Source organism: Aeromonas sp. SE22 (assembly GCF_038739755.1).
Classification (GTDB): Bacteria; Pseudomonadota; Gammaproteobacteria; order Enterobacterales; family Aeromonadaceae; genus Aeromonas; species Aeromonas jandaei.
The window spans coordinates 1-56,430 of sequence record NZ_JBCGFD010000009.1; the positions used below are offsets into that span (position 1 = coordinate 1).

The 56,430-nt window shown below is 60.3% G+C and carries 51 protein-coding genes and 1 riboswitch (1 of these 52 only partly in view); of the genes, 23 read left to right on the plus strand and 28 right to left on the minus strand.

Going from position 1 to position 56,430, the window contains the following annotated elements; translation table 11 throughout:
* Positions 1 to 224 precede the first annotated feature (224 nt).
* Positions 225 to 2,411, minus strand: a complete 2,187-nt coding sequence (locus AAHA39_RS14125; RefSeq protein ID WP_320656357.1) for an ExeM/NucH family extracellular endonuclease — start codon at positions 2,409 to 2,411, stop codon at positions 225 to 227.
* 292 nt (positions 2,412 to 2,703) lie between these two features.
* Positions 2,704 to 2,792: riboswitch (cyclic di-GMP riboswitch) on the plus strand.
* Positions 2,793 to 2,908: 116 nt separating this feature from the next.
* Here AAHA39_RS14125 and AAHA39_RS14130 point away from each other — a divergent pair.
* The gene (locus tag AAHA39_RS14130) at positions 2,909 to 5,929 is read left to right on the plus strand and encodes a glycosyl hydrolase family 18 protein (protein WP_320656358.1); all 3,021 of its coding nucleotides are present in this window, start codon (positions 2,909 to 2,911) and stop codon (positions 5,927 to 5,929) included.
* A 140-nt stretch (positions 5,930 to 6,069) separates the two neighbouring features.
* On the plus strand, positions 6,070 to 7,014 hold the full coding sequence (locus tag AAHA39_RS14135; protein ID WP_033112748.1) for a chemotaxis protein CheV: 945 nt from the start codon (positions 6,070 to 6,072) through the stop codon (positions 7,012 to 7,014).
* A gap of 92 nt (positions 7,015 to 7,106) precedes the next feature.
* On the opposite strand, the gene AAHA39_RS14140 is transcribed toward AAHA39_RS14135, so the two are convergent.
* Positions 7,107 to 7,718 carry an arylesterase gene (locus tag AAHA39_RS14140; RefSeq protein ID WP_320656359.1) on the minus strand — a complete coding sequence of 204 codons (612 nt, stop codon included), beginning with the start codon at positions 7,716 to 7,718 and terminating at the stop codon, positions 7,107 to 7,109.
* 56 nt (positions 7,719 to 7,774) lie between these two features.
* Here AAHA39_RS14140 and AAHA39_RS14145 point away from each other — a divergent pair, with 56 nt between their 5' ends.
* Both AAHA39_RS14145 and AAHA39_RS14150 read left to right on the plus strand, forming a co-directional pair.
* The gene (locus tag AAHA39_RS14145; RefSeq protein WP_043850201.1) at positions 7,775 to 8,470 is read left to right on the plus strand and encodes an ABC transporter ATP-binding protein; all 696 of its coding nucleotides are present in this window, start codon (positions 7,775 to 7,777) and stop codon (positions 8,468 to 8,470) included.
* Between the two features lie 36 nt (positions 8,471 to 8,506).
* The gene (locus AAHA39_RS14150) at positions 8,507 to 10,954 is read left to right on the plus strand and encodes an ABC transporter permease (protein WP_320656360.1); all 2,448 of its coding nucleotides are present in this window, start codon (positions 8,507 to 8,509) and stop codon (positions 10,952 to 10,954) included.
* A 91-nt stretch (positions 10,955 to 11,045) separates the two neighbouring features.
* Here the strand turns inward: AAHA39_RS14150 and AAHA39_RS14155 are convergent, their stop codons facing one another.
* Positions 11,046 to 11,951 carry a TIGR01777 family oxidoreductase gene (locus AAHA39_RS14155; protein ID WP_104014027.1) on the minus strand — a complete coding sequence of 302 codons (906 nt, stop codon included), beginning with the start codon at positions 11,949 to 11,951 and terminating at the stop codon, positions 11,046 to 11,048.
* Positions 11,952 to 12,216: 265 nt separating this feature from the next.
* Between AAHA39_RS14155 and AAHA39_RS14160 the strand changes: the two genes are divergently transcribed.
* Entirely contained in the window at positions 12,217 to 13,080 is an 864-nt protein-coding gene (locus AAHA39_RS14160) for a CSS-motif domain-containing protein (protein ID WP_320656361.1), read from the plus strand.
* A complete protein-coding gene (locus AAHA39_RS14165; RefSeq protein WP_320656362.1) occupies positions 13,080 to 13,727 on the plus strand; it encodes an EAL domain-containing protein in 648 nt (215 codons plus the stop codon). Before AAHA39_RS14160 ends, AAHA39_RS14165 begins: the two co-directional genes overlap by 1 nt.
* A gap of 73 nt (positions 13,728 to 13,800) precedes the next feature.
* On the opposite strand, the gene AAHA39_RS14170 is transcribed toward AAHA39_RS14165, so the two are convergent.
* Positions 13,801 to 14,982 carry an aminotransferase-like domain-containing protein gene (locus tag AAHA39_RS14170; protein WP_320656363.1) on the minus strand — a complete coding sequence of 394 codons (1,182 nt, stop codon included), beginning with the start codon at positions 14,980 to 14,982 and terminating at the stop codon, positions 13,801 to 13,803.
* A 350-nt stretch (positions 14,983 to 15,332) separates the two neighbouring features.
* Here AAHA39_RS14170 and trmB point away from each other — a divergent pair, with 350 nt between their 5' ends.
* The 6 genes from trmB (at position 15,333) to AAHA39_RS14200 (ending at position 19,787) form a co-directional block, all read left to right on the plus strand.
* A complete protein-coding gene (trmB, locus tag AAHA39_RS14175; protein WP_167556970.1) occupies positions 15,333 to 16,046 on the plus strand; it encodes a tRNA (guanosine(46)-N7)-methyltransferase TrmB in 714 nt (237 codons plus the stop codon).
* A gap of 48 nt (positions 16,047 to 16,094) precedes the next feature.
* Positions 16,095 to 16,427: a YggL family protein gene (locus AAHA39_RS14180; protein WP_033112740.1), complete on the plus strand. Its 333-nt coding sequence runs from the start codon at positions 16,095 to 16,097 to the stop codon at positions 16,425 to 16,427.
* A 131-nt stretch (positions 16,428 to 16,558) separates the two neighbouring features.
* Positions 16,559 to 17,479, plus strand: a complete 921-nt coding sequence (gene glsB / locus AAHA39_RS14185) for a glutaminase B (protein ID WP_320656364.1) — start codon at positions 16,559 to 16,561, stop codon at positions 17,477 to 17,479.
* A gap of 29 nt (positions 17,480 to 17,508) precedes the next feature.
* Positions 17,509 to 18,801 (plus strand): sulfurtransferase, encoded by a 1,293-nt coding sequence (locus AAHA39_RS14190; protein WP_320656365.1) that lies wholly within the window; start codon positions 17,509 to 17,511, stop codon positions 18,799 to 18,801.
* Positions 18,802 to 19,002: 201 nt separating this feature from the next.
* Entirely contained in the window at positions 19,003 to 19,212 is a 210-nt protein-coding gene (locus tag AAHA39_RS14195) for a YgdI/YgdR family lipoprotein (protein WP_033112737.1), read from the plus strand.
* A gap of 173 nt (positions 19,213 to 19,385) precedes the next feature.
* The gene (locus AAHA39_RS14200) at positions 19,386 to 19,787 is read left to right on the plus strand and encodes a DUF2541 family protein (RefSeq protein WP_033112736.1); all 402 of its coding nucleotides are present in this window, start codon (positions 19,386 to 19,388) and stop codon (positions 19,785 to 19,787) included.
* 91 nt (positions 19,788 to 19,878) lie between these two features.
* On the opposite strand, the gene mog is transcribed toward AAHA39_RS14200, so the two are convergent.
* Positions 19,879 to 20,409 (minus strand): molybdopterin adenylyltransferase, encoded by a 531-nt coding sequence (gene mog / locus AAHA39_RS14205; RefSeq protein ID WP_320656366.1) that lies wholly within the window; start codon positions 20,407 to 20,409, stop codon positions 19,879 to 19,881.
* Positions 20,410 to 20,811: 402 nt separating this feature from the next.
* Here mog and AAHA39_RS14210 point away from each other — a divergent pair, with 402 nt between their 5' ends.
* The 4 genes from AAHA39_RS14210 (at position 20,812) to folA (ending at position 23,152) form a co-directional block, all read left to right on the plus strand.
* Positions 20,812 to 21,147, plus strand: coding sequence for a DUF3135 domain-containing protein (locus AAHA39_RS14210; RefSeq protein WP_320656367.1), 336 nt, complete (start codon positions 20,812 to 20,814; stop codon positions 21,145 to 21,147).
* Between the two features lie 233 nt (positions 21,148 to 21,380).
* Entirely contained in the window at positions 21,381 to 22,178 is a 798-nt protein-coding gene (locus AAHA39_RS14215; protein ID WP_042029862.1) for a threonine/serine exporter family protein, read from the plus strand.
* Positions 22,175 to 22,642 (plus strand): threonine/serine exporter family protein, encoded by a 468-nt coding sequence (locus tag AAHA39_RS14220; protein ID WP_033112733.1) that lies wholly within the window; start codon positions 22,175 to 22,177, stop codon positions 22,640 to 22,642. Before AAHA39_RS14215 ends, AAHA39_RS14220 begins: the two co-directional genes overlap by 4 nt.
* 18 nt (positions 22,643 to 22,660) lie before the next feature.
* Positions 22,661 to 23,152, plus strand: coding sequence for a type 3 dihydrofolate reductase (gene folA, locus AAHA39_RS14225; protein WP_279010308.1), 492 nt, complete (start codon positions 22,661 to 22,663; stop codon positions 23,150 to 23,152).
* 54 nt (positions 23,153 to 23,206) lie between these two features.
* Here the strand turns inward: folA and AAHA39_RS14230 are convergent, their stop codons facing one another.
* The 5 genes from AAHA39_RS14230 to prfB form a co-directional block, all read right to left on the minus strand.
* Entirely contained in the window at positions 23,207 to 23,965 is a 759-nt protein-coding gene (locus AAHA39_RS14230; protein WP_320656368.1) for a phosphoadenylyl-sulfate reductase, read from the minus strand.
* A gap of 10 nt (positions 23,966 to 23,975) precedes the next feature.
* Positions 23,976 to 25,700: an assimilatory sulfite reductase (NADPH) hemoprotein subunit gene (gene cysI, locus AAHA39_RS14235; RefSeq protein ID WP_320656369.1), complete on the minus strand. Its 1,725-nt coding sequence runs from the start codon at positions 25,698 to 25,700 to the stop codon at positions 23,976 to 23,978.
* Positions 25,700 to 27,490, minus strand: a complete 1,791-nt coding sequence (locus AAHA39_RS14240; RefSeq protein WP_320656397.1) for an assimilatory sulfite reductase (NADPH) flavoprotein subunit — start codon at positions 27,488 to 27,490, stop codon at positions 25,700 to 25,702. Before AAHA39_RS14240 ends, cysI begins: the two co-directional genes overlap by 1 nt.
* 197 nt (positions 27,491 to 27,687) lie before the next feature.
* The gene (gene lysS, locus AAHA39_RS14245) at positions 27,688 to 29,223 is read right to left on the minus strand and encodes a lysine--tRNA ligase (protein WP_033112728.1); all 1,536 of its coding nucleotides are present in this window, start codon (positions 29,221 to 29,223) and stop codon (positions 27,688 to 27,690) included.
* A 16-nt stretch (positions 29,224 to 29,239) separates the two neighbouring features.
* Positions 29,240 to 30,338 (minus strand): peptide chain release factor 2 gene (gene prfB / locus AAHA39_RS14250; protein ID WP_104014039.1). Its coding sequence is split into 2 segments (ribosomal slippage): positions 29,240 to 30,262 and positions 30,264 to 30,338, totalling 1,098 coding nucleotides; the frame shifts between segments, so codons are not numbered across the junction.
* A gap of 255 nt (positions 30,339 to 30,593) precedes the next feature.
* Here prfB and AAHA39_RS14255 point away from each other — a divergent pair.
* A complete protein-coding gene (locus AAHA39_RS14255; protein WP_255938267.1) occupies positions 30,594 to 32,465 on the plus strand; it encodes a methyl-accepting chemotaxis protein in 1,872 nt (623 codons plus the stop codon).
* Between the two features lie 198 nt (positions 32,466 to 32,663).
* Here AAHA39_RS14255 and gltS read toward each other — a convergent pair whose 3' ends face one another.
* Positions 32,664 to 33,863, minus strand: coding sequence for a sodium/glutamate symporter (gene gltS / locus AAHA39_RS14260; RefSeq protein ID WP_042029850.1), 1,200 nt, complete (start codon positions 33,861 to 33,863; stop codon positions 32,664 to 32,666).
* Positions 33,864 to 34,304: 441 nt separating this feature from the next.
* Between gltS and ansA the strand changes: the two genes are divergently transcribed.
* On the plus strand, positions 34,305 to 35,312 hold the full coding sequence (ansA, locus tag AAHA39_RS14265) for an asparaginase (protein ID WP_005354141.1): 1,008 nt from the start codon (positions 34,305 to 34,307) through the stop codon (positions 35,310 to 35,312).
* Between the two features lie 252 nt (positions 35,313 to 35,564).
* Here the strand turns inward: ansA and AAHA39_RS14270 are convergent, their stop codons facing one another.
* On the minus strand, positions 35,565 to 35,858 hold the full coding sequence (locus tag AAHA39_RS14270; RefSeq protein WP_005335194.1) for a YeaC family protein: 294 nt from the start codon (positions 35,856 to 35,858) through the stop codon (positions 35,565 to 35,567).
* A 40-nt stretch (positions 35,859 to 35,898) separates the two neighbouring features.
* The gene (locus AAHA39_RS14275) at positions 35,899 to 37,332 is read right to left on the minus strand and encodes a glyceraldehyde-3-phosphate dehydrogenase (protein WP_320656370.1); all 1,434 of its coding nucleotides are present in this window, start codon (positions 37,330 to 37,332) and stop codon (positions 35,899 to 35,901) included.
* Positions 37,333 to 37,543: 211 nt separating this feature from the next.
* On the opposite strand from AAHA39_RS14275, the gene AAHA39_RS14280 reads away from it, so the two are divergent.
* Positions 37,544 to 38,344 (plus strand): DUF2989 domain-containing protein, encoded by an 801-nt coding sequence (locus tag AAHA39_RS14280; RefSeq protein WP_156853066.1) that lies wholly within the window; start codon positions 37,544 to 37,546, stop codon positions 38,342 to 38,344.
* A 7-nt stretch (positions 38,345 to 38,351) separates the two neighbouring features.
* Complete coding sequence (locus AAHA39_RS14285; protein WP_182927999.1) at positions 38,352 to 38,912, plus strand: NUDIX domain-containing protein; 561 nt, start codon at positions 38,352 to 38,354, stop codon at positions 38,910 to 38,912.
* Between the two features lie 393 nt (positions 38,913 to 39,305).
* On the opposite strand, the gene lipA is transcribed toward AAHA39_RS14285, so the two are convergent.
* The 14 genes from lipA to leuS all read right to left on the minus strand — a co-directional run bounded on the left by lipA (position 39,306) and on the right by leuS (position 53,883).
* On the minus strand, positions 39,306 to 40,271 hold the full coding sequence (gene lipA, locus AAHA39_RS14290; protein ID WP_041209955.1) for a lipoyl synthase: 966 nt from the start codon (positions 40,269 to 40,271) through the stop codon (positions 39,306 to 39,308).
* Positions 40,268 to 40,945, minus strand: coding sequence for a lipoyl(octanoyl) transferase LipB (gene lipB / locus AAHA39_RS14295; protein WP_033112719.1), 678 nt, complete (start codon positions 40,943 to 40,945; stop codon positions 40,268 to 40,270). Before lipB ends, lipA begins: the two co-directional genes overlap by 4 nt.
* Positions 40,946 to 41,008: 63 nt before the next feature.
* Positions 41,009 to 41,272 (minus strand): DUF493 family protein YbeD, encoded by a 264-nt coding sequence (ybeD, locus tag AAHA39_RS14300; protein ID WP_005348100.1) that lies wholly within the window; start codon positions 41,270 to 41,272, stop codon positions 41,009 to 41,011.
* 282 nt (positions 41,273 to 41,554) lie between these two features.
* Positions 41,555 to 42,751 carry a D-alanyl-D-alanine carboxypeptidase family protein gene (locus tag AAHA39_RS14305; RefSeq protein ID WP_033112718.1) on the minus strand — a complete coding sequence of 399 codons (1,197 nt, stop codon included), beginning with the start codon at positions 42,749 to 42,751 and terminating at the stop codon, positions 41,555 to 41,557.
* A gap of 187 nt (positions 42,752 to 42,938) precedes the next feature.
* Positions 42,939 to 43,925: a septal ring lytic transglycosylase RlpA family protein gene (locus tag AAHA39_RS14310; RefSeq protein WP_320656371.1), complete on the minus strand. Its 987-nt coding sequence runs from the start codon at positions 43,923 to 43,925 to the stop codon at positions 42,939 to 42,941.
* Entirely contained in the window at positions 43,864 to 44,865 is a 1,002-nt protein-coding gene (mltB, locus tag AAHA39_RS14315) for a lytic murein transglycosylase B (protein ID WP_320656372.1), read from the minus strand. The genes AAHA39_RS14310 and mltB overlap by 62 nt, the downstream gene beginning before the upstream one ends.
* Before the next feature lie 133 nt (positions 44,866 to 44,998).
* Positions 44,999 to 46,102: a rod shape-determining protein RodA gene (gene rodA, locus AAHA39_RS14320; RefSeq protein ID WP_041209958.1), complete on the minus strand. Its 1,104-nt coding sequence runs from the start codon at positions 46,100 to 46,102 to the stop codon at positions 44,999 to 45,001.
* Positions 46,095 to 48,017 carry a penicillin-binding protein 2 gene (mrdA, locus tag AAHA39_RS14325; RefSeq protein WP_041209959.1) on the minus strand — a complete coding sequence of 641 codons (1,923 nt, stop codon included), beginning with the start codon at positions 48,015 to 48,017 and terminating at the stop codon, positions 46,095 to 46,097. Before mrdA ends, rodA begins: the two co-directional genes overlap by 8 nt.
* 99 nt (positions 48,018 to 48,116) lie before the next feature.
* Positions 48,117 to 48,584: a 23S rRNA (pseudouridine(1915)-N(3))-methyltransferase RlmH gene (rlmH, locus tag AAHA39_RS14330; RefSeq protein WP_005335166.1), complete on the minus strand. Its 468-nt coding sequence runs from the start codon at positions 48,582 to 48,584 to the stop codon at positions 48,117 to 48,119.
* Between the two features lie 21 nt (positions 48,585 to 48,605).
* Complete coding sequence (gene rsfS, locus AAHA39_RS14335) at positions 48,606 to 48,947, minus strand: ribosome silencing factor (protein ID WP_320656373.1); 342 nt, start codon at positions 48,945 to 48,947, stop codon at positions 48,606 to 48,608.
* Between the two features lie 97 nt (positions 48,948 to 49,044).
* Positions 49,045 to 49,695 (minus strand): nicotinate-nucleotide adenylyltransferase, encoded by a 651-nt coding sequence (nadD, locus tag AAHA39_RS14340; RefSeq protein WP_320656374.1) that lies wholly within the window; start codon positions 49,693 to 49,695, stop codon positions 49,045 to 49,047.
* Positions 49,689 to 50,726, minus strand: coding sequence for a DNA polymerase III subunit delta (gene holA / locus AAHA39_RS14345; RefSeq protein WP_320656375.1), 1,038 nt, complete (start codon positions 50,724 to 50,726; stop codon positions 49,689 to 49,691). Before holA ends, nadD begins: the two co-directional genes overlap by 7 nt.
* Entirely contained in the window at positions 50,726 to 51,208 is a 483-nt protein-coding gene (locus tag AAHA39_RS14350; protein ID WP_043850182.1) for an LPS-assembly lipoprotein LptE, read from the minus strand. The genes holA and AAHA39_RS14350 overlap by 1 nt, the downstream gene beginning before the upstream one ends.
* 98 nt (positions 51,209 to 51,306) lie before the next feature.
* Complete coding sequence (leuS, locus tag AAHA39_RS14355; protein WP_320656376.1) at positions 51,307 to 53,883, minus strand: leucine--tRNA ligase; 2,577 nt, start codon at positions 53,881 to 53,883, stop codon at positions 51,307 to 51,309.
* Between the two features lie 145 nt (positions 53,884 to 54,028).
* Between leuS and AAHA39_RS14360 the strand changes: the two genes are divergently transcribed.
* The 3 genes from AAHA39_RS14360 to AAHA39_RS14370 all read left to right on the plus strand — a co-directional run bounded on the left by AAHA39_RS14360 (position 54,029) and on the right by AAHA39_RS14370 (position 55,798).
* Entirely contained in the window at positions 54,029 to 54,517 is a 489-nt protein-coding gene (locus tag AAHA39_RS14360; RefSeq protein ID WP_041209964.1) for a zinc ribbon-containing protein, read from the plus strand.
* Between the two features lie 158 nt (positions 54,518 to 54,675).
* Positions 54,676 to 55,317 (plus strand): AAA family ATPase, encoded by a 642-nt coding sequence (locus AAHA39_RS14365; RefSeq protein WP_320656377.1) that lies wholly within the window; start codon positions 54,676 to 54,678, stop codon positions 55,315 to 55,317.
* Positions 55,304 to 55,798 carry an AAA family ATPase gene (locus tag AAHA39_RS14370; RefSeq protein WP_320656378.1) on the plus strand — a complete coding sequence of 165 codons (495 nt, stop codon included), beginning with the start codon at positions 55,304 to 55,306 and terminating at the stop codon, positions 55,796 to 55,798. Before AAHA39_RS14365 ends, AAHA39_RS14370 begins: the two co-directional genes overlap by 14 nt.
* A gap of 83 nt (positions 55,799 to 55,881) precedes the next feature.
* Here the strand turns inward: AAHA39_RS14370 and AAHA39_RS14375 are convergent, their stop codons facing one another.
* Positions 55,882 to 56,430, minus strand: the 3' portion of a protein-coding gene (locus tag AAHA39_RS14375) for a TldD/PmbA family protein (protein ID WP_320656379.1). It continues 792 nt past the right edge of the window; the window shows 549 of its 1,341 coding nt (coding positions 793–1,341); its start codon lies off the right edge, out of view — the gene reads right to left on this strand; it ends in the stop codon at positions 55,882 to 55,884.

Genomic DNA, 56,430 nt, shown 5'->3' on the forward strand with positions numbered 1-56,430 from the left:
GAGCGCTTGCATGGCATGCAAGAGGTCCGCGGTTCGATCCCGCGTAGCTCCACCACCTTTCGTAAAGAAAGTAGAAAAGGCCACCGCATTGCGGTGGCCTTTTTGTTTTCTCAGGCATTTATTTTCCCCCATGCTTTCCTGCCTTTCATTTGCAAATCAAATGGCCAAAACTGAAAAGCCCGCGGGTATCGCGGGCTTTTGGCTACGTTCAAGCGGGTTGCCGGTTAGCGCCGACGGCGCCAGGCCAGCGGTAGCAGGGCCAGCAGGCCGAGCCCCAGTGCACCACCGCCACTTGAGCCGTGATCCGGTTTGACGGCATCACCCTTCATTTTCAGATCGACGATGATGGGGTCGTGGTCGGAGGCGCTGAACGGATTATCCGATTTCAGCAGGGTGCCGGTGTACTGGTTGCCGTACTCGAACAGGCTGCTCTCGAAGGAGTTGATGTGCCAGTCGGCCACGTTCGCCACCTTGCTGGCCAGCGCCGGATTGGCGAGAGCATAGTCGAGGGTACCGAGTTCGCTGTCATAGCTGTAGGAGATGGCTTTCTCCTTGTTGAACTTGACGTTGAGATCGATCAGGCCATAGTTGCGAGTCACCTCGCGACCGAGCTGTTCATAGGATTGCTCACCAATAAAGGTATGGGAGGCCGAAACAATCTTGCGCTCGCTGGCAGCCGGGTTGTAATCGGTCAGCACCCGGATCGGATCCTCCTTGGCGTAGGAGTTGAAGTCGCCCACCAGCAGCACCTGTCCCGGCAGCTTGCTGACCGCTTCACCTAGCACCTTGGCCGCGCTCACACGGAACTCGGTACACTTGCCTTGCAGGTCGGCCGGTTCTGTCTTGCCATCGCCGTTTTCATAGCAGCCCGAGCCTTTGGACTTGAGGTGGTTGACCACCAGCGTCAGAGGATCCTTGCTGCCAGCGACGGTAAAGCTCTGCACCAGAGAATCGCGCTGGCCGGCGGTTTTGGCCACGCCACCCGTGGTATAGCGCTGCTCCGGCATGCGGATGACGTTTGCCTCGCTGGCCGGGGTGAGCAGGGCCGGGCGATAGATCATGGCCACCATGATGGCGTCGCCACCGAAGAATTTCTCGCTGGTGAGCAGGCTTGCTGGCAGGCGGACATAGGCGTAGCGCTTGCTCGCATCCTTCTGTTGCTCGTTGAGGCGGGTCACCAGATTGTTGATGGCGGAGTTGTCGCCAAAGCCGTTGTTCTCCATCTCCATCAGGCCGAGCAGATCGGCATCCATCTCGGTGATGGCGTTGACGATCTTGGTGCGCTGCTTCTCGAAGTCGGCCTGACTCTTGGCGCCGCGGTTGCACCCTTTGGCGTTGTCGGCATCCGCCTGATCTTTGCACAGCACGTTGAGCGCGCCACCAATGCTGGAGTGGCTGGTGAAGTAGTTGAGTACGTTGAAGCTGCCGATCCGCAGATCGCTGCCAGTGGCCCGGGCGGGGGCCGGTTGGCGGTCATCTTCCGGTGTGCGCAGCAGGGCGCCGGCGCTCAGGGTGACATCGCTCGGCACTACCAGACGGAAGGCATCCTTGTTGTAGACGATGACCCCCTCCAGCCCGGTCAGTTGATCACCGATACGCAGATAGCCCTGATCGGCATCCCAGCCCGGGAACCAGGGCAGTACGCCATCCTGCGCCTTGTAATCAGACTCGACCACCAGCCGGTTGCTGCCATTTTTGGCGGCCAGAGCGACCGCTTTCGGGCTGCTGGCAATATGGAGCTGGGTCGGCTTGAGCAACGGCGCCTTGTGGGAGAGCTCGACGTTGTTGCGATAAACCTTGTAGTCGAAGCCGTAGTTGCGGGTCAGATGCAGATCGCTGCTGCTGTCGAGCCGTACCCGCATCCCTTCGTGGCGATTGAGCGCCTGCGCCAGCGTCTCCCCTTCATTGACCTGCAATACGCTGGTCGGCACCGTCAACCCCTGTGCTGTGACCTGCAGGCGGGCTTTGTTGGCCTCGAAAGTGGGTTTGAGCTGGGTGCCGCCGTAGTACTCCTCGACCCTGGCTTCAAGGCAGACTTCAGCCCCCGGCTTGAGAGTCGGGTAGTTGGTCGCAAGTTTGCTGTCATTGAGATAGACGAAGATACCGTCCGAAGTGGCCGGGTTGCCATCTCCCGCCGGATCAGTCAGATAGAAGCCTTTGGTCAGGCTCTGGCCGAGGGTGGTGACGACACCGCGCACCATGAAGGTACCCGGACTGATTTTTCCCGTGATGTTGCCGTTTTTATCGGTCACGGTGTCGGTCGCGAACTGGCTCCCTGAGCCTGTTCCCTGAATGGTCGGAATGGGGGTGAGTTGCGCCGGATCGGAGGGGCAGACGAAGGCGGCGTGGGCGCCGGGGGCAGCGAGGGCCAGCCCCACGGCCAGCGACAGTAGGGTGCGAGTACCTTTCATAAGTGTTCCTTTTTTATTTTTGCCAGTGTTTCCATAGCCCTGGTCGTTGACCAAGGGCGCGCATTGTCACATTTCCGGCATGTCGTACCAGTGAGCCAACGCACATTACCGGGATGCAAATGAGCGCAGGTTGGCGTTTTTTGATCTGGCTAACACTCTGAAATTAATGATAAAAAACTTATCAAAGGGGGCGGGAAAGTGTGATCCCGCTGGCAACCACATATTTTTCTTCGAGAATGAAGATTGAGACTCGGGTGTCTGCTTTCTATACTCGACTTGTTCCTCACGGAACCCAGGTAAAGGGCAAACCGGTCGAAATACCGGGACGCAATACCTCCGGTCTTCCGATCAGATGATGATCCAGATAGCGGGGTTTCCCCGGGTGAAGAGGCAGTGTGCGGCGAGTCCATGGCCGGTAGTCTCCCTCCCTTCACGCAGGTTGCGCTTGTGCTTTGCCTTGGTCACCAATGCCAAGACAAAACAAGGAAGATAACAATATGCAACAGTTCCTGAGGCCCAGCCGGCTTGCCGTGCTGGTGGCCATCGCTGCCATGCCCGCCTGGGCGCAGGCAGCCTATCCCGCCTACAAGGCCGGTACTGCCTATAAAGCCGGTGACATCGTCAGCAATGCCGGCGCCCTCTATGAATGCAAAGAGTTCCCCTACTCGGGTTGGTGCGGGGCATCACCCTATCACTATGAACCCGGTGTCGGGGTGGTCTGGGCGGATGCCTGGAAGCTCTATGGCGGTGAAGTTCCACCACCGGCGCTCGGCGTGGCCGTCAGCTCTCCGGCTGCCGGTGCCAGCTTCAACGAAGGTGCCAGCGTGGCGCTGGCGGTGACCCTGAGTGGTCCGGTGACGGCGCTGGTTCGGGTGGAATACCTTATCGACGGCAAGCTTGCTGCCACGGCCAGCGCCTCGCCCTGGGGCGCCAGCTGGAGTGCTGCGGGCGTTGGGGCGCACGCCCTGAAAGCGCGGGCACTGGATAAGGATGGCAAGGTACTGAGCGAGGCGGATTCGAGCTTCAACGTCGCTGCCGTGGTGGCGCCAGAGGCGCCCAAGGTGAGCATCAGCAGCCCGGCCAGTGGTGCCAAGGTAACGCTGGGTCGCAGCGTGGCGTTGAGCGGCAACGTCACCGATGCCAACAACGATGTAGCTAAAGTCGAGCTGTTTGTCGATGGCAAGAAGGTAGGGGAAGACAATGCCGCCCCCTGGCAGGTCAACTGGACGCCGGATGCCAAGGGCAGTGCCGCCCTCAAGCTGGTCGCCACCGACAAGACCAATCTGGTCGGAGAGTCGGCAGCAGTGAACGTCACTGTCGAGGAGGCTGCGCTGCCACCCTCCGGTGGCAACCTCTCCTGCGATATCCGCCAGATCTACCGCCCGGATGGCTACGAGTGCATGGGGGATGACCATGCCCGTCGGGTCATCGGCTACTTCACCTCCTGGCGCACTGGCAAGAACGGTCTGCCCGCCTATCTGGTGAGCGACATTCCGTGGAGCAAGATCACCCACATCAACTACGCCTTCGCGGCGGTGGACGAGCAGAGCCACACCATCAAGGTGGATGACTCGGCGACCAAGATGACCTGGGATGGCGTGCCGGGTGCCGAGATGGATCCGGAGTTCGCCTACAAGGGGCACTTCAACCTGCTGTCGAAGTTCAAGAAGCAGTATCCGGACGTGAAAACCCTGATCTCGGTCGGGGGCTGGGCCGATACTCGTGGCTTCTACACCGCCACCACCAAGGGCGACTGCTCGGTCAACACCGATGGCATCAATGCGCTTGCCACGTCTGCGGTGAGTTTTATCCGTCAGTACGGTTTTGACGGGGTCGATATCGACTACGAATACCCCACCTCCATGAAGGATGCGGGCAACCCCAACGACTTCCCGCTCTCCAACCAGTGCCGCAGCAAGCTGTTTGCCAACTACAAGGTGATGATGCAGACCCTGCGCAGCAAGCTGGATGCGGCGGGCAGCGAGGATGGCCGCAAGTACATGCTGACCATCGCCTCGCCAGCTTCCGCCTATCTGCTGCGCGGCATGGAGAACTTCCAGGTCACCCAGTACCTCGACTACGTCAACCTGATGACCTACGACTTCCACGGTGCCTGGAACCACTTTGTCGGCCACAACGCCGCCCTGTTTGACAACAAGGCAGACGCCGAGCTGGCGCAGTGGGGCGTCTACACCCAGAAAGAGTTTGGTGGCATCGGTTACCTCAACGCGGCCTGGTCTGCTCACTACTTCCGTGGTGCGCTGGCGGCCGGCAAGATCAACGTGGGTGTGCCCTATTACACCCGCGGTTGGCAGGGGGTCAGCGGTGGCACCCACGGTCTGGGCGGCAAGGCAGCACTGCCGAGCCAGAGCAATTGCCAGCCGGGTACCGGTGGCGGCACCATTCCGTGCGGCAACGGGGCGGTCGGCATCGACAACATCTGGCACGATCTGGACAAGAACGGCAAGGAGATCGGCGGTGGCGCCGTCCCCATGTGGCATGCCAAGAACCTGGAGCACGCAGCCGATTTGGGGATCACCAGCATGCCGAGCTACGGTCAGGCCTGGGGTCTGGATCCCAACAACCCGGCCCACGTGATGCAGGGCAAGTATGTCCGTTACTACGACGACAAGGCTCATGCCCCCTGGCTGTGGAACGAGGAGAAAAAGGTGTTCCTCTCCACCGAGGATGAGGAGTCCATGGGTCACAAGCTCGACTACATCGTCAATCGTGGTCTGGGTGGCGTGATGTTCTGGGAGATGGCGGGTGACTACGCCTATGATCCGGTGAAAAAAGAGTACGGCATGGGGGATACCCTGACCACGCTCGCCTATGACAAGTTTGCCAAGGCGACCAAGTACAACGTCAAGCAGAACGATCTGGCAGCTCCGGCGGCCCAGCTCGACATCGCGGTGAGCCTCTCCGGCTTCAAGGAGGGTGATTCCAACTATCCGATCAACCCGACCCTGAAGCTCACCAACAACTCGACCCAGACCATTCCGGGCGGTGCCCGCATCGAGTTCCTGGTGCCCACCTCTACCTCTGACACCATCACCGACCAGAGCGGGATGGGGCTGAAAGTGGTGGAGAGCGGCGGCAACCAGAACTCCGATGGTATTGCCAACGAGAAGGATTTCCACAAGGTGGCTCTGACGCTGCCGACCTGGAAAGCCTGGACGCCGGGCAGCGATGTGGAAGTGGCGATGACCTACTATCTGCCGGCCGCAGGCGTGCCGAGTGGCATCCGCATCATCAGCGGCAGCCAGACCGCGGGTCTCAAGGCCGAGTTCCCGACCTTGCCGGAAGCGGTTCTGGGAGGCGGTGAGGGTGGGGCTACCTGCAGCAGCCTGAATATCAACCCGGCAGCCTACAAGGCTTACCCGACCTGGCCGCAAGGGGATCATGCCAACGCAGGTGATCGCATCACTCACAACAAGGTGGTGTGGCAGGCCAACTGGTGGACCAGCAGTGAACCCAAGGCCACCGATGGCAGCTGGAAGTCTGTCTGCAGTTATTGATTTTTAAATCAAGGAGATAAGTGAGGCTTAGGCCTCACTTTTTTTATCTGCATGGTCGATCTGGTTGAAAATGCGTCTGCCTTTCCTGGCAGGCAGCCTCTATAATAGAAGTCGATTAATAATCAGATGGATGTCAGCATATGGCGAGTATATTGGATTCAGTTGATCAACGAACCCAGCTGGTAGGGGAAAACCGCCTGGAGTTGTTGATGTTCCGTCTCGGCACCCGCCAGATGTTTGCCATCAACGTCTTCAAGGTGCGAGAAGTGGTCAAGCTGCCGCACCTCAACAAGATGCCGGGCTCTCACCACAATATCAGCGGGGTGGCCAATATCCGCGGCACCTCGATCCCGGTGATCAATCTGCGCAGCGCCATCGGCATGCGTCCCATGCCGGTCGACAGTGAATCCAACCTCATCATCACCGAATACAACCGCACCATTCAGGGCTTTCTGGTGGGGCAGGTAGCCAACATCGTCAACATGACCTGGAAGGATATCCTGCCGCCGCCGCGCTCGGCCGGGCGCGCCAACTACCTCACCGCCATTACCCGCATTCCGGAAGACGGGGTGGATCAGATTGTCGAGATCATCGATGTGGAGAAGGTGCTGGCGGAGATCATCACCTACGACATCAGCATCTCCGAAGAGGTGCTGGATCGGGATATTCTGCCCGAGATGCACGGCCGCAAGGTGCTTATCGTCGATGACTCCAGCACTGCCCGCAATCAGGTACGCGAGACGCTGGGGCAGCTGGGGCTTGAGGTTATCGAGTGTCAGGACGGCTTGCAGGCGCTGACCCTGCTCAAGGGATGGTGCGATGCCGGCAAGAAGGTGACCAACGAGATCCTGTTGATGATCACCGATGCGGAGATGCCGGAGATGGATGGCTATCGCCTGACCCACGAAGTGCGCAGCGATCCGCGCATGGCCGATCTCTTCATCACCCTTAATACTTCCCTGAGCGGCAACTTCAACGAAGCCATGGTCAAGAAGGTGGGGTGTGACCGCTTTATCTCCAAATTCCAGCCCGACTTGCTGGTCGGCGTGGCGCAGGAGCGGCTGCGTCAGGTTCTGGAAAAGTAACCCGCCATACCGTTAGCAATAAAAAACATCCCGCCTCGGCGGGATGTTTGTTTATCTGTCGTCGTATATATGACACAGCGGTTGCCGAGGCGTCAGCGGCTCATCAGTGGCTCCATGAAACGGGCCACCTTGTCGCGGATCTGCGGCTGCGCCGCCGGGGTAGGGTGAATGCCATCGTTCATCATAAGTTCAGGGCGAAGCGCAATATCATCCATGAAGAAGGGGAGCAGGGGCAGCTTGTTGGTCTCGGCGAGTTCCGGGAAGATCTGCTCGAACTGTCGCAGATAGCGGGCTCCGTAGTTGCGGGGCAGCTGGATCTGGGTCAGTGCGACCTGAATCTGCTTCTCTTTGGCAAGGGCAATCATGCTGGCCAGATTCTGGCGGGTAATGGCAGGGGCAAAGCCGCGCAGGCCGTCGTTGCCCCCCAGCTCGATCAGCAGCCAGTCCGGCTGATGCTGCTCCAGCAGGGCGGGCAGGCGCGCCAGTCCGCCCTGGGTGGTCTCACCGCTGACGCTGGCATTGATGAGGGTGTGCTCGCCCCCCTCGTTCTGCCATTTTTGTTCAAGCAGGGCTGGCCAGCTCTGCTTCTCCTGCATCTGATAACCGGCGCTCAGGCTGTCGCCGAGCACCAGCAGAGTCTGGGCCTGAACCGACGAGAGCAGGCTGCCGAGGCCAACCAGCAAGGCAAACAGAATACGCACCATCAATTCAACTCCCGCTATGGATTGCCATCAAGGGATTGGGACAAAGGATATCGAGCATGAGTTCAACCCCCATTATTGTCGTCAAGGGCCTCGGCAAATCGGTCAGCCTCGGCCAGGAAAGCCTCACCATCCTTGAAGGGATCGATCTGCAAGTCAATAGCGGCGAGACGGTGGCACTGGTCGGCGCCTCCGGGTCAGGCAAGTCTACTTTGCTCGGATTGCTGGCCGGGCTCGATCTGCCGAGTCTTGGCTCCATCGAAATTCTCGGCAAGTCACTCGGCGAGCTGGATGAGGAGGGGCGGGCCAGATTGCGCGCCGAGCAGATCGGCTTTGTCTTCCAGTCATTCCTGCTGCTCCCGACCATGACGGCGCTCGAGAACGTGATGCTCCCTGCCGAGCTGCGCGGTGAGCGTGACTGCGAGCCAAGAGCCCGTGAACTGCTGGCGGCGGTAGGGCTTGGCGAACGTCTGCACCATATGCCGCCACGGCTCTCCGGTGGCGAGCAGCAGCGGGTGGCCATCGCCCGCGCCTTCATGACCCGACCCAGCCTGCTGCTGGCGGACGAGCCGACCGGCAACCTCGACAGCAAGACCGGCGACAAGGTGATTGAGTTGCTGTTTGAGCTCAACCGCAAGCACGGCACCACGCTGGTGGTGGTGACCCATGACCAAGAGCTGGCCAGCCGGTGCCAGCGTCAGCTGGTGATGGCGGCAGGCAGGCTGGAGCGCGAGGTGAGTCATGCCGTGGTGTAACGCATGGGGCAGGCGAGTGAGCGGAGGTGGTCAGGGATGATGCAGTGGCGATTGGGATGGCGACTGCTGCGCCGGGAAGGATGGAGCGGCGAGCTGCGCTGGTTTGTGTTGGCGCTGGCCCTGAGTGTGGCCTGTGTGCTCAGCGTGGCGCTGGTGGCAGATCGGCTGGAGGCCGGGCTCAAGGCATCGGGCCGCGACTTTATCGGGGCGGATCGGGTGCTGCGCACTGCCACTGCGGTTCCGGATGGCTGGTTGCTGCAGGCACAAAAAGATGGTCTGGCGTTGCAGACCACGGTCAGTTTCAACAGCATGCTGTTTCACGGCGATGCGCTGCAGCTCGCCTCAATCCGGGCGGTGCCCGACGGCTTTCCCTTCTACGGCAAGCTGGAGCTGACCCCGGCCCGGGCTCCAGCTCCCGGTGAAATCTGGCTCTCCGCCCGGGTAATGCAGTTGCTGGCGGCCAAGGTGGGGGATGAGCTGGAGGTGGGCAATACGGTGCTCAAGGTGGCTGGCCAGCTTGGCGAGGAGCCCGATCAGGGTTTCAGTCCCTTCCTGCTGGCGCCGCGGGCGCTCATCCACAGCGCCGACATCGAGGCGACCGGCGCCCTGCTGCCGGGCAGTCGTCAGCAGTGGCGCTATCTCTTCAAAGGGTCGCGAGAGGCACTGGCCCGCTATGAGCGCTGGCTGGTTCCTCAGCTGCAGGCCGGGCAGAAGTGGATCACCCCCGATGACAGTGAATCCCAGGTGGGCCGCTCGCTGGTCAATGCCGAGCGCTTCTTCCGGCTGGCGTCCCTCTGCGGCGTGCTGCTGGGCGCGCTGGCGATGGGCATCGCGGTACGTCACTTTGCCGAGCGCCAGACCAATATGGTGGCGCTGCTCAAGACCTTGGGGGCATCGCGCACCAGTCTGTGGCAACTGATGAGCGGGCTGTTGCTGTCGCTGACCCTGATCGGCGCCCTGCTGGGGCTGGTGGCGGGCACCATCATGCAGTGGTTCACGTTGCAACTGCTGGGTGAGTTGCTGCCACCGGATCTGCCGCCCCCCTCCTGGCGCCCCTTTGCGCTGGGAGTGGCGGTTGCCCTCTTTATCACCCTGCTGCTCGCCTTTATCCCCTTCTTGCGGCTGCTGAAAGTGCCGCCGCTGCGGGTGTTGCGCCGCGAGCTGGAGGCGGGGATCCCCCCCTGGCTGGCGCTGCCGGTCGGTCTGCTCGGCCTGTTTGCGCTGGTATGGGGCTTTACCGCCGATGTGCGGCTGGCGCTGGGTTTGGTGGGAGGAATGGGTCTGCTGATGGGGCTGCTGGCTCTGCTGGCCTCCCTGATGTTGCGATTGGGGGCACGGGTGAATGGTCCGCACGCCCTGCGGCTGGCGTTGGCCCACCTGTCGCGCGAACGGCGCAGCGGTCTGTTCCAGCTGGCCGGTTTTGCGCTGGCGCTGATGCTGTTTGGTTTGCTCTGGGCGGTTCGCATCGATCTGCTGGAGGAGTTCTCCGCCCGTTTGCCGGCCGATGCCCCCAACCGGTTTCTGGTCAATGTGGCCGAGAACGAGCGGGAAGGGATCCTGAGCGAACTGGCGGGAGCTGGCGCCGTTACCTCCGACTTCTATCCCATGGTGCGCGGGCGCCTGACCCATATCGCCGGTGATGCGGTGGGGGAAGGGGCTCGCAGCGGTCGTGAAGGGGTCGATCGGGAGCTCAACTTTACTACCACGGCGACCCTGCCAGCCGACAACAAGCTGGTGGCAGGGAAATGGCTCTCCGGCCCCGGCGAGGTATCGGTCGACAGCGAACTGGCCAAACGGCTCGATATCAAGCTGGGGGACATGCTTGCATTTACCATCGAGGGGCGCAGCTTCGGGGCCCGGGTCACCAGTCTGCGCAGCATCAAGTGGGACAACATGCGGCCCAACTTCTACATGATCTTCTCATCCGATCTGCTGGCCCCCTTCTCCCGCACCTGGATCGGCAGCTATCGGCTGCCACCAGAGGGGCGTGCCGCCGAGGTGGGGCTGATCCGCCACCATCCGACGGTGAGCCTGATTGATGTGGATGATCTCATCGTGCGGCTGACCCGGGTTTCGGAGCAGGTGAGCCGGGCGCTGGCCCTGATGCTGGGGCTGGTGACTGTGGCGGCGCTGCTGGTGCTGCTGACCCAGACTCAGGCCAGCATGGCCCAGCGGCGGCGCGAACTGCTGTTGATGCGCACTCTGGGGGCTGGCAGCGCGCTGCTTGGCAAGATGCTGCGCTGGGAGCTGGTGGCGAGCGGCTTGCTGGCCGGGCTCTGTGCCGCCATGGTGGTGGAGTTGTGTGCCTTTGCTCTGCAGTTCTGGTGGTTTGATGGCCAGTGGCAGTTCCACTGGCGCATCTGGCTCGGGTTGCCAACCCTGGGGGCGCTGCTGGTCACCCTGGCCGGTCAGGGAATGCGGCGCCAGCTGCTGGCGGGCACCCTAAGTGATCGGCTGCGTGGTCTGGGTCAGGGATTATTGTAATCAGGCCCTCGAGTGTACAGGTGCTGGAGAGAATCAGCCCGACCAGTGGTCGGGCTGATTGTTGTGCGGCCTGTGGTGGTTAGGGGAAGTGTTAGCGAGTCTCTCGCAACAGATCGGTCAGTGCCTGCGGCAGCTGGGGGTAGGTAAAGTGGAAGCCGGCCTGTTGCAGATGCGCGGGCAGTACGTTTTGCCCGGTCAGCAGCAGATCGGCCGCCTCTCCCATCACCAGTTGCAGCAGCGGTGCCGGGACGAAAAAGAGGTGCGGGCGATGGAGGGTGCGAGCCAGGGTCTGGCTGAACTCCCGGTTGCTGACAGGATGAGGCGCCGTGCCGTTGAAGATACCGTTGCACTCCTCGTGTTCCAGCAGAAACAGCATGGCGCGCACCAGATCCTGCACATGGATCCAGCTCATCATCTGATTGCCACTGCCCATGGGGCCGCCAAGACCGAGGCGATAGGGGGGCAGCATTTTTGGCAGGGCGCCGCCATCCATACCGAGCACCAGCCCGATCCGCACGATGCAGACCCGGGTCTGCTTGCTGCCGGCTTCCTGCGCCAAGGTTTCCCACTGCTGACAGAGCTGGTGGGTGAACTCCTGATGGGGTGAGCGGCACTGCTCGTCGAGGGGCTCTGCCCCCTGCCTGCCATACCAGCCGATGGCGGAGGCGTTGATCAGCACCCTGGGGGGCGTTGTGGAGAGCTTGATAAGATCGACCAGCTGCTCGGTCAGCAGCCAGCGGCTGTCGCAGAGCAGCTGTTTGCGCTGCTCGCTCCAGCGGCCTGCGGCTATGGGTTCGCCTGCCAGATTGATCACCGCATCCACATCGTTGAGATCATCTAGGCTGTCGAGGCTATCGATGATCTGGACATCGTGGCCAAGCAGGGAGTAGGCGCGACTGCCTTGTCGGCTCAGGACGACCACGTCGTGATTGACCTTGAGATGGGCCACCAGACGGCGGCCAATAAAACCGGTTCCTCCGGTAATCAGAATCTTCATCGTTGCGCGCTCCTGCGGTCGTTTGTTCTACTCTAATGGCCCTGATCCCGATGGACAAGTTGCGTGCCAACCCCGGGCTAGTGGAGCAAGATGGTGAGCCCTTTCCCGACTGTCGGGCAATACATTTAATCGTTGGCCTCTGTTGATGGATTTTTGTGGTGTGAGAGGCTGTTACTGAATCGTTATCATTGCTACTGCTTGTGGCCAAGGCCCGGGCTGCCATCCGCTACCTCGGTAGCTACCTCCTGTATACGAAGAGTAAGCCATGCCATTTCATCGTCTGAAAACAAGCAAGCTGCGTGCAAGGCTTTTTGCTGCCCTGCTCGCGGGTGGTGCGTTACTGGTACTGGGGGAGCTGACAGTGGCCTGGCAAACCATGTCGGAAGTGAACAAGGATGCCCAGCAGCGGTTGCAATATTCGCTGACCCTGTTTGACCGGACCGTGGATCATGCCCGTCAGGCTGCGACCAATGTAGAGGACATGCTGGGTAAACCCTGCAGGGATACGGCGCAACTGCTGCGAGAACAGGCAGCCATCGTCCCCGATGTCCGTTCCGTCAATCTGGCGCTCGGCAGCCGTATCTACTGCTCCTCCCTTTATGGCGATTACGATGGGGTGTTCGACGTAAACAGCTATGTCGCGGGTCGTTTGCAGTTGCTCAAAGGCAATGTGGTTACCCCGGATCACCCTTTACTGATATTTCGCCATGCCGCAGGTGAGGGGAGTGTGCTGGTTGGTGTCGATGGTTACTACCTGCGCAATATCCTCGATATCTCCAGCAAGAACTCGCCGATGGCGCTTATCGTCGGCACCCGTGCCATGTTTGGTAGCGGACAAGTCGCAGGGGTACCACCTGCAACTGAGCCGGGCTATCTGGCCTTCTCTTCGAGCCGTTATCCCTATCAGGTGGCGACCCGGGTGACACGAGAGGATTATCTTGAGCACGCCTGGCGCCACTCCTGGGGTCACATCCTGCTCTACCCTCTGCTGGGGTTGCTGGTTGGCGTGGGGACATTCCGGCTGATGGGGCGTAGCAGCTCACCATCGGAGGAGCTCAAGCGGGCGTTGATCGACGAGGAGTTTATCCCCTACCTGCAGACGAGCAGTGGCGTGGCTGTGAGGTGCTGATGCGCTGGCAGCACCCCAAACAGGGGATGATTCCGCCGGATCGCTTTATCCCGCTGGCGGAAGATAGCGGGCTGATTGTTCCTATGACCAGCCTGTTGATGGCCGAGGTGTGCGACCACTTCTCCCCTCATGCCGGCAAGCTGCCAGCAAAGTTTCATTTTTGCTTCAATATCAGTGCCAAACACTTTCAGGATCTTGACCTGTTGGCTGACTGCAAGGCGTTTCTCGACGCCTTCAAGGAGAATCCCGTTGATTTGGGGCTGGAGCTGACGGAGCGGGAGTTGCTGGTGGCCGATGAGACAACGGCCCGGATGTTTGCCGAATTGCGCAAGCTGGGCGTGTTGATCTCTATCGATGACTTTGGCACTGGTCACTCCAGTCTGACCTATCTGCAACAGTTTCAGGTCGATGCCATCAAGATTGACCGGAGCTTTGTGGAGATGATTGGCACGGATGCACTCTCCAGCCATATCGTCGAGAACGTGATTGATCTGGCGAAACGGCTTGAATTGATCCTGATCGCTGAGGGGGTCGAGAAGCAGTCTCAGGCGGACTATCTGCGGGATCGCCATGTCGACTATCTGCAAGGGTATCTCTATGGCCGCCCCATGCCGATGGCTCAGTTTTGCAAGAGCCTGTTTGGCTGATGGTGGTTAATTGAAGGCATAAAAAACCAGCGAACTGTTCGCTGGTTTTTTTGTTTCAGTGCGGTGGCTTGGGTCAGAGCATCCGCTGGAGGGCGCGAGCCAGCCGTTTGACCCCCTCCTCGATGGTCGCTTCATCGACGCAGGAGAAGCTCAGACGCAGGGTGTTCTGAATTTCGGGGCGCACATAGAAGGGGGCGCCCGGCACGAAGGCTACCTTCTCTTTGATCGCCTCGTCAAACAGGGCTATGGCGCTGATATGAGCCGGCAGGGTCAACCAGAGGAACATGCCCCCTTCCGGTCTGGTGTAGCTGACACCGGGCGGGCAGTGACGAGTCAGGGCGGCTTCCATGGCGGCGCGCTGACGGCCATAGACCTCCTTGATCTTCTCCAGATGGGCATCGAGGGAGTTATCCATCAGGAAGCGGTGCAGCACCTGCTGGCTGAAGGCGTTGCTGTGCAGGTCGGTCGCCTGCTTGGCGATGGTCACCTTCTTGCGCAGCCACTCCGGCACCAGCATCCAGCCCAGACGGAAGGCGGGCACCACGGTTTTGGAGAAGGAGCCGAGCAGCACTGTATTGTTTGGCGCCAGCTTGGCAATCGGGGGCAGATGTTCGCCCTCGAAGCGCAGCTCGCCGTAGGGATCATCTTCCACCATCAGGAGCTCGTGGCGCACCAGTCGCTCGGCCAGTGCCTCGCGGTTGGCTCGGCTGTAGGAGACGCCACTCGGGTTCTGGAAATTGGGGACGCCGTAGAGCAGCTTGGCATTGGAGCCGCTAGCCAGCAGCGCATCCAGCGCCGCCAGATCCAGCCCGGCTTCGCCGAGGGTGATTGGCTTGAAATTCGGTTGATAGACAGAGAAGGCCTGAATGGCGCCCAGATAGCCCGGCTCTTCAATGATGAGATCCTGACCCTCGTCGATCAGCACCTTGCCCAGCAGATCCAGCGCCTGCTGGGAGCCGCTGGTGATGAGGATATTGTCCGGATTGACCTGCATGCCGTGGCGGGCCAGATAGCGGTCGGCAATGTACTGGCGCAGCGGTGCATACCCTTCGGTGGCTGCATATTGCAGGGCTGCAGCCCCCTGTTCGCGCAGCACATCCTGACAAGCCTGATCGATGGCCTTGACCGGAAACAGGTGAGGATTGGGCAGGCCGCCGGCGAAGGAGATGATCTCCGGATTGGCGGCAACTTTGAGGATTTCACGGATAAAGGAAGGCTCGACCTTCTCGAAGCGCTGGGCAAAAAACGGCTGCATAGGCAATTCTCTCGGCATGTGGGCGGTCGCTCCATTCGACCGCCAGGTTATCCGTTTGTATCAGATTTCAGAAATGAGGCAATGATTGTCACAAAAATCGCTAAAAAAGGGCTGGATTGGCTCTACTGCGGATTATATTGGGCGGTTAGTCGGAGTAGTGATGCCAGTGAGGGGGCAGGGGATCGGCTGGCTGGAATATTTGTTGCTCGAAACACTTGCGCCTTGGGCCCATCTTGGGATAATTCGCTCCCCTGTTTTTGCGGTGCGATGAAATAGCGGGCCGCAAGCGATCCCCCGGCGGGATCGGACACCAGATGTATTACCCGGATTGATGAAATAACGAGACCATTATGCCTGTGACCCAAGATGTATTTAACGAAGACGGCAAGTTCATGCGCAAGATCCGCAGCTTTGTCCGTCGCGAAGGCCGCCTGACCAAAGGGCAGGAGAAGGCCCTGGAAGAGCTCTGGCCGGTCATGGGCATCGATTTCGAGCCAAAGCAACTCGATCTGGTCGCACTGTTTGGCCGCGAGGCACCTGTGGTGCTGGAGATCGGCTTTGGCATGGGCGCCTCTCTGGTCGAGATGGCCAAGAATGCCCCCGAGAAGAACTTCATCGGCATCGAAGTGCACTCCCCGGGCGTGGGTGCCTGTCTGGGTACCGCTCAGGAAGCGGGGGTCACCAATCTGAAGGTGATCTGCCACGATGCGGTCGAGGTGCTGGAGCACATGATCCCGAACGGTTCACTCTCCTGCCTGCAGCTCTTCTTCCCGGATCCCTGGCACAAGAGCCGTCACCACAAGCGCCGCATCGTCCAGCCGGCTTTTGCGCAGGACATTCGCCAGAAGCTGGCCATCGGTGGCGTGTTCCACATGGCGACCGACTGGGAAAACTATGCCGAGCACATGCTGGAAGTGATGAGCGTAGCCGAGGGTTACGAGAACACCTCTGCCACCGGCAACTGGGTGCCGCGCCCTGACTGGCGCCCGCTGACCAAATTCGAGCAACGTGGCCATCGTCTGGGGCACGGGGTTTGGGATCTGATTTTCAAGCGTGTCAGCTGAGCTGGCACGTCAACACACCTAGCGTATCAACTAACTTGAGGAGCTATCATGGCCAATCGTAGCCGCCGCCTGCGCAAGAAACTGCGCGTCGATGAATTCCAGGAAATGGGTTTCGACATCAGTTTCAACTTCCCGGTCGGCACTGCCGAAGAGACCATCGATGCCGTAGTCGATGCGATGATCGATGAAGTGATCGAGCCCCGCAAACTGGCTTTCGCCGGTTCCGGCCACCTGGCCTGGGAAGGGATGATCTGCACCCAGCAGCTGGGCAAGTGCAGCGAAGAAGACCGTGCCGCCGTCAAATCCTGGCTGGAAGGCAAGGGGATGGAAGCTGTCGTGGTCACCGAACTGTTCGACCTCTGGTACGGCGAACCCGCCTGATACCAGACTCGCTGTGGCAGGCGAGCCGGTGTCGACTGCCTGCCGCAGTCAGATAGACAAATCCCGCCACTGGCGGGATTTTTGTCAGTGGGGATGGGATCTCCACACCCGCTTTAGTCATGGAATTGCTTATGGTGTTGTCATCCGAATTACTGGCCAGCATTCTGGAAGAGGTGCGCCCGCTGCTGGGGCACGGCAAGGTGGCCGACTATATTCCTGCGCTGGCGCAGGTGCCGACCGACCGGCTCGGCATTGCGGTCTGTACCGTGGAGGGGGAGCTGTTCACTGCCGGTGATGCCTTCGAACCCTTCTCCATCCAGAGTATCTCCAAGGCCCTGAGCCTGACGCTGGCCCTCACCCTCTATCAGGAGGAGGAGATCTGGGCCCGGGTCGGCAAAGAGCCCTCAGGCCAACCCTTCAACTCGCTGGTTCAGCTCGAGTTCGAGCAGGGGATACCCCGCAACCCCTTTATCAATGCCGGCGCTCTGGTGGTCAACGATCTGCTGGAGACCCGCCTCACTGCACCGCGCCAGCGTACTCTGGAGCTGGCTCGCCGCCTCTCCGGCAATCCGGCCATCATGGCGGATCAGGTCGTCGCCCGCTCCGAATATCAGCACTCGGCCCGCAATGCCGCCATCGCCTATCTGATGAAGGCCTATGGCAACTTCGAAAACGAAGTGGACAAGGTGCTGCAGAGCTATTTCAATGCCTGCGCCATCCGCATGAGTTGCGTTGATCTGGCGAGAACCTTTATCTATCTGGCCAACCGCGGCTTGCCGCTTGGCGAAACAACCCCGCTGTTACCGGCGCGCACCACCAAGCAGGTCAACGCCCTGCTCGCGACCTGCGGCCTCTATGACGAGGCGGGGGACTTTGCCTACCGGGTTGGCATGCCGGGCAAGTCCGGGGTCGGCGGTGGTATCGTGGCCCTGATCCCGGGAGAATTGTGCGTCTGTGTCTGGTCGCCCGAGCTTAACAAAGCGGGCAATTCGCTGGCAGGGACGGCAGCGCTGGAGTTATTGGCCGAGCGTCTGGGCCGCTCCATTTTTTAACCTTGTTCACTATGAATCGAGAAATCACCATGAAACGACATCTTCGCTTCTTGCAGGCCGCGCTGGCGACCTTGCTGCTCTGGTGTGCCCTGCCCGCCTTTGCAGCCGAGTTGCCACCGCTTTCGCTGGCTGACGCCAAGGCCAAACAGGCGGTCATCCTGGATACTCGCGCCAGCTACTTCTATCAGGGGTGGCCCATGGAGGGCGAGAAGCAGGGGGGCCATGTGGCCGGCGCCGAGAACCTCTCCGCCGAGTGGAAATACCGCGATGCGGATTGGCCTGCCGCCCTTGCCACCAAGGGGCTGAAAGCCGATCGCCCGGTCGCACTGTATGGTGCGCCGCGCGAAGTGGCTGAAGTGGCGCGCATGCTGCGTATGCAGGGCATCAAGCAGCTGTTCGAGCTGCAGGGCTGGCAAAGCGCCCCGCGCGAACACCTGGCTCGCTGGCAACAGCTGGTCTATCCGCGCTGGTTGCTCGACCTGCAGGAAGGCCGGCCGGTAGCTGCAGCGCCCAAGGGGGACTGGAAGCTGTTTGAAGTGGATTGGGGTTCACCCAAGGCCTATCTGCTGAGCCACATTCCGGGGGCGGGTTATATCGATACCAACCGTCTGGAAGAGGAGCCGCTGTGGAACAAGGTCTCTGACGAGGCGCTTAAACAGCTGCTGCTGGAGAATGGCATCCGCCACGACACCACCGTGATCCTCTATGGTCGCAACACCATGGCGGCTGCCCGTGCTGCGCATCTGATGATGTATGCCGGCGTGGAAGATGTCCGCCTGCTGGACGGCGGCCTGGATGCCTGGTTTATCCAGCACCTGCGCACCGAAACCGGCCTGCCCAACAAATATGAGCCGGTGAAGGATTTTGGCGTGGCCATTCCCGCTCACCCCGAGTACTACACCACTTTGGATCAGGCCAAGACCTTGCTCAAGCAGCCCGATAGCGCGCTGGTCAGCGTGCGTACCTGGGACGAGTTTGTCGGCAACACCTCCGGCTACAGCTACATCAAGCCGAAGGGCGATATCCCGGGGGCCAAGTGGGGTCATGGTGGTGTCGATGCCAACAGCATGAGCGACTTCCATAACCCGGACGGTACCATGAAGCCGGCCCGCGAGATCCTCGCCATGTGGGATGAGTGGAACATCGAGCCGACCCAGCAGGCCGCCTTCTACTGCGGTACTGGCTGGCGTGCCTCCGAAGCCTTCTTCTACGCCTGGCTGATGGACTGGAAGCGGATCAGCGTCTACGACGGCGGCTGGTACGAGTGGAGTTCCGATCCCAAGAACCCGACCGTGACCGGCGAGCGCAAGCCGACCAAGTAACGGATAGTGATCGCATAAAAGGCCGGACAGTTGTCCGGCCTTTTTTATTCCTGTGCCTGACTCATCGCCGTCATAAAGGCTAACTCACTGATTTTTGACGCAGATCCCGTTCCCGAAATCGATGCAAACTGTGTCATGATGTTGAGCTAGGCTTCACTCATCATCCTCGTGGTGAGGGTGCAGAGGGAGGCAAAAGCGGCGATGAAACAACTGATGATGATCCTGATCTGTGCGCTGGGGCTGGTGGCATGCAGCTCCCAATACATCATGAGCACCAAAGACGGCAAGATGATCACCACCGATAGCAAACCCAAGCTGGACGAGAGCACCGGCATGTATCGCTACTACGATACCGAAGGGCGCGAAGTGATGATCAAAAAGGATGACGTCACCCAGATCATGGAGCGTTGAGCCTGCCATGAGATGACAAGGGCTGCCAGTGGCAGCCCTTGTTGTTTTTAAATCCATGCAAATTACCGACATTCGCAGCAAATCACTATCAATTCGCTGCTTTTGGCCGCGGGGTACAGCTTCCGTTATGGTTGTTTCACTATCATGACGCTCCATTTTTTATTGGAGGTGTTATGTCCCTGCTCGCTCTCTGGCGTTCCCGTTTTTCCGTTCGTGCCCTGCTGGGAACTGTTCTGCTGGTTGTCGCGACAGCCAGCCATGCCGGTGAAGATCAATTCACCCTCGGTCGCACCATTTTGTTGGGGGCCGGTGATCATGGTGCCACCATTCCCATGGTGATTTGCCGCCAGACCAAATATATCAAGGTGAAGGCAGAGCGTGATTTGACCCTGGATCGAGTCGTCGTCACATATGGCGGTGATCGCACCAAGACGATCTATTTCGATCAGGATATGCGTGGTGATACCGAGACCGGCTGGAAATCCCTTGGCTCGCGCCGCTGTGTAAAGAAAATCGAAGTGTACGGTAATTCCGAGCGCAGCAAGGCCGGCGTGAAAGTATTTGGCCGTAAATAAGCGAAGCGATTTGTCGGTGTGAAAAACCGGATAAAAAAATAGTGGTGAGCAATGCTCGCCACTATTTTTTTATGGCCTGTTCAGAAGTGGGTTATTTCTTCGGCCGAAATGGCTTGATGACGCTTTCGTAGCACTCCAGATAGGGTCCTTCCATCAGGTCGATGCAGTAGGGAATGGCGGGGAAAACCGCATCCAGACACTCGCGGATCGACTTGGGTTTGCCCGGCAGGTTGACGATCAGGGTATCGTCGCGCAGGCCAGCTGTCTGGCGCGACAGAATGGCGGTCGGTACAAACTTGAGGGATTCGGCCCGCATCAACTCGCCAAAGCCGGGCATCATGCGATCGCATACCGCTTCGGTCGCTTCCGGGGTGACGTCCCGTTTGGCCGGGCCAGTGCCGCCGGTAGTGACGATGAGGCAGCACTGCTCCTCGTCCGCCAGCCGGATCAGGGTCGCTTCAATCTGATCCTGCTCATCGGGGATCACCTCATAGACGGGCTCCCACTCCGAGGTCAGATAGGCGTTCAGGGTGTCGATGATGGCCTTGCCGGAGAGGTCTTCGTAGATGCCGGCACTGGCGCGATCGCTGACGGTAACGATACCGATTTTTGCCTTGCTCATGGTCTGCTCTTGGATATCCGAAAAAGTGGTAATTAAAATAACATAATCAGTGAGATAAGTTAAATCGCCAGAAAAGCTGAGCCTTCCGCACTACGATTATCCAGTGTCGAATGAAGCAAAATATCCAGCAACAATTAATTAATCGGCAATAAAAAACAAATTACATCAGACAAAATTTTATAAGTGGCAGGTGGGCCGGATTATAAAAATAATCGTTTGATCCTTAACACAATTAAAATAGAGAGAAGCGGCCAATACCAATAATACCCCGAAGGTCGTTATCAGGCAGATTGAACCCCTTATATCGGCATTGTATACAGAGAAAGAGATGAGCGTGGAATGAGTGCGAGATAGGGATGCAGCACAGGCTGTGCTGCCCGTTGGCGTTGCCTGGGAGGGCATATGGAGTTGCCTGATTTTGACACCCTGAAAGAACTGGCTGCGAGTGAACCCTCCCGGCTGGATGCCATTCTGGAGCAGCAGATTGAACAGCTGATGGCTCGAGCCAACCCCGATCAGCGGCGCCGTTTGCGCGGGCTCCAGTTCAAGATTGACGGACAGCGCAGGTTGGCAAAAAACAACCTCGACAGCTGTATCCGCATTGCGAATATGATGCGGGACTCCTTTTATCTGATGGGCAGTGAAATGCGACAATTTCGCGAGGAGGAGATGCCTCCGCCTGAAAACGATGGCAGTGGTAAAATAATACGGCTGATCGGCTATAAACGGCCCAAATAATCTATCGCAATATTTAATATTGAAACTTGATTTGATGGAGAGTGGCAAAATAAGAACCTGCCACTCTCTTTTTATTTGTTATGAATTCTTGTGTCGCTGGTGATGAAATTGTGATGAGGTTTTATTTTATTGGGCCCAAATAGATTATTCAGGGAGTTGTGATAAGGGTGGATGAATAGCGATAAAAGTTAAGCTAATATGGCCAAAATTTATTGCTACGACTCGAAGGGACTATGAGAAGTATCACACCAAGACGGGTGCTGTCGCGGGAGCAACAGACAGAGATCACCCGCATTATCGTCAAGGTGGGGCAGATGCTGGCCCAGTTTGGTGCCGAGAGCCGGATCATCGAGCAGACCACGGTACGCCTTGGCATGGCACTGGGTCTGGAGAGCGTCGAGATGGCCATCTCCTCCAGTGCCATCGTACTCACCAGCCTCTATCAGGGCAGTTGCGTCACTACCACCCGGCGGGTGCGCGAACACGGCATCAACATGCAGGTGGTGTGCGAGATCCAGCGCATCTGCATCATGGCAGAGAAAGAGCTGATCGGTGCCCGTGAAGTGCGCCTGCGGCTCGAAGCAATTGTCCCTTTTCATTACCACCCCTGGCTGGTGGTGCCCATGGTGGGGCTCTCCTGCGGTGCATTCAGCCTGCTGTTTGGCGGTGACTGGCCCATCTTCGTGGTGACCTGTCTCTCTGCTGCGATCGCGATGCGAGTGCGCCAGCTGATGGCCCGCCACCACCACAGTCCGCTCATCAACTTTGCCGTGACCGGCTTTATCGCCACCCTGCTTGCCTCCAGCGCCACCTTCTTTGGCTGGGGCAGTCAGCCCTATCTCGCCATGGCGGCCAGCGTGCTGCTGCTGGTGCCGGGTTTTCCGCTCATCAATGCCGTCTCCGACATGGTGAAGGGCTACTTCAACATGGGGCTGGCTCGCTGGGGCACTGCGACCCTGCTCACCATCAGCGCGGCCATTGGCATTATTCTCGCCATGTCGGTGACCGGGATCTGGGGGTGGAAGGTATGATTGATCTGCTCTGGCTACTGGCCAAGGATGCCTTCTGGTCGGCCATTCCGGCCGTCGGGTTCGCCATGTTGTTCAACGTGCCGCCGAGAATGCTGAAGTACTGCGCCATGGGTGGTGCGCTGGCCCACAGTCTGCGTACCCTGCTTATCCACTACGGCATGCCTATCGAGTGGGCAACCCTGACCGCATCCACCACCGTGGGCTTTGTCTGTGTCTACTGGTCGCGCCGCCTGCTGGCGCCGCGCCCGGTGTTTAGCGTTGCCTCCATCATCCCGATGATCCCGGGCAGCTACGCCTTCAAGACCATGATCGCGGTGGTGGAGCTCAACATCAACGGCGTGACCATGAACTTGCTCCAGAGCGCAGTGGAGAACGGCCTCAAGGCGCTCTTTATCGTGGGAGCCCTCAGTTTCGGTTTGGCGATCCCCTCCCTAGTCGTGTACCGTAACCGCCCCATAATCTGACGGATGGTGAGAAGCCCAATGAAGATTTCCATGATTGCCGCCATGGCCCACGATCGGGTGATCGGCAAGGACAACCAGATGCCCTGGCACATGCCGGCCGATCTGGCCCACTTCAAGCGGGTCACCCTTGGCAAGCCGGTATTGATGGGGCGCAAGACCTTCGAATCCATCGGTCGTCCGCTGCCCGGTCGCCGTAATCTGGTGATCAGCCGCAATCCCGAATATCAGGCCGATGGTATCGAGGTGGTGGGTTCCGTCGAAGCGGCGCTGGCGCTGCTGGCCGACAACGAGGTGGCGGAAGTGATGGTGATCGGGGGCGGGCACCTCTATGCCGAGCTGTTGCCCAAGGCCGATTGCCTCTATCTGACTCGCATTGAGCTAGAGGTGGAAGGGGATACCCGTTTCCCTGCCTTTGCGGATGAGCAGTGGTTGTGTGTCGAGCGTGAAGTCCACCAGGCCGATGAGAAGAACCCGCATCCCTATCGTTTCGAAACCTGGCTGCGCAAATAACGTCTCATGACACAAACAACAAGGGCACCTTCTGGTGCCCTTGTTGTTATGGCGTCAGATGCCCGACCCGCCGTTTTCAGCGCTATCTTCGTGCAGGCCACACTCGCGTTTAAGGCCGAAGAAGCGGGTCTGCTCTTCGCTCATGCCCGGCTCCCACCTGGTGGTGGTGTGTACGTCGCCCACCGAGAGGTAACCCTGCTCCCACAAGGGGTGGTAGGGGAGGTCGAACTCTTTGAGGTAGTAGTGCACATCCTTGTTGCTCCAGTCGATCACCGGCAGAAACTTGAAGCGGCCGCGCTGGATGGCCAGTACCGGCAATCCTTGGCGGCTGCCCGATTGCTCGCGGCGCAGCCCCGAGAACCAGGTGCGGGCCCCCAGCTCCTGCAGGGCGCGGTCCATCGGCTCCACCTTGTTGAGCTGGTTGTAGCGGGTGATCCCTTCCACTCCCTGCTCCCACAACTTGCCATAACGCGCCTCCTGCCAGGCGGGGGTGAGTACCGCCCGATAGGTTTGCAGGTTGAGCCCAAGACGCTCGGTCAGCTCGTCGATAAAGCGGTAAGTCTCGGGGAAGAGATAACCGGTATCGGTCAGCACCACCGGAATCTGCGGTTGCTCGCGGCTCACCAGATGCAGCATCAGCGCCGCCTGAATGCCAAAGCTCGACGACAGGATATGGCCACCCGGCAGGTTGGCCAGCGCCCAGCGTACCCGCTCGGCGGCACTCATCTGCTCCAGCTCCCGGTTATGGGGAGCCAGTGCCTCAACCTGTTCGTCCCGGGTCAGGGTCAGCAGGTGGTCGAGATCGAGAGTCATGATATCCCCCTCAGGCGGCGTAGAAGTCGATGGCCGAGTTGACCACTGGTGCGACGATACCGACGCGGATGACGAAGTCGCCAAACCCTTCGCCCGGTTCGCGCTCGCTGGCCCAGCGGCCGATCAGTGTGTCGAGTTCGCTCAGGATCTGCGGCTCGGTAATGTTCTCCCGGTACATGCGCGGAATGCGCGTCCCTTCGAGGTTGCCGCCCAGATGCAGGTTGTAGCGGCCGGGCGCCTTGCCCACCAGACCTACTTCGGCCAGCATGGCGCGGCCGCAGCCGTTGGGGCAGCCGGTGACCCGGAAGACGATGGCATCGTTCGCCAGCTCGTGCTTGGCCAGCAGCCCTTCAAGTTCGGTGACGAAGGCGGGCAGCATGCGCTCCGCCTCGGCCATCGCCAGCGGGCAGGTAGGCAGGGCCACGCAGGCCATCGACTGCTTGCGCTGCTCGCTGACGCCGTCATCCAGCAGGCCGTACTGGCGTGCCAGCCCTTCGATGCGGGCCTTCTCGGCAGCCGGGACGCCCGCGATGATCAGGTTCTGGTTGGCGGTCAGGCGAAAATCCCCCTGATGCACCTTGGCGATCTCCAGCATGCCGGTCTTGAGCGGCTTGCCCGGGAAGTCCAGCAGGCGGCCATTCTCGATAAACAGAGTGAGGTGATGCTTGCCGTCGATCCCCTCGACCCAACCGAAACGGTCGCCACGGCTGGTGAATTCATAGGGGCGCACTTCACCAAACTGGATGCCGGCGCGGCTCTCCACCTCGGCCTTGAAGGCCTCGACGCCAACACGTTCGAGGGTGTACTTGGTCTTGGCGTTCTTGCGATTGACCCGGTTGCCCCAGTCGCGCTGGGTGCTGACCACGGCAGCCGCCACCTCCAGAACGTGGGAGAGCGGAATAAAACCAAAGTCGCTCGCCTTGCGTGGATAGGTGCTGGTGTCGCCGTGGGTCATGGCGAGGCCACCCCCCACCAGCACGTTAAAGCCCACCAGCTTGCCGTGATCGCTAATGGCCACGAAGTTGAGATCGTTGGCGTGGATGTCCACATCGTTGTGAGGCGGGATCACCACAGTGGTCTTGAATTTGCGCGGCAGGTAGTTGGAACCCAGGATTGGCTCCTCATCCTGTCCCAGTTTTTCACCGTCCAGCCAGATCTCCACGTAGGCACGGGTTTTGGGCAGCAGATGCTCGGAGATCTTCTTGGCCCACTCGTAGGCTTCCTGATGGAGCTCGGACTCCACCGGGTTGCTGGTGCAGAGCACGTTGCGGTTCACATCGCCTGCAGTGGCGATACTGTCGATGCCGGTGCTGCTCAGGGTCTGATGCATCAGCTTGATGTCGCGCTTCAATACGCCGTGAAACTGGAAGGTCTGCCGGGTGGTGAGACGGATACTGCCATAGAGGGTATTCTCTTCGGCGAACTTGTCGATCACCTGCCACTGAGCCGGAGTAATGATGCCGCCGGGCAGACGGGCACGCAGCATGACGTTGTGCAGCGGCTCCAGCTTTTGTGCCGCGCGCTCCGGGCGGATATCGCGGTCATCCTGCTGGTACATGCCGTGGAAGCGGATCAGCTGGAAGTTGTCGCCATTGAAGCCGCCGGTGAGTGGGTCCTGCAGATCCTGTTCTATGGTGCCGCGCAGAAAGTTGCTTTCGCGTTTGAGGCGCTCGTTGTCGGCCAGCGGTCCTTCGACCGGTCCCGCTTTTGGGTGAGAAAGAGGTTGTTTGCTCATCAATAGACATCCCTTTGATAACGTTTGGCACGACGCAATTCGCTCAAATACTCTTCTGCTTCCTCACGGCTCTTGTGACCGTGTTCGGCAATCACATCCAGCAGGGCCTCCTGCACATCCTTGGCCATCTTGTTGGCGTCACCACACACATAGAAGTGAGCGCCTGCTTCCAGCCACTGATAGAGCTCCTGGCCCGCTTCGCGCAGGCGGTCCTGCACATAAATCTTGTGGGCCTGATCCCGACTGAAGGCCAGCGAGATCTTCGACAGTAGCCCCGATTTCACATAACGCTGCCACTCCACCTGATAGAGGAAATCCTGGGTAAAGTGCGGATTGCCGAAGAAGAGCCAGTTCTTGCCCGAGGTCCCAATGGCTTCACGCTCATGCATAAAGGCACGGAACGGGGCGATGCCGGTACCCGGGCCCACCATGATGACGGGGGTGTCGGGGTTTTGCGGCAGGCGGAAGTTATCGTTGTGCTCGACAAACACCCGTACCTCGGCGCCCTCTTCAAGGCGATCAGCGAGGAACGAAGAGGCGCCCCCACTGCGCACCGTGCCGTCCTCTTGCGGATAGCGCACCACCCCAACGGTCAGGTGTACCTCATCTTCCACTTCGCGCTGGCTTGATGCGATGGAGTAGAGGCGCGGGGTGAGGGGGCGCAGCAGGCCGATGAGCTGCTCGGCCGTGAGGTCGGTTGGGAAGCGCTTCAGTACATCCACAATCTGGGCTGAAGCGACCAGCCCATTGACCTGGGCCTTATCGCCGGCCAGATCTTTCAGCGCCGCGTTGCCTGATATGTCAGCAAGTCCTGTGATAAAGCCGCCGTGCAGCCGGGTCAGCTCAAAGTGGCCGGTCAGGGTTGCTCGCAAAGTGCCGTGGGCCGTGGCTTCATCGCCAGAGAGGCCGGTCAGGGCCAGTACTTCACTAACCAGCTCGGCATCGTTGTCGAACCAGACGCCGAGGGCATCCCCGGGTTGGTAGCTGAGGCCAGACTCTTCAAGGTTGATCTCGATGTGGCGGATATCCTTGGTGGAATCCCGGCCGGTGATCTTCTGATTGACCGACAGGCGGGCAGGGAAGGGGTTCTCCTTGCTGTACTGGCTGTGGCCAACCGCCTGCTGCACCGCGCTGGCCACGCTGCTGCTGGCCGCTCCGGTGGGGAGGGTCGCGGCAATGGCATTGATGGCCTGCTCGCCCCAGTTCCTGGCTGCATCCTGATAGTCCACATCGAGGCTGGCGAGTTCGTGAATGCGCTCGGCCCCCGCTTTGGCGAGGAAGTCGTCAAAATCTTTGCCGGTCTGGCAGAAAAATTCGTAGGAGCTGTCACCCAGCCCCAGCACGGCGAACTTGAGGCCCTCGAGTTTGCCTATCTTGCCTTTCTTCAGCTGGTCGTGGAGGTCGACGGCGCTCTCCGGCGGTTCACCCTCCCCGTAAGTGCTCACTACCACCAGCAGGTGGCTCTCTTTCTTGAGCTGCTTGGGTTTGTAGTCTGCCATCGACGCGAGGGTAACGGGCAGGCCGCGGGCCTCTGCCTGCGCCTTGATGGCGCCGGCGACACCTTTGGCGTTGCCGGTCTGGGAGCCGTAGAGAATGGTCAGGCTGCCACCGGGGGCAGCGGCGGCTGCACCGGTCACGGCAGGCTGCAAGCCGGTCTGGGAGAGCCCGTAGAGATATCCGCTCACCCAGGCAAGCTGCTGGGTATTGAGGGTGGCGAGCACCTGGCTTAGCTGGCGTTGCTGCTCGTCGGAGAGGGGAGTCAGGTTGATCAGGGAGTCCTTCAATTGCATCACACACGTCTTCCATGGTCTGAGTTGTGGTCAGGTTAAGGGGTGTGATGGATAGCAACAAAGAATAAAAATATAACCTTTATTCCATTATTGCATTTAGAAAGGTATGCAGTGGCAAACGGGATAAAAAAACGCCCCGCAGTGGCGGGGCGTTTTCAAGCTATCGCGCTCGGGATGGATCCCGGCGGGCATGAACCTTACTTCTGCGGACGCAGAGCCGGGAACAGGATAACGTCGCGGATGGTGTGGCTGTTGGTGAACAGCATTACCAGACGGTCGATACCGATACCCTGACCGGCAGTCGGCGGCAGGCCGTGCTCCAGCGCGGTAACGAAGTCGGCGTCGTAGAACATGGCTTCGTCATCGCCTGCGGCTTTCTGGTCAACCTGAGCCTGGAAGCGCTCGGCCTGATCTTCTGCATCGTTCAGCTCGGAGAAGCCGTTGGCCAGCTCGCGGCCACCGATGAAGAATTCGAAGCGGTCGGTGACATCCGGGTTCACGTCGTTGCGGCGGGCCAGCGGAGAAACGGCAGCCGGATACTCGGTGATGAAGGTCGGTTGCAGCAGCATGTGTTCAACGGTCTCTTCGAAGATCGCGGTGATCACATGGCCCAGTTCCCAGCTCTTCATCAGCTCGATCTTCAGGCGCTTGGCGACGGCAGTCGCCTTCTCCAGAGTGGCCAGATCGTCACGGGTCACATCCGGGTTGTACTTCAGGATGGAGTCAACCATGGAGAGGCGCTGGAACGGCTGACCGAAATCGATGGTCAGACCCTCTTCGCCCTCTTTGGCGTAACGGATCTTGGTGTCGCCCAGAATGTCCTGTGCCAGAGTGCGCAGCATCTCTTCGGTCAGGTCCATCAGGTCGATGTAGTCGGCGTAGGCCATATAGAACTCGAGCATGGTGAACTCGGGGTTATGGCGAACGGAGATACCTTCGTTACGGAAGTTACGGTTGATCTCGTAGACACGCTCGAAACCACCAACCACCAGACGCTTCAGATAGAGTTCCGGAGCAATACGCAGGTACATGTCGATGTCCAGCGCATTGTGGTGGGTGATGAACGGACGGGCAGAAGCTCCACCCGGGATGACTTGCATCATGGGGGTTTCCACTTCCATGAAACGCTTGTCGTTCAGGAACTTACGGATACCGGCAACCACTTTGGTACGGGTTACGAAGGTCTTGCGGGACTCTTCGTTGGCGATCAGGTCCAGATAACGCTGACGGCAGCGAGCTTCCTGGTCGGTCAGACCCTTGTGCTTCTCGGGCAGCGGACGCAGCGCCTTGGTCAGCAGACGGATGTCGGAGACATGGATGGAGAGTTCACCGGTCTGGGTCTTGAACAGAGTACCTTCGACACCCACGATGTCGCCCAGATCCCACTTCTTGAACTGCTCGTTGTAGAAACCTTCCGGCAGGTCGTCGCGAGTGACGTAGACCTGGATCTTGCCGGCCATGTCCTGCAGGGTGGCGAAAGAAGCCTTGCCCATGATCCGGCGGGTCATGATGCGACCGGCAATCTTCACCCGTTTACCCAGGCTCGTCAGCTCCTCGGCGCTCTTGTCGCCAAACTCTGCCTGCAGATCGCCGGAGAGGCTGTCACGACGGAAGTCGTTGGGGAAAGGATTGCCCTGGGCGCGCAGGGCGGCCAGCTTGGAACGACGCTCAGTCATCTCGTTGTTGAGTTCGAGTGTTTGATCGACTTCCGGAGTGATGGTTTGTTCAGACATGGTGATTCCTGCTTGTTTACAGACCTGATTTCAGGCTGGCTTCGATAAACTTGTCCAAGTCACCGTCGAGCACCGATTGGGTATTACGGGTTTCGACGCCGGTGCGCAGATCCTTGATACGGGAGTCATCCAGCACATAGGAACGGATCTGGCTGCCCCATCCGATATCGGACTTGGTCTCTTCCAGGGCTTGTTTTTCGGCATTCTGCTTCTGAATTTCCAGCTCATAGAGCTTGGCTTTCAGCTGCTTCATACACTGGTCTTTGTTTTTGTGCTGGGAGCGGTCGTTCTGGCACTGTACCACGACACCGGTCGGAACGTGGGTAATACGCACCGCGGATTCGGTACGGTTAACGTGCTGACCACCGGCACCGGAGGCGCGGTAGACGTCGATACGCAGGTCGGCGGGGTTGATATCGATTTCGATATCGTCGTCGATTTCCGGGTAGACGAACACAGAACAGAAAGAGGTGTGGCGGCGACCGCCAGAGTCGAACGGGGATTTGCGTACCAGACGGTGCACGCCGGTTTCAGTACGCAGCCAGCCGAAGGCATATTCGCCGGTGAACTTGATGGTGGCGGACTTGATGCCGGCCACGTCGCCCTCGGAGCATTCAATCAGCTCGGGCTTGTAACCGTGGGCATCGCCCCAGCGCAGATACATGCGCAGCACCATGTTGGCCCAATCCTGCGCTTCGGTACCACCGGAGCCGGATTGAATATCGATATAGCAGTCGGAGCCGTCGTGCTGGCCGGAGAACATGCGGCGGAACTCGAGGTCCACCAGCTTGGCTTCCAGTTGCTCGGATTCGGCGATGGCTTCGTTGAAGGTCTCTTCGTCTTCCCCTTCCACGGCCAGGCTGACCAGCATCTCGACGTCATCTACGCCCTGGGTCAGGGTGTCGATGGTGCCGACTACGTTTTCCAGCGCTACGCGCTCTTTGCCCAGCGCCTGTGCGCGCTCGGGTTCATTCCATACATCCGGCTGTTCCAGCTCGGCATTGACCTCTTCCAGACGCTCTTTCTTGGCGTCATAGTCAAAGGTACCCCCTAAGAAGCTCGGTCCGCTCAGACAGCTCCTTAAGTTTATTTAAAACGGGATTAACTTCGAACATCGTGAAAACTCTCAGGATCGATGTGATTTGAAAACGGGTCATTCTAGCCAATTGTGGAAGGAATAAACAGGGTTGCCTGAGTTTACGCGCGCCATGTGAGCAATTTCTGATGCAGTTTTCCGCGCATCGGGAGAAAATATCGCCCGTCGATCCATTTTCCTGTTCAGTTTTGGAGCAGGGGGTCGCTAATGACTACTAGCGTTCGGTGTACATACGACATAACTGCTTCCTAACCTCAAATAAGAAGAACAGATGATGAAAAACCTATCACTCAAACAGAAGATACTGTTGTCGGTGGTGATTGCCCTTTCGTTGGTGATCCTGATGCTCTCCTGGCAGAGCTATAGCAGCCAGAAAAACCTGTTGCTGCAGGGCAGCCAGGAGCAGGTTCAGCGTCTTGGCAACCAGCAGGCCACCAGCGTCAGCGACTGGCTCGCAGCCCGTCGCGACGTCATTCAGGCGCTGGGCAGCAAGGCGGGAGCCGAGCCCCTCAACGCCCTGCAACAGGCACAGGTTTCCGGCCGCTTCCAGCTCACCTATTTTGGCGAGAGCAGCGGCAAGATGAACGACTCCGATCCCTCCATCAACCGCAGTGGCTATGACCCGCGCTCCCGTGGCTGGTATCAGGAAGCCATGGCCAAGGGGGGTCTCATCGTGACCAAACCCTATCTGGATGTGGCCTACAACATCATGGTGGTGACCCTGGCCCAGCCGGCTCAGGGTGGCGTAGTGGGGGGCGACCTTTCCATCGCTTCGCTGGTGGAAGACGTCACCAAGATGAAACTGCCGGCCGACGGCTTTGCCATCATGATGCACAAGGATGGCACCGTCATCGCCTACAAGGATGCCGCCAAGGCGATGAAGCCGGCCACCGAGATCGACAACGATCTGACCAATGCCCTGATCGAACAGAGCAAGGCGAGTCAGGGGCTGGTGCCTGCCTACTTCGAAAACGAAGGGCGTGACAAGCTGCTGTGGGCGACCGACATTCCCGATACCGACTGGGAGCTGGTACTGGTGCTGGACAAGGATACCCTTGAGGCGCCGCTCTCCTCCCTGCTGATGACCCAGCTCGGTCTGGCGCTGCTGGTGCTGGTGGGCAGCATCCTCGCCATCTCCTGGCTGGTCAGCATGCTGCTTGGCCCGCTCAGCAAGGTATCCCAGGCACTGGCTCGCATCGCCGATGGTAATGGTGACCTGACCCAGCGTATCAAGATCGACGCCAACGATGAAGTGGGTCAGCTGGCCAACAGCTTCAACCGCTTCGTCGGCAGCCAGCACCAGCTGATCGCCAATATCCGCCAGCTGGCCAACGAGTTGAACGCCGATGCCGAGCGCAGTCTGGTGACCAACCAGGCCGCCGTGGACGAGCTGCAGCGTCAACAGCAGGAGGTGACCATGGTCGCCACTGCGGTCACCGAGATGGCAAGCGCCACCATGGAGATCGCCGGCAACGCCGAAAACACCGCCGCCGCTGCCCAGCAATCGACCATGAGCAGCGAACAGGGCAAGAAGCTGGTGCACAAGACTCGCGCCTCCATCAACAATCTGGCGCAAGAGGTGGGGCAGGCCACCGAGGTTATCGGCGAGCTGAGCCGTCATGCTCAGGCCATCTCCGGCATTCTTTCCACCATTCAGGGCATTGCCGAGCAGACCAACCTGCTGGCACTGAACGCCGCCATCGAAGCAGCTCGCGCCGGTGAGCAGGGCCGCGGCTTTGCCGTGGTGGCTGATGAGGTGCGGGTGCTCTCCAAGCGTACCCAAGACTCCACCCAGGAGATCCACGCCACCATCGAGACCCTGCAGCAGACCACTGCCCGCGCGGTGAGCCTGATGCAGACCAGTCAGGGGCTGGCGGACAACAGCGTGCAGGATGCCGATGCCGCCGCTGCTGCGCTGGAGGAGATCACCCAGGCCGTATCGCTCATCTCCGACATGGCTGGCCAGATCGCCACCGCTGCCGAGGAGCAGACTCAGGTCACCGGCGAGATCACCCAGAACACCACTGCCATCAAGGATGTGAGTGACGAGATCACCGCCGCTGCGATGCGCGATCTGGATCAGGCCGAGAGCCTCAAGGGGCGGGCGACCGACCTCAACAAGCAGGTCTCGACCTTTATCCTGTAAGTTCTGAAGCGCGGCAGCACGGCCGCCCGAGAAAGCCCCGCACTCTGCCGAGTGCGGGGCTTTTTATTTATCTATCTCGCAGGAATGACCGAACGAATGAGGTGCAGAAAGAGTGACGAGCCGAGGTCGCCCGCATGCAGAAATGACAGAGCCCACCAAAGGTGGGCTCTGTTCTTATACGTCTGACAGGAAGGGGTATTAGAGGAATGGCATTGCCATAAACAGCTTGATCACCATGGCGTTGATGATGTCGATAAAGAAGGCGCCCACCATGGGCACCACCAGAAACGCCAGGTGGGAGGGGCCGAAGCGCTGGGTGATGGCCTGCATGTTGGCAATCGCGGTCGGGGTGGCACCTAGGCCAAAGCCGCAGTGACCCGCCGCCAGCACGGCCGCATCGTAATTTTTGCCCATGACCCGGAAGGTGACGAAGATGGCGTAGAGCGCCATCGCCACGGTCTGGGCGGCCAGCAGGATGAAGATGGGCAGCGCCAGGCTGGCCAGATCCCACAGTTTCAGGCTCATCAGTGCCATCGCCAGGAACAGCGACAGACTGACGTTGCCGAGCAGGGAGACTTCGCGATCGCTTACCTCATGCCAGTTGAAGAGGGTGAGCAGGTTGCGCAGCAGCACGCCGACAAACAGCACGCAGACGAAGATGGGCAGCTCCAGTGCACTCCCCTTGAGGTAGGCGGAGAGCAGCTCGCCCCCTTTCAGGCTGATGGCGATAAGGGCCAGCGTCTCGATCAGGCTGAAGGTGGTCAGCGGGCGCTCCATATCGGGCATCTCGAAGCCTTGCGGCGCGTCGTCGCGGTTGTGCTCCTCACCGGGCACCTCCACTTTTTTGACCAGATAGCGGGCTACCGGGCCACCGATCAGACCACCCAGCACCAGACCAAAGGTGGCGCAGGCGATGGCCAGTTCGGCGGCGGACTGCACCCCGTACTTCTCGGAGAAAGTGGCACTCCAGGCCGCGCCGGTACCGTGACCGCCGGAGAGGGTGATGGAACCGGCCAGCAGCCCCATGTGGGGATCAAGGCCCAGCATGGTGGCCAGCGTAACCCCCAGACTGTTCTGCACTAGCAGCAGGCCTGTGACCACCATCAGGAAGGTGACCACCGCCTTGCCGCCGCGTTTCAGGCTGGCGAGATCGGCAGAGAGACCGATAGAGGCGAAAAATGCCAGCATCAGCGGGGTTTGCAGGCTGGTATCGAATTGCAGCTCCAGCTGCATGGTAGAGCGCAGCAGCAGCAGGATCAGGGCAACGACCAGACCGCCTGCGACCGGTTTTGGGATGTTGAAGGTGCGCAGCAGTCCGACACGGGTGACCAGCATGCGGCCAAGCAGCAGTACCAGAGTGGCAGCGACCAGGGTGGCGTAGGAATCAAGTTGTAACATTCAGTACTCCCATGTTGATTGGCTGTGCCTTCGGGGTGAAGACTCACAGATTCAGCCGGGATAAAAACAGTGTGGCTTATGTGCCAGCAAAGAAGGGGAAACATCTCCCCGCCCCAGCAAATATGGGGCTTGTGCGGACCTGAAATGCTCAGGCATCCAGATGAGATTTTAGTAAAATCCGCCGGATTGTAGCAAAAAGCATCGTTTAATTCCATCTTTGTCGTATTAATGCTCGTTTTAGTGTCTTATTGTGAAATTTAACACCATTGAGGTATGGCAACTAAACGCCGAAAAGGCGCAGAGAACGGCTGTCATTTGAGGCGTCAGTCTCTATAATTCGCCGGTTTCCAGCCCGCGGCGGAAACGGACGGGATCCGAGCAGTTGGTTCGCCCCGCATGGTTTATCATTCGCGGGTTTTCGGCCCACAGAGAGGAGAGGGTGTGAAGAAGTCCATCTACATCGCCTACACAGGCGGCACCATAGGGATGCAGCGTTCCGACCACGGTTATGTGCCGATGGCGGGCTTTATGGAAGACTGTCTGGCGCGGATGCCCGAGTTCCATCGCCCCGAGATGCCGGATTACCATATCCACGAATATGCCCCTCTCATCGACTCCTCCGACATGACCCCGGCGGATTGGCAGCGCATCGCCGAGGATATTCGCGACAACTACGACAAGTACGACGGTTTCGTCATTTTGCATGGCACCGACACCATGTCGTTCACCGCCTCGGCGCTCTCCTTCATGCTCGAAGATCTGCACAAACCGGTCATCATCACCGGCTCCCAGATCCCGCTCGCCGAGCTGCGCTCCGACGGTCAGCAGAACCTGCTCAACGCCCTCTATATCGCGGCCAACTACCCGATCCACGAGGTGACGCTGTTCTTCAACAATCAGCTCTATCGCGGCAACCGCAGCAAGAAGGTGCATGCAGACGGCTTCCACGCCTTCGATTCGCCCAACTATCCGCCGCTGCTCAATGCCGGGATCGCCATCTCGCTGGAAGCGGGCGAGCTGGGCGTGCCCTCCGAGCGGCCGCTGGTGCTGCACGACATCACTCCCCAGCCCATCGGCGTGGTGACCCTCTATCCGGGTATCTCCAGCGAGGTGATCGCCAACATCCTGCAACAGCCGGTGAAGGCGCTGATCCTGCTCTCGTTCGGGGTCGGCAATGCGCCGCAAAACCCGGCCATGCTGGCGCTGCTCTCCGAGGCATCGGCCCGCGGCGTCATCATCGTCAACCTGAGCCAGTGCCTGCACGGCAAGGTCAATATGGGGGGCTATGCCACTGGCAACGCCCTGTCGCGGGCCGGGGTCATCTCGGGCTTTGACATGACCGCTGAAGCGGCGCTCACCAAGCTCCACTTCCTGCTGAGCCAGGACTTGCCATCCCACCGCATTCGCGAGCTGATGCAGCAGTCGCTGCGCGGGGAACTGACTCCCTGAGCGTTGCGGCCCTCACCCTAACCCTCTCCCGGCGGGAGAGGGGATAGATCGAGGTGCTGTTGGCCACGAGGCTTGCCATGAAGATCGCCGGCAGGTGGCCCGCTTACTCTCCGCAGGCTGTGAGCCTGCTCCTTTCTCCCCAGGCAGGAGAAGGGGTGGGGATGAGTCATCCAGCATAGATAGGAAAAAGAGGGGAGCCATGATGGCTCCCCTCTCTGTTCTGGCCGCAGCAAGCGGCCTGCCGGGTCAGGCTCAGTGGTTAAGGTCGACCCGCACTATCTCTTCTTCGTCGCGATACTGACGTTTGAGCTCGCTCTTGCTCTTCATCACGATCTCGCCGTCACGACCGATGTTCATGTGCTCCGGGTTGTCGAGGTGCATCGCCTGCCAGGCCATCACAGCCTGTAGCGACGTGGCCTTCTGCTCGTCGGTCAGGGGCTTGCCATCGGGCCACTTGCCCAGCTCGACTGCGGTCTTGAGCCGCTCGTACACCTCTTCTGGCATCTGCCTGATTGCTTGCAAAAACTCACCCTGTTGAAACGACATCCGGCCTTCTCCTTGCACATTGAGTCATGACGAATCGGGATCAGGCAGGCAGATCCTGGCGGACAACGCCAGCCATCTGCTCCATCACCCGCACTACCTGACAACTGTACCCGAACTCGTTGTCATACCATACGTAGAGCACACAGTGATCCCCCTCGGCGATGGTCGCCTGGGAGTCGACGATGCCCGCATAACGGGAACCCACCATGTCGGAGGAGACCAGCTCGGTGCTGGCGCTGAAGTCGATCTGGCGATGCAGGGCCGAGCTCAGCGCCATCTGTTGCAGATAGGCGTTGAGGCTCTCCCGATCGGTGGCCTGCTCCAGCGACAGATTGATGATGGCCAGTGAGACGTTGGGGGTCGGCACCCGGATGGCGTTGCCGGTCAGCTTGCCCTTGAGTTCCGGCAGCGCCTTGGCCACCGCCTTGGCGGCGCCGGTGCTGGTCATCACCATGTTGAGGGCCGCGCTGCGACCGCGGCGCTCGCCCTTGTGATAGTTGTCGATGAGGTTCTGATCGTTGGTGTAGGAGTGGACCGTCTCCACGTGGCCGTGGCGGATGCCGTACCGCTCCTGCATCACCTTGAGCACAGGAGTGATGGCGTTGGTGGTGCAGGAGGCGGCGGAGATGATCCTGTCATCCGGCCCGATCACCTCATGGTTGACCCCGAACACCACGTTCTTCATCTCCCCCTTGCCGGGAGCGGTCAGCAGCACCTTGCCGGCACCGCGCGCTTTCAGGTGCTCGGAGAGACCCGCCTCATCGCGCCAGACCCCGGTGTTGTCGACGATCAGCGCATCGTGAATGTCGTAGGCGGTGTAGTCGATGTCGGCCGGGCTGTTGGCGTAGATCACCTGAATGAAGGTACCGTTGGCGATGATGGCGCTGCGCTCCGCATCCACCTCAATGGAGCCGTTGAAGGGGCCATGCACCGAGTCGCGGCGCAGCAGGCTGGCGCGTTTTTCCAGATCCCCGTCGCGACCGCCACGTACCACGATGGCGCGCAGGCGCAGCGGATTGGCGGCGCCGGTGCGCTCGATCAGCAATCGGGCCAGCAGGCGGCCGATGCGGCCAAAGCCGTAGAGCACTACGTCGGTCGGCTGCGGCATCTGGCTGCGGCCAAGGGCCGGTGCCAGTCGCGCTTGCAGATAGTCCTCGATCCCCGCCTCATCCTGATGATCCTGCCAGTAGCCGACTGCCAGCTTGCCAAGGTCAACCTCGGCGGCGGTGGGTTTGAGGGCAACGATGGCCTGGAGCAGGGGGAAGCTTTGCTGGATGGGGAGGGGAGCGCCCTGGTGGCGGCGAACGACCCGATGGGCCTTGAGGATATCGATGGTGGAGGCGTTTTGCAGCGGGCGGCCGTAGAGGGTGATCTCGACCCCTTGTTGTCGGTAGAGGCGACCAATCAAGGGCTGCATGGCTTCGGCGAGCTCCTGGCTCTCCTGCCACGTTTGCAGATAGTGCTCGTGGGTCATTGACCAGATCCTTTATTTCACGTTGTTGGTGCAAATAGAAAATTCGTCGAATGCAGATCAGTGTAGGGGTGTCGATTTCGTTATAGTATTCTGCAATCGCGGCCTTATACGGCGCGCGCATTGTAATGGATATGTAACCGGTTTGCTAGCCGAAGGTGGCCACATAAGGCTCCAGTTGTTGCCAGTCACTGTTATCAACCAGATGTGAGCCATGATCCCCACAGCCCTGCGACAACCGCTCTTTATCCTCTCGGCCGGCCTTGCCGTCGCCGGTTGCGATAACGATCGGCTCCACACCATCTGCAGCAATCACCCCGAGCTCTGTCAGGATCTGGTGGACGACGGCTGGTGCCGCTACGAGCGCACCGATGTCATTCGCAGCCGCTTCTATCTGCAAGAGGAGCAGAGCGATCGCCGCAGCTACGAGCTGATGCGCAGTCTGGAGCGTTACATCAAGTGCGCCGAGCACTCCACCAACATCGAGTACAAGCGGGCCCGCGAGCAGAAGAGCCCGCGGGTAGAGGGGATGCTGGCCGCCGGCGATCAGCTGGCCCGGCTCGATGCGGCGACCCGCAACTCGCAGGACCCCTACCTGCTGCTCTGGCACTGGACCAACAACAGTGACGAGCGGGCTCGCCAGCAGTTTCTGGCGCAGGAGGGGAGCAAGGGGCTGGAAGAGCCCGACCTGCAGCTGGTGCTGGCCGGCATCTATGCCAAGAGCGAGCCGGACAAGGCCATCGCCATCCTGCACCACGGCCTCTCCCTCTATCGCGAGGGGGAGCAGGTCAACAGCCGTCTGCTCACCTCCCTCAGCACCCTCTACATGGGCCAGAAGCAGTATGAGCAGGCCTATCTGTGGGGCAAGGTGAGCGAAGCCTTCCCGAACAACCCCGAGGTCTCCGCCAAGCGTTTTGGCCTCTACTACAGCCTGAGCAAACCCCGTCAGGATGCCCTCGATGCCCAGGCGGCCGAGATCGTCCGGCAACTGCAAGGCGGCAGCTACCGACCCTGAGGAGATGATGAGCAACCCATCCGGGGCCAGCGTCTGGCCCGAGCCCTTCGACCTCTCGTTTGTGCATGGAGAGATAACCACCGATGGCCGTACCCTGGAGCGCCTCACGGTGCGCGCCGTGGTGCTGCGCGGCGACGAGCTGCTGCTGGTTCACTCCCGGGTCAACGGCGATCTGATGTTCCCCGGTGGCGGGATCGAGGCGGGGGAGAGCCACCATGTGGCGCTGGCCCGCGAGCTGCTGGAGGAGTGCGGTGCCGAGCTGCTGGACGTTGGCGCCCTGCTTGGCGAGACCCGCGAGTATCGCGCCGCCCGCGAGCTGGGGTTCGATGCCTACTGCATCCGCTCGCTCTACTATCTGTGCCGGATTGGCGAGCAGCTGGTGGCGCCGCAGCCGCAACCCTACGAGATCCGGCTTGGGTTTGTGCCGGGCTGGTTTGCAATCGATGAGGCGCTGCAGACCAACAAGACCCAACTGGCGGGGCCATGCCCCCAGTGGACGGCGCGGGAAACCCGGGTGCTGGCCCAGTTGCAGCGCTGGCATCAGCAGGGGCGCTTCGAGGAGGAGTGACCATCAGGAGTGACAAGGGGGGCGCTATGCCTCTCGTTGTCGTCTATATCGGGGGTGGCAGCGCGCCTCGCCTGCTCGTATAGCGGACGGCTTCATGGCTCAGATTGTTGCAAATAAATCGGTTGGAATTTTCTACCTGTTGCACTGATGAGACAATCTTGCCTTGTCGGTGCGTCCGGCTTGCCGGCCATGCTGGCCAGCAGAGGCGTCCGATATGTCGCCATACCAGCTAAATCGATGTATGCGGGGGGCATCGGCAGCCTTGATAGCCGCAGCATCAGCCAACAGAGATGAGCCATAAAAAGAGATGAGCTATAAAAAAGAGCGCCTCGGGGCGCTCTTTTTGTTGCTGCTGGCGAAAGGAGGGGGGGGTCACACCTCTTTCCTGCGAGGTTATTTAACCTCTTCGCCCTTGGCTTGCAGATCCGCGTGGTAGGAGGAGCGCACGAAGGGGCCGCAAGCAGCGTGGGTAAAGCCCAGCTCCATGGCGACATCTTTCAGCTCGTCGAACTCTGCGGGCGGCACGTAGCGCTTCACCGGCAGGTGGTGGCGGCTCGGCTGCAGATACTGGCCCAGAGTCAGCATGTTGACGCCGTGGGCGCGCAGATCTTTAAGCACCTCGACGATCTCTTCGTTGGTCTCGCCAAGGCCCATCATCAGACCGGACTTGGTCGGCACGTGGGGGTGCATCTCCTTGATGCGGCGCAGCAGCTCCAGCGACCACTTGTAGTCGGCACCCGGGCGGGCAACACGATACATGCGCGGCGCGGTTTCCAGGTTGTGGTTGAACACATCCGGCGGGGTCTCGCGGAACACCTCAAGGGCTTGCTCCATCCGGCCGCGGAAGTCCGGGGTCAGGATCTCGATACGGGTCTGCGGGCTGTGCTCGCGGATCTCGCGGATGCAGTCGGCGAAGTGCTGGGCACCGCCGTCGCGCAGATCGTCGCGGTCCACCGAGGTGATCACCACGTACTTGAGGTTCATCTCCTTGATGGTCAGCGCCAGCTTCTTCGGCTCTTCCGGATCTAGGGGGAGCGGACGGCCGTGGGCCACGTCGCAGAAGGGGCAGCGACGGGTGCAGATGGCGCCCATGATCATGAAGGTGGCGGTGCCATGGTTGAAGCACTCCGCCAGATTGGGGCAGGAGGCCTCTTCACATACCGAGTGCAGTTTGTTCTTGCGCAGGGTGCTCTTGATGTGCTCGATCTTCTGGCTGGAGGGAGGCAGCTTGATCCGCATCCAGTCCGGCTTGCGAAGAAGTTCCTCGTTGGGATCCGGCATGAATTTCACCGGGATCAGGGCCATCTTGTCGCCATCGCGCAGCTTGACGCCCGGCTCCATACGAACGGGTTTGCTCATGATTCACTCTCGGTGTTTGTTATTGTTTGATAGCCAATCAGGCGGGCCAGCTCGGCCACCAGAATGGATTGCGCCTCGGCCACGCTTTGCGGGCCGCCCAGGGCGCTGGTCTGGGTCATGGCCATGCCCGCATAGCCGCACGGATTGATGTGCAGGAAGGGGGTCATGTCCATGTTGACGTTGAGGGCCAGCCCGTGGAACGAGCACCCCTTGCGGATGCGCAGGCCGAGCGAGGCCAGCTTGGCCTCCATGCCGAGGTCGTTTTTCACATAGACCCCGGGAGCATCAGCCTTGGCGTAGGCGGCGATATCGCTTTTCGCCAGGGTGTTGATGATGGCCGTCTCCAGCGCCGTCACCAGCTCGCGCACCGAAAACTTGCAGCGGCGTACATCCACCAGTACGTAGAGCACCAGCTGGCCCGGGCCGTGATAGGTCACCTGACCGCCGCGATCGCTCTGCACCACCGGAATGTTGCCCGGGTTGAGCAGGTGTTCGGCCTTGCCGGCCTGACCCTGGGTGTAGACGGGATCGTGTTCGACCACCCAGAACTCGTCCGGGGTGTCGCCGGTGCGGTTGTCGGTGAAGGCTTTCATGGCGTCCCATACCGGCTGGTAGGGGCGGCGACCCAGATGTCTGACGATAAGCGTGTTCTGGGCGGGGATCCCGGATGACATGGCTTCCTCACGGCGGCTCAATGGCCAAAAACAGTCGCCCCGCAGAACGGGGCGAGAGAGACATTACAGTACGTACTTCACCAGCTCGATCTTGCCAAGGGCGGTGTACATCGCTTCGATGTGCTCCTTGCTCTGGGCAGTCACGGTCACGCGAACCGAGTGGTAGTTGCCCTTGGAGCTGGGCTGGACGGTCGGGCTGTAGGTGCCGGGGGCGTGCTGCTGCAGCACTTCAACCACCATGTCCGGCAGCGCCGGGTCGGCAATGCCGAGTACCTTGAACGGGAATTTGCAGGGAAACTCCAGCAGTTCGTCAAACTTGGTATTCATTTACTCACCTTTGGGTGTCTTCATGGCGTCGTCACGGGATGACGCACTCTTGTTTGGCGCTTGGCCGATGGCCCGCGAGGGCCGCCATCTCAAGTCTATATGGGCATGGCCCGTGCCGGGATCAAGGCCCGGATCGTCAGACATGAGTGGGGGTGGTGCTTTTTACCACAAATCGGCATGGGGCGGAACCTGCAGTTTACAGGGTTATTCACTGGCTGGAGCCACCAGAAACAGCAGCGGCGCCTGTTGGCGCCGCTGTATGGTGAGGATTGTGCGTCCCGATTACTTGAACCAGCTGGAGACCAGCATCACCAGGTAGTCCCACAGACGGCTCATCAGGCCACCCTCTTGTACATCTTCCAGGGCAACCAGCGGAACCTGCTTGATCTCCTTGTCACCCTGTTTCAGGAACACGGTACCAACGCGCTGACCCTTGGCCAGCGGGGCTTTCAGTTCGCTCTCAAGCTGGAAGTCCGCTTTGAGGTTGTTGCCCTGACCGCGGGTGACCAGCACGGAGATATCCTTGTCGACGCCCAGTTTCACTTCCGGCTTGTCACCCATCCAGATCTTCTGGGTGACCAGTACGGTGCCCGCCTTGTAGGGGGTCAGGCTCTGGAAGAAACGGAAGCCGTAGGTGAGCAGCTTCTTGCTCTCGGCGGCGCGGGAGGCTTCGCTGTTGGCACCCAGCACCACGGCGATCAGGCGCATGCCTTCGTTGTTGGTGGCGGAGGAGACCAGGTTGTAGCCGACCTGGCTGACGTGGCCGGTCTTGATGCCGTCAACTTGCAGGGACTGATCCCACAGCAGACGGTTGCGGTTGTGCTGGGTGATGCCGTTGAAGACGAAAGACTTCTGGGAGTAGATCTTGTACTCCTCCGGCAGGTCGCGGATCAGCGCCTGACCCAGACGGGCCATATCGTGAGCAGTACTGTAGTGACCTTCCGCATCCAGACCGTGCGGGTTCATGAAGTGGCTGTCTTTCATGCCGAGCTTGGCGGCCCAGCTGTTCATCAGGCTGGCGAAGGAGTCGGTGCTGCCGGCCAGGAATTCGGCCATGGCGACGCAGGCGTCGTTGCCGGACTGGATGATGATGCCCTTGTTCAGGTCATCAACGGAGACCTGCTTGCCCACCTCGATAAACATCTTGGAGGAGTCGGAGTAGTTCTTGGACCAGGCGTTCTGGCTGATGGTCACCATGTCGGTGCGCTTGATGTTCCCCTTCAGCAGCTCCTGGCCGATGATGTAGGAGGTCATCATCTTGGTCAGACTGGCGGGCGGCAGGCGCTCTTCGGCGTTCTGCTCGGCCAGCACCTGACCGGAGTAGTAGTCGATCAGAATATGGGCCTTGGCGGAGATCTCGGGTGCGGCGGGAACAACAACCGGGTTGCTGTTCGGAGTAGGAGCCGGCATCGGGGTATTGGCCTGAGCGGTGGCGCTGATCAGTGAGGCCAGAAGAACTGAACGGGCAAATTTGGACATCTTGAAATTCCTGCGATCCAGATGGGGATAAAATGCGGGCCTAACTATACCAGATGCGCCCGCAGGTTATAGCCCGACATGGCGATCAGAACTGGTTTTTTATCCATCACTTAACGCCAGCACGCCATAAAACGACGTGATGGCGGTAAGTAAGCGGTTAGTCACACCCGCAGCAAAAGGGTAGTGATCAGGGAACGATAAAGGCCTGTTCGAGGCCACCCTGACGCACTTTTTCCAATGTTGCGGCTTGCTGGTCGGCCGCAACAGGGCCAATCAGCACCCGGAAAATGGCGCCATGGCTATCGATCCGGTAGGGGAGGCCATAACGCTGGGTCATCACCTTGCCCATCGCCTCGGCCCGCTGCAGGGAGCCGCTGGCCAGCACCTGGATCATTTTGCCGTCACCGCTGCTGGCAGGGGCTGCCGCCTTGGCCGGAGCCGGTTTGGCCGGTGCCGCTTTGGCAGGTTGGGCTGCGGGTGCCTTGACGGGCGCCGCTTCTGCGGCCGGCGCAGCCATGGCGAGCTCGGTCGGTTGACCGATGAAGCCATCCTGTGACATCGCCTGAGGTGCAGCGGCGGCAGCCGGGGCGGTTGGCGTCATCTCGATGGGCTTCATCGGCTCCATGATCACCATCTGATCCGGGGTGTCGTTGATGAGTTCGAGCCGCACCCGCGCCTCGCCACCCTCGATCATCTCGAGCTGTTTGGCGGCGGCGGGGGAGAGGTCGATGAGGCGGCTGCTGTCAAACGGGCCGCGATCGTTGACCCGCACTATGGTCTCCAGCCCGTTGTCCAGATTGGTGACCCGCACGTAGCTTGGCAGCGGCAGGTTGCGGTGGGCGGCGCTGAACAGCTTGCTGTCCTGCACGTCGCCATTGGCGGTCTTCTGGCCATCGAGGGAGGGGGAGAGCCAGCTGGCTGTGCCCTCTTCGCTGTAGTGCTTGATATCGCGCCACACCTCGAATTTCTCCTGGCCGCGCCAGTAGTCCCGGTTGCCGCTGGTGCTCAGGGGCTCGGGACGCGGGATGGCGCCGGTGGCTTGCGGGATCTCGATAACGGGCGGTTTGCTGGCGGGCGGCAGATCGACCGGGGCGGACTGTTCCGGCTGGCTGCTACTGCAGGCGGCCAGCAACAAGCTCAGGCTGAGCGGGAGGAGTTTGTGACGAAGATGCATACGCTTCCTGAATGGCTTGGCTAAGTTGATACACCGCCATCGCGTAGAGCGGGCTGCGATTGTAGCGGGTGATCACATAAAAGTTATGCCGTGCGACCCAGTATTCCGGTCCATCGGCTTGATCAAATGCCAGTAACTTGACCGGCGTCTGCGGGGCCAGCGGCGTGGCGAGCTCAATCCCTGCCGCCGCCAGTTCTGACCACTGTTGTGTCAGCTCGAGCTCTCGCCTGAGCAGGGGATCAACCGCCATCAGCCCGATCTGGGCCGGCTCGACCACCGCTTCGCCCCAGCGCCACTGGTGGCTGGCGAAGTAGTTGGCCACGCTGCCGATGGCATCGGCCGGATTGGTGAAGAGATCCCGTTTGCCATCGCCGTCAAAATCGACGGCGTAGTGGCGATAGCTGGAGGGCATGAACTGCCCCATCCCCATGGCCCCGGCATAGGAGCCCTTGAGGGTATCGAGTTGCCACCCCTCCTCTTTGGCCAGCAACACCAGCTGGGCAAACTCCTTGGCAAAGAAGTCGCTGCGCTCGGGGTAGTGAAACCCCAGGGTGTAGAGGCTGTCCAGCACCGGATGACGGCCCATCTGGCGACCGTAGAAGGTCTCGATGCCGATGATGGCCACGATAAGCGAGGCCGGTACCCGATAGGTCTGCTCGGCTCGCGCCAGCGTGGCGGCATGCTGCTGCCAGAACTGCAGGCCATCCCGGATGCGATCCGGGGTAACGAACAGCGGCCGGTAGCGATGCCAGGGCTTGGCTTCCCACGGGCGGCTGATGGTGTCGAGCACCTCCTGCCGTAGCCGGGCGCTGGCCACAGCCGCCTGCAACTCGGCCAGTGGTACCTGCTGCTGTTCGGCGAGCAGGGAGAGCCCGACAGGTTCGACGGCAGCCTCTGCTGTAAGGGCAACAAGCGAGAGCAACAACCCAACCAGACGCATCAGGCAAGCAGTCTTCTATGAGTCTGGATGGACATTAGTATGCCAAAACCGGCCATCAGGGTCACTATGGCGGTGCCGCTATAACTCACTAACGGCAGGGGGCCATTACCGCCGGCAGAATATATCCACCTCATCATGCCAGCAGCCTTCTGTGGGTCTGAATGGACATCAGTATTCCGAAGCCGGCCATCAGGGTCACCATGGAGGTGCCGCCATAGCTCACCAGCGGCAGGGGCACCCCTACCACCGGCAGGATGCCGCTTACCATGCCCATGTTGACGAACACATAGACGAAGAAGGTGAGGGTGATAGCGCCACCCAGCAGCCGTTCAAAGCTGTTCTGGGCCTGCATCGAGATAAACAGGCAGCGGCTGATGACGTAGAGATAGAGCACCAGCAGCAGCGCTACCCCCACCAGACCGAACTCCTCGCTGAATACCGCGAAGATGAAGTCGGTGTGGCGCTCGGGCAGAAACTCGAGCTGGGACTGGGTTCCCTGCAGCCACCCCTTGCCAAAGACGCCGCCGGAGCCGATGGCAATCTTGGACTGGATGATGTGGTAGCCGCGGCCGAGCGGATCTTTCTCCGGGTCGATCAGCATCATGACCCGCTGGCGCTGATAGTCGTGCATCAGGAAGAACCAGAGCACCGGCATAAAGGCCGCAATCAGCAGCACCGCCAGTCCGATCAGCCACCAGCTGAGCCCCGCCAGGAAGATGACGAAGAAGCCGGAGGCAGCCACCAGAATGGAGGTGCCAAGGTCAGGCTGGGCGGCAATCAGCAGGGTTGGCAGCAGCACCATGATGAGGGCTATCACCACGTGGCTGAGTTTGGGGGGGAGCGAGTGACGGCTGAGCCAGGCGGCGACCATGATGGGCATGGAGAGCTTCATCACCTCGGAGGGCTGGAACTTCATAAAGCCCAAGTCGAGCCAGCGCTGGGCCCCCTTGCCGATATGGCCGAATACGTCCACTGCGATGAGCAGCAGCACTACCCCGACAAACAGCGGCACCGACCAGCGGGCGTAGAGGGAGGGCGGCAGCTGGGCCATGCCGATCATCAGGGCAAAGGCGAGTCCGCCGCGCACCAGCTGGCGCACGATGGAGTCCATATCCTGGCCGGAGGCGGAGTAGAGCACCACCATGGAGAGGGCGATGACGGCCAGCAACCCCAGCAGCAGGGGCAGGTCGATGTGCAGCTTGTACCAGATACTCTGCTGGCGGGCTGAATTACTCATTGGTAGCAACCTCACTCGGTTTGGACGGCTTTTCCGGTGCCGGTGGCAGTTGGGGTTCGGGCGGCAGCAGGAAGGCATCCATCATCTGGCGTGCGATGGGGGATGCGGCACGGCCACCACCACCACCAATGGAGTTCTCCAGCACCAGCGCAACGACCGCCTTGGGGGCTTCAAAGGGGGCGTAAGCGACGAATAGCGCATTGTCGCGATGCTCCGCCTTGACGGTTTTGATGTTGTAGACCTGGTTTTCTTTCAGGCCGACCACCTGAGCGGTGCCCGACTTGCCACCCGAGGAGTAGGGGGCCTTGGCAAACGACAGGCGACCACTGCCTTCGCTGCCATGGTTGACGCGCCACATCCCCTCCTGCGCCACTTTCCAGAAGCTGTCGTTCTTGAGCTTGAGGGCGATGTTGGGGTTGACCGGGGCATCGACCACGCCCGCCTGCGAGGCGGTGCTCTTGAGCAGGTGCGGGGTGACGTCGTGACCGTTCTGGGTCAGGATGCTGATCGCCTTGGCCAGCTGCAGCGGGGTGGCACTCCAGTAACCCTGACCGATACCGATGGAGATGGTGTCACCCTGATACCAGGGCTGACGCCAGCGAGCCATCTTCCAGTCGCGGGACGGCATGACCCCCTTGCTCTCCTCATAGAGGTCGACACCGGTGTACTGACCGAAGCCGAACTTGGTCATGTAGCTGTGGATCTTGTCGATGCCGACCCGGTAGGCGAGATCGTAGAAGTAGGTGTCGGCCGATACCTCGATGGCGCGATAGACATCGAGCCAGCCATGACCCCAGCGGCGCCAGTCGCGGAACTTCTTGGTGGTACCGGGAATGGAGAAGCTGGGGCCACCGAAGTAGCGATAGCCCGGGGTAATGGCCCCTTCGTTGAGGCCCATGATGGACATCATGGGTTTGACGGTGGAGGCGGGGGCATAGATGCCCTGGGTGGTGCGGTTGACCAGCGGCCGCGCCGGATCGTTGAGCAGCGCCGAGTAGTTGGGGCCCGAGATGCCGGTCACGAACAGGTTGGGGTCATAGCTCGGGCTCGACTCCATGGCCAGAATGGCGCCGGTTTTGGGATCCATCATCACGATGGCGCCACGCTGTCCGGCCAGCAGCTGCTGGGCCTTGAGCTGCAGCCGCACATCGATGTTGAGGTAGATATCCTTGCCGGGAACCGGTGGCTGGAACTTCAGGGTGCGGACAATCCGGCCGCGGTTGTTGACCTCGACTTCCTGATAGCCCGCCACGCCGTGCAGCTCATCCTCGTAATACTTCTCCACCCCCTGCTTGCCGATATCCTTGGTGGCTGCGTAGTTGGCGAGTTTGTCTTCCTTGTCGAGGCGCTCCACGTCGCGGGTGTTGATCTTGGCCACATAGCCCAGCGCATGGGTGAGGGTGTCACCAAACGGGTAGTAGCGCTTGAGGTAAGCCTCGATGCTGGCACCCGGGTAGTTGTGCTGGTTGACCGAAAAGAGCGCCACCTGATACTCGGTCAGCTTCTCGTAGAGGGCGACCGGTTTGAAGCGGCGCTGGCGCTTCACTTCGGCCAGAAACTTCTCTTTTGTCCCTTCCGGCAGCCCCAGCAGAGCGACCAGCTCATCGGCGGTTTTGGCCAGATCCGGCGTCTCTTCAGGGACAATCTCCAGACTGTAGACGGGGCGGTTTTCCGCCAGCAGCACGCCGTTGGTGTCATAGATGAGGCCGCGCGGCGGCGCCACCGGCACCACCCGGATGCGGTTGGAGTTGGAGCGGGTCTGGTAGGTGTCGTAAGACTCGACCTGCAGGTAATAGAGATTGCCCAGCAGCACCAGCATCAGCACGACGATGCCGATGTAGGCTACCAGAGTGCGCCGGAAGAACAGATTGCCCTCGGCACTGTGATCGCGCATCTCGATGCGTTGTTTCAGCATGCCTTTACCTCAGAACCATTGGGGCAATAACAGCAGGAGCGGCATTGTTCACTCTCTGTGATTCGCATGTGTGTCGGGGAGGGTGAGCCACATCCTGGCTCACTCCCTGTGATACGGGTGATTGGTGGTAATGCTCCAGGCACGGTAGAGGCTCTCTGCGACCAGTACCCGCACCAGCGGGTGGGGCAGGGTCAGCGGCGAGAGCGACCAGCTCTGCTCGGCGGCCGCCTTGCACTCCGGTGACAAGCCTTCCGGCCCGCCTACCAGCAGGGCGACATCGCGGCCATCGAGCTTCCACGCCTCCAGCTGGGTAGCCAGTTGTTCCGTGGTCCATGGCTTGCCCGGAATGTCGAGGGTGACGATGCGCGAGCGGCCAGCGGCAGCCAGCATGGCTTCCCCCTCTTTTTGCAGAATGCGGGGAATATCGGCATTTTTGCCCCGTTTGCCGGCGCCAATCTCCACCAGCTCGAACGGCATGTCTTTCGGGAAGCGGCGGCGATACTCTTCAAAGCCATGCTCTACCCAGGCGGGCATCTTGGTGCCCACCGCGATCAACTGAATCTTCATGTCGGTACTTTGCTGCTCTCGTTATTGCGTGTTCACTTGAGCGGCACCGCCCCACAGTTTTTCCAGCTGGTAGAAGTCACGATGTTCATCCTGCATCACATGCACGATCACCGATCCCATATCTACCAGTACCCACTCTCCGCTCAGCTCGCCTTCCACGCTCAGCAGGTCGAGCCCGGCATGACGGGCTTCACTGGCCAGATGGTTGGCGATGGAACAGACGTGACGGTTGGAGTTGCCGGAGCAGACGATCATGGTGTCAGTGATGCTGGATTTGCCGCGTACATCGAGGGTGATGATATCGCGGCCTTTCATGTCATCAATCTTGTCGATGATAAAGGCGTGAAGTTCTTGGCCTTGCAATGAGTCTCTCCTGTATTCCGGCGCCTGACAGCGTGAGGGCGGCGGATTATATCATGGTCACTCCCGTTTCCTACCGGAACGGGACAGCTGGGGAGTCTTACCGGCAGATGGCGCGGTAGAGCCCCTGTTGATCAATATAGTGCGCAACCGGCTCGGGCAAGAGGTAACGGGGATCTTCTCCCGCCGCCAGCAGCTCGCGCAGCCGGGTAGCAGACAATTCAATGGGTTGGTTGCTGGCCAACCAGATATGGCCTGCCCGTTGCCGGTGCAGGGCGGCTACCTCTTTGACCTGATGACGGGCCAGCAGTTCAGCCAGTTCGGCCGGATAATCGGGTTGCCAGCCGGGGCGGGTGCTCACCACCAGATGGGCGTAGTCGAGCAGCTCCCGCCAGCGGTGCCAGCCGGGCAGGCCAAGCAGCGAGTCCATCCCCATCAAAAAGCAGAGCGGCGTATCGGGCAGCTCCTGACGCAGCTCGATCAGGGTATCTATGGTGTAGGAGGGCTTGTCGCGCCAAAGCTCCCGCTCATCCACCACGAAGTGGCGGTTCTCAGACGCCGCCAGCCTGACCATGGCCAGACGCTGCTCGCTGGAGCAGTGCGGGTTGGCGCGGTGGGGCGGTATATGGTTCGGGATCAGCCGTACTTCGGCCAGACCTATCGCATCGCGCGCCTCGATGGCGGGGCGCAGATGGCCGATATGGATGGGATCGAATGTGCCCCCCAGCAGGCCAATGGGCGCCTTTAGCATGGCGTACTCTCCATCGCCAGCGGCAGGGGCGTACCGTCACGAAAGCCGAGGGCTATGGTCTGCAGCATCAGCCAGGCCTGCTCGGTATCAAAGCGGCGCTGGGCGTCATCCAGCTGCGCCATCAGCTGCCACAGCTGCTGCAGCTTGGCGAAGGGAAGCCGGGTCAGCGCCTGTTGAATGAGCTGCTGGCGGCTTTGCCAGATGCGCAGGCGGCTGAAGTGCTCCCCCAGTGGCTGGCCGTTGCGCATCGCCAGCGACAGTTCGGTCAGCTGCTCCAGCTCGCGACAGAGGGTCCATGCCAGCATCCCCGGCTCGGTGCCCTCAGCCCGCAGGGCGGCCAGAATGCGCTGGGCCCGGTTCACTTTCCCCTCCAGCAGGGTATCGACCAGCTGGAACGGGGTGAAGTGGGCGTGGCGGATGATGGTCTCCTGCAGATAGGTGACGCTGATGGGTTGTGGCGGCGAGAGCAGGGTCAGCTTCTCGATCTCCTGACTGGCGGCCAGCAGGTTGCCCTCGTAGGAGTGGCACATAAAGTTGATGGCATCGGGCAGCGCCTTGAGGCCAAAGCGCTGGAAGCGGGCGCTCATCCAGCGTGGAAAGAACTTGGGCTCCGGGTGGTTGACCGGTACATAGGTGCCGATCTGGTAGAGCTTGTCGAACCAAGCTGCTTTCATCTGGGGCTGGTTGAGACGACCACCGCTCAGTACCAGCAACAGATCTGGGTGGAGCTGCTTGCCAATGTCGCTGATACGGGCAGCGAGATCCTTGTCGACCTTGGCGGGCAGTTCCAGTTCAATGATTTGGCGGGCAGAAAAAAGACTCATTGCCTGACAGGCGTCGTAGACCTGATTCCAGTCCAGTCCCTGCTCCACCACGAAGGTGTGGCGTTCATCGAATCCCTGCTTGCGGGCGACCTGACGGATGGCGTCGATGGCCTCCAGTCGCAGCAGGGGTTCATCACCAAAAACGAGATAGCAGGGCCGAAGCCCTGCTTTGAGGTGGTCACCAAACTGTTCCGGGTAGATCCGCATCAGAAGCTGACCTGACTCAACTGCCGGATCACCTGATTGGCTGCCTGCTCCTGCATTTCGCGGTTGAGCTGCTCCTGCTCACGGGAGGAGGCGAGCGCTGCATCCGGCTTGTTGAGGAAGCTGCGGTTGAAGTTGATGGGGAAAACCTGAGTCGGCTTGCCCGGCACCGAGACGGTGAACTGGGTGCTGAAGCCCATTACATACTCGGTATCGACACCCTGTGCGTTGACCGAGGCGACCTGATTGCTGGCTCCGATACCACCCAGGGTCAGTACCGGGATCCCTTCCTTGTCGGCCAGGGTGACCCCTGACGCCTTGAGACGGGTGGTGACCATCCGGTAGAAGTCGCTCTTGTTGTCGCCGACGACCTTCATGGTCTTCAGCTCGGCCGGAATGCCGGTGCCACGCATGTGAAAACCGCAGCCTTGCAGCAGCAGGGCTGCCAGCATGATAGCCATCCAGCGGGTGAAGATGGTGCCCATAGAAAATCCTCTTTGCATTAAGGGAAAGCGGCGGGCGCAGGGCCCGCCGTTATCATCCGTTTGCTGTCACAGATTGGCAATGATCAGTTGGTAACCAATCAGTTGGCGACAATGTTGAGCAGCTTGCCAGGTACATAGATCACCTTGCGCACGGTCAGACCGTCGGTGAACTTCTGCACGGAGGCATCGGCCATAGCCAGCTTCTCGACATCAGCTTGGCTGATCTCGGCCGGAACGGTCAGCTTGCCGCGCATCTTGCCGTTGATCTGCACCACTACCAGCTTCTCGGTCTCGACCATGGCCGCTTCATCGGCCACCGGCCAGGCTGCGTGATCGATGTCGTCGCCTTTGCCCAGCATCTTCCACAGCTCGAAGCCGATGTGCGGGGTGATGGGGTAGAGCATGACTACCACGGCTTCCAGCGCTTCCTGCATCAGGGCGCGGTCCTGTTCTTCTGAACCCAGCTTGGAGAGATTGTTCATCAGCTCCATGATGGCGGCGATGGCGGTGTTGAAGGTCTGACGGCGACCCACGTCATCACTCACCTTGGCGATGGTCTTGTGCAGTTCGCGGCGTACCGCTTTCTGCTCGTTGGAGAGGGCTGCCAGATCCAGCGAGGCAACGGTGCCACCGGAGACGTGCTCGAAGGTGGTGCGCCACAGGCGACGCAGGAAGCGCTGGGCACCCTCTACGCCGGAGTCGGACCACTCCAGAGTCATCTCGGCCGGAGAGGCGAACATCATGAACAGACGGACGGTATCGGCGCCGTAACGCTCGACCATCAGCTGCGGGTCGATGCCGTTGTTTTTGGACTTGGACATCTTGGTCATGCCGGAGTGGATCACTTCGCGGCCTTCGTTATCGATGGCCTTGGTGATGCGACCCTTCTCGTCACGCTCTACCTTGACGTCGGTCGGGCTGACCCAGACGTTGCCGCCCTTCTCGTCCTTGTAGTAGAAGGCATCGGCCAGCACCATGCCCTGGCAGAGCAGACGCTTGAACGGCTCGTCGCTGTTCACGAGACCTGCGTCACGCAGCAGCTTGTGGAAGAAGCGGGCGTAGAGCAGGTGCATACAGGCGTGCTCGATGCCGCCGATGTACTGATCCACCGGTAGCCAGTGGTTGGCAGCCGCCGGATCCAGCATGCCCTTGTCGTAGTCCGGAGAGCAGTAGCGCGCGTAGTACCAGGAGGACTCCATGAAGGTGTCGAAGGTATCGGTTTCGCGGAACGCTTCCTGACCGTTGTAGGTGGTCTTGGCCCACTCGGCATCGGCCTTGATCGGGCTCTGGATACCGTCCATCACCACATCTTCCGGCAGCAGTACCGGCAGCTGGTCTTCCGGAGTCGGCACGACGGTACCGTCAGCCAGAGTCAGCATCGGGATGGGAGCGCCCCAGTAGCGCTGACGGGAGACGCCCCAGTCGCGCAGACGGTAGTTGACGGTGCGCTTGCCCTTGCCCAGCGTTTCCAGCTTGTTGGCGATGGCATCAAAAGCGCCCTGGAAGTCGAGACCGTCGAACTCGCCGGAGTTGAACAGCACGCCCTTCTCGGTGTAAGCGGCTTCGCTCACGTCGACGTCGCCATCAACCGGCTTGATGACCGCCTTGATGTCGAGGCCATATTTGGTGGCGAATTCGAAGTCACGCTGATCGTGGGCCGGAACCGCCATCACGGCGCCGGTGCCGTAGTTCATCAGCACAAAGTTGGCGACCCAGACCGGTACCTTGCGGCCATCCAGTGGATGAATGGCGTAGAGGCCGGTGGCCATGCCCTTCTTCTCCATGGTGGCCAGTTCGGCTTCGGCTACCTTGGTGTTCTTGCACTCTTCGATAAAGGCGGCCAGTTCCGGATTGTTTTCGGCGGCCTGCAGGGCCAGCGGGTGGCCAGCGGCGATACCGACATAGGTGACGCCCATGAAGGTGTCCGGACGGGTGGTGTAGACCTCCAGCTGCTCAGCCTGACCCTCGATATTGAAGCTGATGTTGACCCCTTCGGAGCGGCCAATCCAGTTGCGCTGCATGGTCTTGACCATCTCCGGCCAGCCTTCGAGGTTGTCGATGTCGTTGAGCAGCTCTTCGGCGTAGTCGGTGATCTTGATGAACCACTGGGGGATCTCTTTCTGCTCCACCGGGGTGTCACAGCGCCAGCAGCAGTTGTCGACAACCTGCTCGTTGGCCAGTACGGTCATGTCGTTCGGGCACCAGTTGACGGAGGAGGTCTTCTTGTAGACCAGACCCTTCTCGTAGAGCTTGGTGAAGAACCACTGCTCCCAGCGGTAGTAGTCCGGCTTGCAGGTGGCGACTTCACGATCCCAGTCATAACCCAGACCCAGCATCTTCAGCTGGTTCTTCATGTACTCGATGTTTTCGTAGGTCCAGGGGGCCGGCGCCGTGTTGTTCTTGATGGCGGCGTTTTCCGCCGGCAGACCGAACGCATCCCAACCGATGGGTTGCAGCACGTTCTTGCCATTGAGGCGTTGATAACGGGAGATCACATCACCTATGGTGTAGTTGCGAACGTGCCCCATGTGTAGACGACCAGACGGATAGGGGAACATGGAGAGGCAGTAGAACTTCTCTTTGTCTACTTTTTCCACGGCCTTGAAGGTTTTCTTGGCATCCCAGTGCTTCTGCACTGCTGGTTCGATTGATTGGGGAACGTATTGCTCTTGCATTGGTGACATCCGGATCTGTGAAATGAATAGATAAATCAGCTGGGAAATCGCAATAGAATACCCATATCCTGCGGCGGCAACAACCGCCAGCATCCGTCAAGCCTGAAGCCGGGCCAGAAAGGGATTTAGCAGAGGAGTAACAGCCATGGACAAACGTCAAAAAGGGTATGAAACCTTCATTGCCGAACTGCAAAAGCAGTGGCAAGAGACAGAGCAGTTCCAGGGGGAGCGCCTCAACCGGATGATTGCCCGCGTTCAGGCCTATCTGGAGGCCGCCAGTGACCTCACTCAGGACGAGCTGGCGCTGATCGCCGAGTATGTGAAGCGGGATCTGGGCAACTATGACGAGGGGCGCAAGGATGAGCAGGTGGAGGAGTCTGCCTTTATGCTGGCGCTCAAAGATACCGCCTGGTCCTGGTTGGCGGATGTGACTGACCGCGCCCAGGTGGAGTGGCGCGAGCTGGCCGACGAGCTGGAGCACAAGGGCGTCTATGAGGCGGGCGACTGGGTGGGGCTGGGGGTCATGGTGTGCGATCAGTGTGGTTGGCGCCATACCGTGCTCCATCCCGAGCAGCTCGATACCTGCCCCGAATGCGGCTGCGCTGAATATCACCGCGAGCCGCTTTCGCCCTGATCCCGTCGTTTTAGTAAGGCAGCTTGCAAGAGGCACCTCCGGGTGCCTCTTCTCATGTGGCTGAGGGGGCTGCTTTCCCGAGCGGATCACAGTAGCCTTGTGGCTCGGCGGGGTTGGCTCGCCTTCAGGGCGTTTATCAGGTGCAAGGAGTCATCCCCATGTTGAGCGAGATCTGGATCCGGGGCTATCGATCGGTGCGCAAGCTATCCATGCCCCTTGGCAGGATCAATTTGGTGCAGGGGGCAAATGGCTGCGGCAAGAGCAACCTCTACAACGCCATTCATCTGTTGGCGAGCGCAGCCAGCGGAGAGCTGGCGCGAGCCATCTGTGCCGAAGGGGGCATCAGTCAGACCATGTGGGCAGGAGGCCTGCGTCCTGGCGATCGGGCAGATGCGCCCAAACGCATTATTCTCGGGATGCAGGCTGATCTGTTCGGTTATGAGCTGCAGATAGGTTTGCCCCCACCGCCGGTCAGCCCCTATTTCGCCTTCGATCCCGAGATCAAGCAGGAGGAGGCGTGGCTGGGGGATCGCCGCTCCCCCTCCAACCGGTTGCTGATGCGGCGCAATCAGGCGGTCAAGGTGCTCGGCATCGACGGCGACAAGGTGGACTATGCCCCCGGCATGCTGCCCCACGAGTCTGTCTTCGGCCATCTGGCCGAGCCGGAGCGCTATCCCGAACTTGCCAGATTGCGCCACCTGCTGAATCAGTGGCGCTTTTATCACCACTTCGATATCGCTCCCGGCTCCCCCCCTGCGCAGTCCGCAACCAGCGATCCGCACTCCGGTGCTGAGTCATGACGGGCGGGATCTGGCTGCGGCCTTTGCCACCATCGTCGAAATTGGCGATGCCCGATTGCTGCACGATATTCTCGCCCGTGCTTTCCCCGACGCCAGCTTCCACGTGGGGAACAGCGAAGCGGGGCTCGAGATGATGATGACGCGGGAGGGGCTGCGTCGTCCGCTGCGGGCGCGCGAGTTATCCGATGGAACCTTGCGCCTGCTCTGCCTGACGGTGGCCCTGCTCAGCCCGCGCCCGGCGCCGCTGGTGGTATTGAACGAGCCGGAGAGCAGCCTGCATCCCGATATGCTGCCCGCACTGGGCTGGCTGATTGGCGAAGCGTCGCGCCACTCCCTGCTCTGGGTGACTACCCATAGCCCGGTGCTGGCACAGGCGATCGAAGCCCATGCGCCGTGTCGCCACATCCCTTTGCAGATGATTAACGGGGAGACCTGCCTGCATGATCCGGCTCGTCGCGAGTGGCGATTTGACGAGGATTAAAGGGTCTGAAATTGCGGGGCAAGAGATGAAAAAACGGCGCCCCGGGCCATGCGTTGACCCGGGGCGCCGTTAGTCAGGCAGGATTATTTGCCAGCGACGGAGAGTCCGCCAAAACGGATAAGCGGGGCGTAGAAGCCCTTGCCATCGTTGTGGTGCAGGACATCCCCGACCGCTTCCAGCTCACCCAGCAGGCGGTAGAAGTTGCCCGCCACCGTGATGCCGCGTAACGGCTGCAGGCGAACCCCATCGCGGCAGAGGAATCCTGATGCGCCAAAGGAGAAGTCGCCGCTCACCGCATCGGCACCAGAATGCAGACCGTCCAGCTTGACCAGCTCCAGGTAGTCGCCGCTCTGTACCTCCGTTTCGCTGTGGGGGCCGGCGCCAAACACCAGATGGCGAGCGGTCACATCGAGGGCGCTGCGGCCGCCGCGGGCGGCCGAGCCGTTGCTGGCCACACCAAAGTGACGGGCGGTGGCGCTGTTGTGGAGCAGGGTTTTCAGCTCACCGTCGCCAATCAGCAGCAGATCCGAGGTAGCTGCTCCCTCGCCATCAAACGCCTTGATGTTCATGCCGCCCGGCATATAGACCCGGCTCTCCAGAGTGAGCCAGCGCGAGGCGACGCTCTGCCCCAC

Bases quoted from the DNA above. Each gene is read 5' to 3' on its own strand.
- AAHA39_RS14125 (WP_320656357.1), bottom strand. From the start codon at position 2,411: ATGAAAGGTACTCGCACCCTACTGTCGCTGGCCGTGGGGCTGGCCCTC.
- AAHA39_RS14130 (WP_320656358.1), top strand. From the start codon at position 2,909: ATGCAACAGTTCCTGAGGCCCAGCCGGCTTGCCGTGCTGGTGGCCATC.
- AAHA39_RS14135 (WP_033112748.1), top strand. From the start codon at position 6,070: ATGGCGAGTATATTGGATTCAGTTGATCAACGAACCCAGCTGGTAGGG.
- AAHA39_RS14140 (WP_320656359.1), bottom strand. From the start codon at position 7,718: ATGGTGCGTATTCTGTTTGCCTTGCTGGTTGGCCTCGGCAGCCTGCTC.
- AAHA39_RS14145 (WP_043850201.1), top strand. From the start codon at position 7,775: ATGAGTTCAACCCCCATTATTGTCGTCAAGGGCCTCGGCAAATCGGTC.
- AAHA39_RS14150 (WP_320656360.1), top strand. From the start codon at position 8,507: ATGATGCAGTGGCGATTGGGATGGCGACTGCTGCGCCGGGAAGGATGG.
- AAHA39_RS14155 (WP_104014027.1), bottom strand. From the start codon at position 11,951: ATGAAGATTCTGATTACCGGAGGAACCGGTTTTATTGGCCGCCGTCTG.
- AAHA39_RS14160 (WP_320656361.1), top strand. From the start codon at position 12,217: ATGCCATTTCATCGTCTGAAAACAAGCAAGCTGCGTGCAAGGCTTTTT.
- AAHA39_RS14165 (WP_320656362.1), top strand. From the start codon at position 13,080: ATGCGCTGGCAGCACCCCAAACAGGGGATGATTCCGCCGGATCGCTTT.
- AAHA39_RS14170 (WP_320656363.1), bottom strand. From the start codon at position 14,982: ATGCAGCCGTTTTTTGCCCAGCGCTTCGAGAAGGTCGAGCCTTCCTTT.
- trmB (WP_167556970.1), top strand. From the start codon at position 15,333: ATGCCTGTGACCCAAGATGTATTTAACGAAGACGGCAAGTTCATGCGC.
- AAHA39_RS14180 (WP_033112740.1), top strand. From the start codon at position 16,095: ATGGCCAATCGTAGCCGCCGCCTGCGCAAGAAACTGCGCGTCGATGAA.
- glsB (WP_320656364.1), top strand. From the start codon at position 16,559: ATGGTGTTGTCATCCGAATTACTGGCCAGCATTCTGGAAGAGGTGCGC.
- AAHA39_RS14190 (WP_320656365.1), top strand. From the start codon at position 17,509: ATGAAACGACATCTTCGCTTCTTGCAGGCCGCGCTGGCGACCTTGCTG.
- AAHA39_RS14195 (WP_033112737.1), top strand. From the start codon at position 19,003: ATGAAACAACTGATGATGATCCTGATCTGTGCGCTGGGGCTGGTGGCA.
- AAHA39_RS14200 (WP_033112736.1), top strand. From the start codon at position 19,386: ATGTCCCTGCTCGCTCTCTGGCGTTCCCGTTTTTCCGTTCGTGCCCTG.
- mog (WP_320656366.1), bottom strand. From the start codon at position 20,409: ATGAGCAAGGCAAAAATCGGTATCGTTACCGTCAGCGATCGCGCCAGT.
- AAHA39_RS14210 (WP_320656367.1), top strand. From the start codon at position 20,812: ATGGAGTTGCCTGATTTTGACACCCTGAAAGAACTGGCTGCGAGTGAA.
- AAHA39_RS14215 (WP_042029862.1), top strand. From the start codon at position 21,381: ATGAGAAGTATCACACCAAGACGGGTGCTGTCGCGGGAGCAACAGACA.
- AAHA39_RS14220 (WP_033112733.1), top strand. From the start codon at position 22,175: ATGATTGATCTGCTCTGGCTACTGGCCAAGGATGCCTTCTGGTCGGCC.
- folA (WP_279010308.1), top strand. From the start codon at position 22,661: ATGAAGATTTCCATGATTGCCGCCATGGCCCACGATCGGGTGATCGGC.
- AAHA39_RS14230 (WP_320656368.1), bottom strand. From the start codon at position 23,965: ATGACTCTCGATCTCGACCACCTGCTGACCCTGACCCGGGACGAACAG.
- cysI (WP_320656369.1), bottom strand. From the start codon at position 25,700: ATGAGCAAACAACCTCTTTCTCACCCAAAAGCGGGACCGGTCGAAGGA.
- AAHA39_RS14240 (WP_320656397.1), bottom strand. From the start codon at position 27,490: ATGCAATTGAAGGACTCCCTGATCAACCTGACTCCCCTCTCCGACGAG.
- lysS (WP_033112728.1), bottom strand. From the start codon at position 29,223: ATGTCTGAACAAACCATCACTCCGGAAGTCGATCAAACACTCGAACTC.
- AAHA39_RS14255 (WP_255938267.1), top strand. From the start codon at position 30,594: ATGAAAAACCTATCACTCAAACAGAAGATACTGTTGTCGGTGGTGATT.
- gltS (WP_042029850.1), bottom strand. From the start codon at position 33,863: ATGTTACAACTTGATTCCTACGCCACCCTGGTCGCTGCCACTCTGGTA.
- AAHA39_RS14270 (WP_005335194.1), bottom strand. From the start codon at position 35,858: ATGTCGTTTCAACAGGGTGAGTTTTTGCAAGCAATCAGGCAGATGCCA.
- AAHA39_RS14275 (WP_320656370.1), bottom strand. From the start codon at position 37,332: ATGACCCACGAGCACTATCTGCAAACGTGGCAGGAGAGCCAGGAGCTC.
- AAHA39_RS14280 (WP_156853066.1), top strand. From the start codon at position 37,544: ATGATCCCCACAGCCCTGCGACAACCGCTCTTTATCCTCTCGGCCGGC.
- AAHA39_RS14285 (WP_182927999.1), top strand. From the start codon at position 38,352: ATGAGCAACCCATCCGGGGCCAGCGTCTGGCCCGAGCCCTTCGACCTC.
- lipA (WP_041209955.1), bottom strand. From the start codon at position 40,271: ATGAGCAAACCCGTTCGTATGGAGCCGGGCGTCAAGCTGCGCGATGGC.
- lipB (WP_033112719.1), bottom strand. From the start codon at position 40,945: ATGTCATCCGGGATCCCCGCCCAGAACACGCTTATCGTCAGACATCTG.
- ybeD (WP_005348100.1), bottom strand. From the start codon at position 41,272: ATGAATACCAAGTTTGACGAACTGCTGGAGTTTCCCTGCAAATTCCCG.
- AAHA39_RS14305 (WP_033112718.1), bottom strand. From the start codon at position 42,751: ATGTCCAAATTTGCCCGTTCAGTTCTTCTGGCCTCACTGATCAGCGCC.
- AAHA39_RS14310 (WP_320656371.1), bottom strand. From the start codon at position 43,925: ATGCATCTTCGTCACAAACTCCTCCCGCTCAGCCTGAGCTTGTTGCTG.
- mltB (WP_320656372.1), bottom strand. From the start codon at position 44,865: ATGCGTCTGGTTGGGTTGTTGCTCTCGCTTGTTGCCCTTACAGCAGAG.
- rodA (WP_041209958.1), bottom strand. From the start codon at position 46,102: ATGAGTAATTCAGCCCGCCAGCAGAGTATCTGGTACAAGCTGCACATC.
- mrdA (WP_041209959.1), bottom strand. From the start codon at position 48,017: ATGCTGAAACAACGCATCGAGATGCGCGATCACAGTGCCGAGGGCAAT.
- rlmH (WP_005335166.1), bottom strand. From the start codon at position 48,584: ATGAAGATTCAGTTGATCGCGGTGGGCACCAAGATGCCCGCCTGGGTA.
- nadD (WP_320656374.1), bottom strand. From the start codon at position 49,695: ATGCTAAAGGCGCCCATTGGCCTGCTGGGGGGCACATTCGATCCCATC.
- holA (WP_320656375.1), bottom strand. From the start codon at position 50,726: ATGCGGATCTACCCGGAACAGTTTGGTGACCACCTCAAAGCAGGGCTT.
- AAHA39_RS14350 (WP_043850182.1), bottom strand. From the start codon at position 51,208: ATGGGCACCATCTTCACCCGCTGGATGGCTATCATGCTGGCAGCCCTG.
- leuS (WP_320656376.1), bottom strand. From the start codon at position 53,883: ATGCAAGAGCAATACGTTCCCCAATCAATCGAACCAGCAGTGCAGAAG.
- AAHA39_RS14360 (WP_041209964.1), top strand. From the start codon at position 54,029: ATGGACAAACGTCAAAAAGGGTATGAAACCTTCATTGCCGAACTGCAA.
- AAHA39_RS14365 (WP_320656377.1), top strand. From the start codon at position 54,676: ATGTTGAGCGAGATCTGGATCCGGGGCTATCGATCGGTGCGCAAGCTA.